The 56742-nt window shown below is 74.2% G+C and carries 52 protein-coding genes (1 of these 52 only partly in view); 23 read left to right on the top strand and 29 right to left on the bottom strand.

Annotation, left to right across the window (positions count from 1 at the left end):
- The 6 genes from KDL28_RS34725 to KDL28_RS34700 form a co-directional block, all read right to left on the bottom strand.
- Positions 1-197: the 5' end (the start) of an ABC transporter ATP-binding protein gene (locus tag KDL28_RS34725; protein WP_252445542.1), read on the bottom strand. Its footprint begins 574 nt before the window's first position; 197 of the gene's 771 nt are visible here — the first part of the coding sequence; it begins with the start codon at positions 195-197; its stop codon lies off the left edge, out of view.
- Positions 187-2046 carry a branched-chain amino acid ABC transporter ATP-binding protein/permease gene (locus KDL28_RS34720; protein WP_252445540.1) on the bottom strand — a complete coding sequence of 620 codons (1860 nt, stop codon included), beginning with the start codon at positions 2044-2046 and terminating at the stop codon, positions 187-189. Before KDL28_RS34720 ends, KDL28_RS34725 begins: the two co-directional genes overlap by 11 nt.
- Positions 2047-2051: 5 nt before the next feature.
- Entirely contained in the window at positions 2052-2921 is an 870-nt protein-coding gene (locus tag KDL28_RS34715; RefSeq protein WP_252445538.1) for a branched-chain amino acid ABC transporter permease, read from the bottom strand.
- Positions 2922-3001: 80 nt separating this feature from the next.
- Positions 3002-4180 (bottom strand): ABC transporter substrate-binding protein, encoded by a 1179-nt coding sequence (locus tag KDL28_RS34710; protein WP_252445536.1) that lies wholly within the window; start codon positions 4178-4180, stop codon positions 3002-3004.
- A gap of 554 nt (positions 4181-4734) precedes the next feature.
- Positions 4735-6561 (bottom strand): glutamine--fructose-6-phosphate transaminase (isomerizing), encoded by a 1827-nt coding sequence (gene glmS / locus KDL28_RS34705; protein WP_252445534.1) that lies wholly within the window; start codon positions 6559-6561, stop codon positions 4735-4737.
- Positions 6562-6572: 11 nt separating this feature from the next.
- The gene (locus tag KDL28_RS34700; RefSeq protein ID WP_252445532.1) at positions 6573-6842 is read right to left on the bottom strand and encodes a hypothetical protein; all 270 of its coding nucleotides are present in this window, start codon (positions 6840-6842) and stop codon (positions 6573-6575) included.
- A 485-nt stretch (positions 6843-7327) separates the two neighbouring features.
- Between KDL28_RS34700 and KDL28_RS34695 the strand changes: the two genes are divergently transcribed.
- On the top strand, positions 7328-7501 hold the full coding sequence (locus KDL28_RS34695; protein WP_252445530.1) for a hypothetical protein: 174 nt from the start codon (positions 7328-7330) through the stop codon (positions 7499-7501).
- Here the strand turns inward: KDL28_RS34695 and KDL28_RS34690 are convergent.
- The 6 genes from KDL28_RS34690 to KDL28_RS34665 form a co-directional block, all read right to left on the bottom strand.
- Positions 7456-11181, bottom strand: a complete 3726-nt coding sequence (locus KDL28_RS34690) for an ABC transporter ATP-binding protein (protein WP_252445528.1) — start codon at positions 11179-11181, stop codon at positions 7456-7458. The genes KDL28_RS34695 and KDL28_RS34690 overlap by 46 nt on opposite strands.
- A 56-nt stretch (positions 11182-11237) precedes the next feature.
- On the bottom strand, positions 11238-12080 hold the full coding sequence (locus KDL28_RS34685) for an ABC transporter permease subunit (protein ID WP_252445526.1): 843 nt from the start codon (positions 12078-12080) through the stop codon (positions 11238-11240).
- The gene (locus KDL28_RS34680; RefSeq protein WP_252445524.1) at positions 12077-13195 is read right to left on the bottom strand and encodes an ATP-binding cassette domain-containing protein; all 1119 of its coding nucleotides are present in this window, start codon (positions 13193-13195) and stop codon (positions 12077-12079) included. The genes KDL28_RS34685 and KDL28_RS34680 overlap by 4 nt, the downstream gene beginning before the upstream one ends.
- Before the next feature lie 31 nt (positions 13196-13226).
- Positions 13227-15173 carry an SGNH/GDSL hydrolase family protein gene (locus KDL28_RS34675; protein WP_252445522.1) on the bottom strand — a complete coding sequence of 649 codons (1947 nt, stop codon included), beginning with the start codon at positions 15171-15173 and terminating at the stop codon, positions 13227-13229.
- A 244-nt stretch (positions 15174-15417) separates the two neighbouring features.
- Positions 15418-16599, bottom strand: a complete 1182-nt coding sequence (locus KDL28_RS34670; RefSeq protein WP_252445519.1) for a pyridoxal phosphate-dependent aminotransferase — start codon at positions 16597-16599, stop codon at positions 15418-15420.
- Between the two features lie 132 nt (positions 16600-16731).
- Entirely contained in the window at positions 16732-17214 is a 483-nt protein-coding gene (locus tag KDL28_RS34665) for an NUDIX domain-containing protein (protein WP_252445517.1), read from the bottom strand.
- An 85-nt stretch (positions 17215-17299) separates the two neighbouring features.
- On the opposite strand from KDL28_RS34665, the gene KDL28_RS34660 reads away from it, so the two are divergent.
- The 6 genes from KDL28_RS34660 to KDL28_RS34635 all read left to right on the top strand — a co-directional run bounded on the left by KDL28_RS34660 (position 17300) and on the right by KDL28_RS34635 (position 24879).
- Complete coding sequence (locus tag KDL28_RS34660) at positions 17300-17908, top strand: winged helix-turn-helix domain-containing protein (protein WP_252445515.1); 609 nt, start codon at positions 17300-17302, stop codon at positions 17906-17908.
- Complete coding sequence (locus tag KDL28_RS34655) at positions 17905-18120, top strand: hypothetical protein (protein ID WP_252445513.1); 216 nt, start codon at positions 17905-17907, stop codon at positions 18118-18120. The genes KDL28_RS34660 and KDL28_RS34655 overlap by 4 nt, the downstream gene beginning before the upstream one ends.
- Positions 18121-18395: 275 nt before the next feature.
- Positions 18396-19427, top strand: coding sequence for an LLM class F420-dependent oxidoreductase (locus KDL28_RS34650; RefSeq protein ID WP_252445511.1), 1032 nt, complete (start codon positions 18396-18398; stop codon positions 19425-19427).
- Between the two features lie 287 nt (positions 19428-19714).
- The gene (locus KDL28_RS34645) at positions 19715-20509 is read left to right on the top strand and encodes a hypothetical protein (protein ID WP_252445509.1); all 795 of its coding nucleotides are present in this window, start codon (positions 19715-19717) and stop codon (positions 20507-20509) included.
- A gap of 195 nt (positions 20510-20704) precedes the next feature.
- Positions 20705-24517 (top strand): multifunctional oxoglutarate decarboxylase/oxoglutarate dehydrogenase thiamine pyrophosphate-binding subunit/dihydrolipoyllysine-residue succinyltransferase subunit, encoded by a 3813-nt coding sequence (locus KDL28_RS34640; protein ID WP_372497162.1) that lies wholly within the window; start codon positions 20705-20707, stop codon positions 24515-24517.
- A gap of 182 nt (positions 24518-24699) precedes the next feature.
- On the top strand, positions 24700-24879 hold the full coding sequence (locus KDL28_RS34635; protein WP_252445505.1) for a DUF6104 family protein: 180 nt from the start codon (positions 24700-24702) through the stop codon (positions 24877-24879).
- Between the two features lie 9 nt (positions 24880-24888).
- Here the strand turns inward: KDL28_RS34635 and KDL28_RS34630 are convergent, their stop codons facing one another.
- From KDL28_RS34630 to KDL28_RS34620, 3 genes are all read right to left on the bottom strand, one after another.
- Positions 24889-25290, bottom strand: coding sequence for a hypothetical protein (locus KDL28_RS34630; protein ID WP_252445503.1), 402 nt, complete (start codon positions 25288-25290; stop codon positions 24889-24891).
- A complete protein-coding gene (locus KDL28_RS34625) occupies positions 25287-28004 on the bottom strand; it encodes an FtsK/SpoIIIE domain-containing protein (protein WP_252445501.1) in 2718 nt (905 codons plus the stop codon). Before KDL28_RS34625 ends, KDL28_RS34630 begins: the two co-directional genes overlap by 4 nt.
- A gap of 73 nt (positions 28005-28077) precedes the next feature.
- Positions 28078-28338, bottom strand: coding sequence for a hypothetical protein (locus tag KDL28_RS34620; RefSeq protein ID WP_252445499.1), 261 nt, complete (start codon positions 28336-28338; stop codon positions 28078-28080).
- A 307-nt stretch (positions 28339-28645) separates the two neighbouring features.
- Between KDL28_RS34620 and KDL28_RS34615 the strand changes: the two genes are divergently transcribed.
- Positions 28646-30019, top strand: a complete 1374-nt coding sequence (locus tag KDL28_RS34615) for an Nramp family divalent metal transporter (protein WP_252445497.1) — start codon at positions 28646-28648, stop codon at positions 30017-30019.
- Between the two features lie 184 nt (positions 30020-30203).
- On the opposite strand, the gene KDL28_RS34610 is transcribed toward KDL28_RS34615, so the two are convergent.
- The 3 genes from KDL28_RS34610 to KDL28_RS34600 all read right to left on the bottom strand — a co-directional run bounded on the left by KDL28_RS34610 (position 30204) and on the right by KDL28_RS34600 (position 32988).
- A complete protein-coding gene (locus tag KDL28_RS34610) occupies positions 30204-31589 on the bottom strand; it encodes a PepSY-associated TM helix domain-containing protein (RefSeq protein ID WP_252445495.1) in 1386 nt (461 codons plus the stop codon).
- Positions 31590-31786: 197 nt separating this feature from the next.
- Positions 31787-32344: a hypothetical protein gene (locus tag KDL28_RS34605; protein WP_252445493.1), complete on the bottom strand. Its 558-nt coding sequence runs from the start codon at positions 32342-32344 to the stop codon at positions 31787-31789.
- 11 nt (positions 32345-32355) lie between these two features.
- Complete coding sequence (locus tag KDL28_RS34600) at positions 32356-32988, bottom strand: DUF5134 domain-containing protein (protein WP_252445491.1); 633 nt, start codon at positions 32986-32988, stop codon at positions 32356-32358.
- A gap of 246 nt (positions 32989-33234) precedes the next feature.
- On the opposite strand from KDL28_RS34600, the gene KDL28_RS34595 reads away from it, so the two are divergent.
- The 4 genes from KDL28_RS34595 (at position 33235) to KDL28_RS34580 (ending at position 37922) form a co-directional block, all read left to right on the top strand.
- Positions 33235-34089 carry a nitrilase-related carbon-nitrogen hydrolase gene (locus tag KDL28_RS34595; RefSeq protein WP_252445489.1) on the top strand — a complete coding sequence of 285 codons (855 nt, stop codon included), beginning with the start codon at positions 33235-33237 and terminating at the stop codon, positions 34087-34089.
- A complete protein-coding gene (locus KDL28_RS34590) occupies positions 34086-35453 on the top strand; it encodes an aspartate aminotransferase family protein (RefSeq protein WP_252445487.1) in 1368 nt (455 codons plus the stop codon). Before KDL28_RS34595 ends, KDL28_RS34590 begins: the two co-directional genes overlap by 4 nt.
- Before the next feature lie 70 nt (positions 35454-35523).
- Positions 35524-36924, top strand: a complete 1401-nt coding sequence (hydA, locus tag KDL28_RS34585; protein WP_252445485.1) for a dihydropyrimidinase — start codon at positions 35524-35526, stop codon at positions 36922-36924.
- Positions 36925-36929: 5 nt separating this feature from the next.
- Positions 36930-37922 (top strand): TIGR03842 family LLM class F420-dependent oxidoreductase, encoded by a 993-nt coding sequence (locus KDL28_RS34580; protein WP_252445483.1) that lies wholly within the window; start codon positions 36930-36932, stop codon positions 37920-37922.
- 10 nt (positions 37923-37932) lie between these two features.
- On the opposite strand, the gene KDL28_RS34575 is transcribed toward KDL28_RS34580, so the two are convergent.
- Entirely contained in the window at positions 37933-38211 is a 279-nt protein-coding gene (locus KDL28_RS34575) for a hypothetical protein (protein ID WP_252445481.1), read from the bottom strand.
- A 68-nt stretch (positions 38212-38279) separates the two neighbouring features.
- Between KDL28_RS34575 and KDL28_RS34570 the strand changes: the two genes are divergently transcribed.
- The 4 genes from KDL28_RS34570 (at position 38280) to KDL28_RS34555 (ending at position 40027) form a co-directional block, all read left to right on the top strand.
- Entirely contained in the window at positions 38280-38453 is a 174-nt protein-coding gene (locus tag KDL28_RS34570; RefSeq protein WP_252445479.1) for a hypothetical protein, read from the top strand.
- Positions 38454-38698: 245 nt separating this feature from the next.
- Complete coding sequence (locus KDL28_RS34565; RefSeq protein WP_252445477.1) at positions 38699-38974, top strand: hypothetical protein; 276 nt, start codon at positions 38699-38701, stop codon at positions 38972-38974.
- A gap of 330 nt (positions 38975-39304) precedes the next feature.
- Positions 39305-39604: a hypothetical protein gene (locus tag KDL28_RS34560; protein WP_252445475.1), complete on the top strand. Its 300-nt coding sequence runs from the start codon at positions 39305-39307 to the stop codon at positions 39602-39604.
- Between the two features lie 45 nt (positions 39605-39649).
- Positions 39650-40027, top strand: a complete 378-nt coding sequence (locus KDL28_RS34555; RefSeq protein ID WP_252445473.1) for a hypothetical protein — start codon at positions 39650-39652, stop codon at positions 40025-40027.
- A 26-nt stretch (positions 40028-40053) separates the two neighbouring features.
- Here KDL28_RS34555 and KDL28_RS34550 read toward each other — a convergent pair whose 3' ends face one another.
- Together KDL28_RS34550 and KDL28_RS34545 are read right to left on the bottom strand one after the other, a co-directional pair.
- Entirely contained in the window at positions 40054-41598 is a 1545-nt protein-coding gene (locus KDL28_RS34550; RefSeq protein WP_252445567.1) for a multicopper oxidase family protein, read from the bottom strand.
- An 8-nt stretch (positions 41599-41606) separates the two neighbouring features.
- Positions 41607-42026, bottom strand: a complete 420-nt coding sequence (locus KDL28_RS34545; protein WP_252445471.1) for a hypothetical protein — start codon at positions 42024-42026, stop codon at positions 41607-41609.
- A 100-nt stretch (positions 42027-42126) separates the two neighbouring features.
- Between KDL28_RS34545 and KDL28_RS34540 the strand changes: the two genes are divergently transcribed.
- Together KDL28_RS34540 and KDL28_RS34535 are read left to right on the top strand one after the other, a co-directional pair.
- Positions 42127-42468 carry a PadR family transcriptional regulator gene (locus tag KDL28_RS34540; protein ID WP_252445469.1) on the top strand — a complete coding sequence of 114 codons (342 nt, stop codon included), beginning with the start codon at positions 42127-42129 and terminating at the stop codon, positions 42466-42468.
- Positions 42465-43157, top strand: a complete 693-nt coding sequence (locus KDL28_RS34535; RefSeq protein WP_252445467.1) for a permease prefix domain 1-containing protein — start codon at positions 42465-42467, stop codon at positions 43155-43157. The genes KDL28_RS34540 and KDL28_RS34535 overlap by 4 nt, the downstream gene beginning before the upstream one ends.
- Before the next feature lie 716 nt (positions 43158-43873).
- Here KDL28_RS34535 and KDL28_RS34530 read toward each other — a convergent pair.
- The 6 genes from KDL28_RS34530 to KDL28_RS34505 all read right to left on the bottom strand — a co-directional run bounded on the left by KDL28_RS34530 (position 43874) and on the right by KDL28_RS34505 (position 51529).
- A complete protein-coding gene (locus KDL28_RS34530) occupies positions 43874-44818 on the bottom strand; it encodes an ABC transporter substrate-binding protein (protein WP_252445465.1) in 945 nt (314 codons plus the stop codon).
- Between the two features lie 50 nt (positions 44819-44868).
- On the bottom strand, positions 44869-45591 hold the full coding sequence (locus KDL28_RS34525; protein ID WP_252445463.1) for an ABC transporter permease: 723 nt from the start codon (positions 45589-45591) through the stop codon (positions 44869-44871).
- Positions 45588-46235 carry an ABC transporter permease gene (locus tag KDL28_RS34520; protein ID WP_252445461.1) on the bottom strand — a complete coding sequence of 216 codons (648 nt, stop codon included), beginning with the start codon at positions 46233-46235 and terminating at the stop codon, positions 45588-45590. Before KDL28_RS34520 ends, KDL28_RS34525 begins: the two co-directional genes overlap by 4 nt.
- Positions 46232-47329 carry an ABC transporter ATP-binding protein gene (locus tag KDL28_RS34515; protein ID WP_252445459.1) on the bottom strand — a complete coding sequence of 366 codons (1098 nt, stop codon included), beginning with the start codon at positions 47327-47329 and terminating at the stop codon, positions 46232-46234. Before KDL28_RS34515 ends, KDL28_RS34520 begins: the two co-directional genes overlap by 4 nt.
- A 98-nt stretch (positions 47330-47427) precedes the next feature.
- Positions 47428-50193 carry a putative bifunctional diguanylate cyclase/phosphodiesterase gene (locus KDL28_RS34510; protein ID WP_252445457.1) on the bottom strand — a complete coding sequence of 922 codons (2766 nt, stop codon included), beginning with the start codon at positions 50191-50193 and terminating at the stop codon, positions 47428-47430.
- 148 nt (positions 50194-50341) lie between these two features.
- Positions 50342-51529: an NAD(P)-dependent malic enzyme gene (locus tag KDL28_RS34505; RefSeq protein ID WP_252445455.1), complete on the bottom strand. Its 1188-nt coding sequence runs from the start codon at positions 51527-51529 to the stop codon at positions 50342-50344.
- A gap of 290 nt (positions 51530-51819) precedes the next feature.
- Here KDL28_RS34505 and KDL28_RS34500 point away from each other — a divergent pair, with 290 nt between their 5' ends.
- The 3 genes from KDL28_RS34500 to KDL28_RS34490 all read left to right on the top strand — a co-directional run bounded on the left by KDL28_RS34500 (position 51820) and on the right by KDL28_RS34490 (position 54366).
- Entirely contained in the window at positions 51820-52206 is a 387-nt protein-coding gene (locus tag KDL28_RS34500; protein ID WP_252445453.1) for a hypothetical protein, read from the top strand.
- A gap of 91 nt (positions 52207-52297) precedes the next feature.
- Positions 52298-52987: a response regulator transcription factor gene (locus KDL28_RS34495; protein WP_308216105.1), complete on the top strand. Its 690-nt coding sequence runs from the start codon at positions 52298-52300 to the stop codon at positions 52985-52987.
- Positions 52984-54366 (top strand): HAMP domain-containing sensor histidine kinase, encoded by a 1383-nt coding sequence (locus KDL28_RS34490; RefSeq protein WP_252445449.1) that lies wholly within the window; start codon positions 52984-52986, stop codon positions 54364-54366. Before KDL28_RS34495 ends, KDL28_RS34490 begins: the two co-directional genes overlap by 4 nt.
- Here the strand turns inward: KDL28_RS34490 and KDL28_RS34485 are convergent.
- Complete coding sequence (locus tag KDL28_RS34485; RefSeq protein WP_308216104.1) at positions 54347-54658, bottom strand: S26 family signal peptidase; 312 nt, start codon at positions 54656-54658, stop codon at positions 54347-54349. The two genes, KDL28_RS34490 and KDL28_RS34485, sit on opposite strands and share 20 nt — an antisense overlap.
- A 100-nt stretch (positions 54659-54758) precedes the next feature.
- Here KDL28_RS34485 and sodN point away from each other — a divergent pair, with 100 nt between their 5' ends.
- On the top strand, positions 54759-55175 hold the full coding sequence (sodN, locus tag KDL28_RS34480; protein WP_252445447.1) for a superoxide dismutase, Ni: 417 nt from the start codon (positions 54759-54761) through the stop codon (positions 55173-55175).
- Between the two features lie 246 nt (positions 55176-55421).
- Here the strand turns inward: sodN and KDL28_RS34475 are convergent, their stop codons facing one another.
- Positions 55422-56039: a class I SAM-dependent methyltransferase gene (locus KDL28_RS34475; protein ID WP_256503319.1), complete on the bottom strand. Its 618-nt coding sequence runs from the start codon at positions 56037-56039 to the stop codon at positions 55422-55424.
- Positions 56040-56105: 66 nt separating this feature from the next.
- Here KDL28_RS34475 and KDL28_RS34470 point away from each other — a divergent pair, with 66 nt between their 5' ends.
- Complete coding sequence (locus KDL28_RS34470) at positions 56106-56690, top strand: helix-turn-helix domain-containing protein (protein WP_252445446.1); 585 nt, start codon at positions 56106-56108, stop codon at positions 56688-56690.
- Positions 56691-56742: the final 52 nt, after the last annotated feature.

The raw sequence follows: 56742 nt of genomic DNA, 5'->3' as shown, positions 1-56742 counted from the left end.
ATCAGCCCGGACAGCGCCCGCAGCAGGGTCGACTTGCCCGCGCCGTTCGCCCCGACGACCGCGACGATCTCGCCGGGCTCGGCGGCCAGGGACAGCCCGTGCAGGACCTCGATCCGCCCGTAGCCCGCCTCCAGGTCGACGGCCTCGATCCCCTGCCCGCTGCCCGGGTTCTCGGCGCCCGTCTTCTCAGCGCTCATCGTGGGTCACCTCGGCCAGGGCCTGAGCGGCGCGCTCGGCCTCCGGGTCGTCGTCGTCCACCCCGAGGTAGGCCGCCACCACGGCGGGGTCGTCGCGGACCTCCTGGGGCGTGCCCAGGGCGATGCGCACGCCGTCGTCGAGGACGGCGACCCGGTCGGCCAGCGCCAGCACCGCCTCGACGTCGTGCTCGACCAGCACGATCCCCATCCCGCCCGCGCGCAGCCTGCGCAGCAGGCGGGCCAGGTCGCGCCGCTCGGCCCCGGAGAGCCCGGCCATCGGCTCGTCGAGCAGCAGCAGGTCGGGCTCCACGGCCAGGGCGCGGGCCACCTCCATCAGCCGCTGCCGGCCGAAGGGCAGGTCGGCGGCCGGGCGGTCGGCGTCGGCGGTCAGCCCGACCATGTCGATCACCTCGCGGGCCGCGGCGACGATCTCGCGCTCCTCGCGGCGGGCGGCGAACCCGAGCATCCCGCGCAGCAGGCCGACCCGGCTGCGCAGGTGCCGACCGACCATCACGTTGCCCAGCACCGTCGCCGAGCCGAAGACCTGCAGGTTCTGGAAGGTGCGGGTGGCGCGGGCGGCGGCGAAGACGTGCGGCTTGCGGCCGTCGATGCGGGTACCCGCCACCTCGACGGTGCCCGCGCTGGGCTCCACGACCCCGCTGACCATGTTGAAGCAGGTGGTCTTGCCCGCCCCGTTGGGCCCGATCAGCGCGACGATCTCGCCCGCGGCGACGTCGAGGTCGACGCCGTCGACGGCGGTGACGCCGCCGTAGTGCTTGGTGAGCCCGCGCACCGACAGCAGCACCGTGCCGGGCTCCGGTCGGCCCTCCCGGGCCAGCAGCGGGCCGTCGCCGAGGCCGGCCGCGGTACCCTCCACGGCCGCGGGGACCGGGGCCCAGCGCCGGGTGAGCGTCCGGAACAGCTGGTGCAGCCCGCCCGGCAGGAAGATCATCACGAGCGTCAGCACGATGCCGAACCCGATGAGCTGCACCTCGCCGGTGGCCCCGGGCACGACCAGCGGCACGACCTCGCGCAGCCCCTCGTCGAGGAACTCCACGGCGAACCCGCCGACCACCGCGCCCCACACCGTGCCGAGCCCGCCGAGCACCGCCATCAGCAGGAACTCCACCGACAGCGCGAAGTTGGCGGCGTTCGGGTTGACCACGGCCAGCCAGTGCGCGAAGAACACCCCGGCGACCCCGGCGTAGCCGGCCGAGAGCACGAACACCTGCAGCCGCAGGCGGAACGTGTCGACGCCGAGGGTCTCGGCGGCCACCTCGGAGTCGTTCACCGCGCCCAGCGCGCGCCCCACCCGGCTCTGCACGAGGTTGCGCGCGCCCACGATCGCCAGGACCACCACCGGGGTGAGCAGCCAGAGGTACTCGACCGGGGAGTCGTAGCGGCGCCCCCCGAACTCGGGCTTGTCGATGCCGAAGATGCCGGAGGTGGCGCCCAGGAAGGGCGTCTCGATCGCCACGACGGTCAGGATGATGCCCAGCCCGAGCGTGGCCAGCGCCAGGTAGTGCCCGCGCAGCCGCAGCAGCGGCAGCCCGACCAGCAGCGCGGCCAGCATCGCCAGCGCGACCGCGATCACCGCGGACAGCAGCCCGGGCACGGCGGTGCGGGTGACCAGGATGCCCTGGGTGTAGGCGCCCACCGCGAAGAACGCGGCGTGGCCCAGGCTGACCTGCCCGGCCAGCCCCATCAGCAGCGACAGCCCGACCGCGGCGATCGCGTAGATGGTGGCGTAGACGGCCGTGCCGGTGACCCAGACCGGCAGCACCAGCGGCAGCAGGAGCAGCACCACCAGCAGCAGCACGACGCCGACGACGTCCGAACGGGTTTTCATGCCGGCTAGACCCTCGCCTCGGCGTGCCGCCCGAAGACCCCGCCCGGCCGGGCCACCAGGACCACGATGAGCAGCACGAACGCCACGGCGTCGCGGTAGCCGGAGTCGATGTAGCCCGCGGTCAGCGACTCCAGCACGCCGAGCACCAGCCCACCGAGCACCGCCCCGCGGATCGACACCAGCCCGCCGAGCGTGGCCGCCACGAAGCCCTTGAGCCCGAGCAGCAGCCCGGAGTCCCACTGGGTGAGCTGGATCGGGCTGGCCAGCACGCCGGCCACCGCGCCGAGCAGCCCGGCCACGGCGAACGCGACCGTCGCCGCGGCCTTCGGCGAGATGCCGACCAGCCGCGCGGCGATCGGCTGCTCTGCGCACGCCCGCAGCGCCTTGCCCAGCACCGTGCGGTCGTAGAAGACGGCCACCGCGACCGCGACGACCGCCGTGATGCCCAGGATCCACAGCTCCTGGGCGCGCACCGACACCCCGCCGATCACCAGGTCGGCCCCGGGCAGCGGGGCCAGCCCGCGCCCCTGCGGCCCGTAGATCAGCAGCAGCAGCGCCTTGAGCGCCGTCGACACGCCCAGCGTCAGGATGATCGACACGAGCGTCGTCATCCGGCGCACCGGGGCGATGGCCAGCCGCTGCATCAGCACCGCGACCACGGCCACGACCAGCAGCGCGAGCAGCATCGCCACCGGCAGCGGCAGCCCGGCATCGGTGAAGCTCAGCGCGGACAGCCCGGCGATGGCCGCGAACTCGCCCTGCGCCAGGTTGATCACCCCGCTGACCGAGAACACCGCGACGAAGCCCATCGCGACCAGCGCGTAGATCGCCCCCGACGACAGCCCGGCGACGACGAACTGCAGGAGATCGCTCAACGCACTCCCTCGCTGCGCGAGCTCGGCGCTTCGCGGAAGCGCGGTGTCATGATCCGCTCGCAAGCTCGCTCATGCACAGGTCACTGCACGAGCTGGAACTGCTTGTTCGCCACCGTCACCAGCACCAGGTCGTCGGCGGTGAGGCCGCTGTGGTCGTCCGGGCTCATGGTGAACGTGCCGGAGACCCCGACGAAGTCGTCGACGCCCTCCAGGTGCTGGCGGATGGCGTCGGGCTCGGTGCCGGCGTTGCGCAGGGCGTCGACGGCGAGCTGGAACCCGTCGTAGGCGTGCCCGGCGAACGTCGAGGGCGCCGCGTCGTACTCGGCCCGGTAGGCGGCGACGAAGTCGGTGATGACCTTCTTCTGCGGGTCGTCCTCCGGCAGCTGGTCGGCCACCACGAGCCGGCCCAGCGGGGCGACCAGCCCGTCGGCGGCCTCGGCCGCGGTGTCCAGGAAGACCTGGTTGCCGATTCCGTGGCTCTGGTAGACGGGCTTGCCCACCCCGAGCTGCACGTAGGCCTTCTGGGCCAGCCCGGCGGCCGGCGGGATGCCCCAGATGACGACCGCGTCGGCGTTGGCGTTGCGGACGTTGACCATCTGCGCGGTGAAGTCGGTGGCGTCCGGGGCGAAGCTCTCCACGGCCACCACGCTGACCCCCTGCGGGCCGCCGATCTCGTCGAACAGCTCGCGCACGCCCTCGCCGAAGCCCGAGGCGTCCCGGGCCAGCGCCAGCGTCCGGTAGCCCTTCGACGCCGCGTCCCTGACGATGTTCTCGATCACGACCGAGTCGTTCTGCGCGGTCTTGAACACCCACTGCGAACCGTTGACGATGGCCGCGTTCGCCGCGAGGGAGATCATCGGGATCGGGGTGGACTCGGCGATCGGGCGCATCGCCAGGCTGGGCCCGGTGCGGCTGGCCCCGAGCAGGATGTCGACCTGGTCCTCGGTGATCAGCTTGGTGGCCGCGCGGGCCGCGCCGTCCTCGGTGGACGCGTTGTCCTCGATGATCATCTCGACCTGCCGGCCGTCGATGCCGCCCTGGGCGTTGAGCTGCTCGGTCAGCAGGGTGAGCGTGTCGCGCTCGGGGACGCCGAGGCTGGCCCCCGCCCCGGTGATGTCGAGCACGGCGCCGATCTTGAACGGGCCGGTCTCGGCCTCGCCGCCCTGGGCGCCCGGTGCGGGCTGCTCCTCGGCGCACCCCGCGGCGAGCAGCGCCCCCGCGGCGAGCAGCACCGCGAGCCTCTTGGCCGATCCGAACACGTGCGACCTCCCGACGATGGAAAGATCACGCGAGCCTGACACCGGGGCCGAACGGGCGCAAGGGACGCTATGCGACCGTGATGCGCGCGCCCCGACCGTAGTGGGGAGGTGGGCCGGTCGGCTGGACGAGCGAAAATTCGGGCGCACCCTCACGACACCGGGTGCAGACTCCCCCGCCCGCTCGACCGCGCACACCCACCGGCCACGACGCACACCCCACATGCTGTGCGCGCACACCACACGGTGTGCGGCGTGCCCCGCGCAGCGCCACTCCCCTCCCGAGGCCCCTGCCGCCACGTCGGCGCGCGCAGCAGAGCGCGTCCGACGCGCGTCCGCTCCGGGAGAGGAGCTCGTCGGAGGCGGGGTGAGAGCGCCTCCGGCGGGCCTCGGCTCGAGCAGGGGGTCGACGGGGGTTGCCGGGGAGATCCGCGGGTTCGGTGGGGTCCCGGGGCACCGCGCGCACCGTCTGGCCACCGCGCACACGTCAGGACATGTGCGCGGTGGCGGGTAGGTGCGCGCGGTGCCGAACGGTGTGCGCGGTGGGGGTCGGGCGGCTACTCGACGGTGACGCTCTTGGCCAGGTTGCGCGGCTTGTCGACGTCGCGGCCGAGCACCACGGCGGCGTGGTAGGCCAGCAGCTGCAGCGGGATCGACATCAGGATCGGGTCGAGCTCGGGCTCGTTCCTCGGCACGACCAGCGTCCGGTCGGCGATGTCGGTGGACAGCTCGCGGTGCGCCATGGCCACGACCGGCCCCTTGCGCGCCTTGATCTCCGACAGCGTCGAGGTGTTCTTGTCCAGCAGGTCGTCGTCCGGCACGACCGCGACCGTCGGCATCTCCGGGCTGATCAGCGCCAACGGGCCGTGCTTGAGCTCGGCCGACGGGTAGGCCTCGGCGTGCACGTAGGAGACCTCCTTGAGCTTCTGCGCGCCCTCCCGGGCCACCGGCCAGCCGCGCCTGCGGCCGACGAACATCACGCTGTTGCTCTGCGCGATCTCCTTGGCGATGTCGGCGATCGCGTCGGACTGGGCGAGGATCTCGGTGACCTGCTCGGGCAGCATCTGCAGCCCCGCGATGATCCGCCTGCCCTGCTCGGGGGCCAGGTCTCGGATGCGGCCCAGGTGCAGCGCCAGCAGCGCGAACGCCGTCACCGTCGAGGTGAACGACTTGGTCGCGGCCACCGACATCTCCGGCCCGGCGTGCAGGTAGATGCCACCGTCGACCTGCCGGGCGATGGTCGAGCCGACGACGTTGACGATGCCGATCACCCGCCCGCCCTTGCGCTGCAGCTCCTGCACGGCGGCCAGGGTGTCGATGGTCTCCCCGGACTGGCTGACCGCCACGTACAGGGTGTTCGGGTCGACCACGGGGTTGCGGTAGCGGAACTCCGACGCCGGCTCGGCCGTGGCCGGCACCCGGGCCAGGTCCTCGATGAGCTGGGCGCCCAGCTCCCCGGCGTAGCAGGCGGTGCCGCAGCCCAGGATCGTCACCCGCTTGATCTCGCGGGCCTCCCGCACGGTCATGTTGAGCCCGCCGAGGTGCGCGGTGGAGAACCGCTCGTCGATGCGCCCGCTCAGCGCCCGGGCGATGGTCCGCGGCTGCTCGTTGATCTCCTTGATCAGGAAGTGCGCGTTGTCGCCGATCTCGGCGCCGACCACGTCCCAGTCGATCGTGGACGGGCTCTTGGCCGTGGTCCGCGCGTCCAGGGTGAAGGTGCGGTAGCCGGTGGCGGTGACGCTGGCCAGCTCGCCGTCGTCGAGGTAGACGACCTGGCGGGTGTGCCCGATCAGCGCCGCGACGTCCGAGGCGACGAACATCTCCTTCTCGCCGATCCCCAGCAGCACGGGGCTGCCGTTGCGGGCGACGACGATGCGGTCGGGGTTCTCCGCGTCCAGCACGGCCAGCCCGTAGGCGCCCACGCACTGGCGCAGCGCCTGCCGCACCGCCTGCTCCAGGTCGGACGCGCCCGCGGCGAAGGCGGCCGCGATGAGGTGCGCGACGATCTCGGTGTCGGTCTGCGAGGCGAACTCGACGCCGTCGGCGACGAGCTTGGCGCGCAGCTCGTCGGCGTTCTCGATGATGCCGTTGTGCACCACCGCGACCCGCCCGGCCGTGTCGGTGTGGGGGTGGGCGTTCTCCTGGGTCGGCTCGCCGTGCGTCGCCCACCGGGTGTGCCCGATGCCGGGCGCACCCTTGAACCGCGCCGGCAGGTCGGCCGCCAGGTCGGCCACCCGGCCGCTCACCTTGCGCACCTTCAGCCCGCTCTTGCCGGCCAGCGCCATGCCCGCCGAGTCGTAGCCGCGGTACTCCAGCCGGCCGAGACCCTCGATGAGGATCGGGGCGGCGTCCTGCGCACCCACGTATCCGACGATTCCGCACATACCGGTCCCTCTCAGCCGTAGATCATCCGGCGGATCTGGCGGGCGGACAGCTCCGGCGCCCGGAACCTCCGCCCCGCCAGCTCCGCGCTCAGCAGCTCGAAGATCTGCTCGTTGCGCAGGCCGCGGCGCTTCAGCTCGCCGTGCCGGCGCCGGACGAAGTCCGGGACCGCCTCGGCGAAGTAGCCCATCACCTCGGCCACGACCCGTGCCGCCTCGCCCGGGCTCAGCGGCGTGCTGCGCACCAGGTGTGCGACGAGATCGTCGTACGGACCGGTGGGCACAGCGAGATCATGCGCCACGTCGGCGACGAAGCCAAGTTTCCTGCCCGCTTCCGGGCAGGAACGCCGCGGTAATGCAGCGGTTCGGCAAGCATCACCTCTCCAGCGGGTAACCCCGGCGTAGGACGGACCCACAGTGCCACCGGACGCGAGGCCGCGCGTCGGCGCACCCCGGAAGATCACTCGGCCGGGGAGGCCGAGCCGGGTCGGGCGCCTCCGGCGGCTGCGGGGCGTGCGACCTCAGATCGAGCAGGGGTCCGCCCGGCCCTCGACCGGGCCCAGAGCGGTCCCGAGGCGGGAGTCGGGCCGTCTTCGCAGAGCCGCCATGGTCTTCGCAGGGGCTACCGCACCTGCGAAGACCACACAGACCCTGCGACGTGGCCGAGGGGACCACCGCGGGAGATCGACACGGTCGGGAGCGGTCGGAGGGCTCCCCGGGCCAGCCGATGATCATGAGTTGAGGGACATGAGCCGCACCGGAGCGGCGAATGTCCCCCGAACTCGCCCAGCCCCCCGACATCCAGGTGATCCACTCGCGCGAGATCGACCTCATCGGGCTCCCCGGCGCCGCCCAGCCCGACCACGTCGATCTCGACGCCGAACCGCACCGCCGCCATCACGCAGCAGGCTCCAACTCCCCCGCCCGCCAGAACGCCGCGTAGTGCCCCCCGGCCGCCAGCAGTTCGGCGTGCGTCCCCTGCTCGACGATCCTCCCCCCGTCCAGCACGACGATCCGGTCGGCGCGGGCCGCCGTGCCCAGCCGGTGCGCCACGACGAACGCCGTGCGCTTGGACGTCACGCGGTCGCCCGCGGCGAGGACGGCGGCTTCGGTGGCGGGGTCGAGGGCGGCGGTGGCCTCGTCGAACAGCAGGACGTCGGGGTCGGCGAGCTCGGCGCGGGCCAGTGCCACCAGTTGGCGCTGGCCGGCGGAGAGGCCCTGGCCCCGCTCCCCGACGGGGTGCCGGAAGCCGCCGGGGAGGGTGCGGACGAGGTCGAGGGCGCCGACGGCGCGGGCGGCGGCCTCGACCTCGGCGGGGGTGGCGGTGGGGCGGGCGTAGGCGATGTTCTCGGCGACGTCGCCGGCGAACAGGTGGGGCTCCTGGGGGACGATCCCGAGGCGGCGGCGGTAGTCGGCGAGGGGGTAGCGGCGGACGTCGACGCCGTCGATGAGCAGTTCGCCGGAGCCGACGTCGTAGAACCGGGCGAGCAGCTTGACCAGGGTGGACTTGCCCGCGCCGGTGGCCCCGACGAGGGCGATGGTCTCGCCGGGGGCGACGTGCAGGTCGACGGCGCGCAGCGCGGGGGCGGGGTCGCCGTCGGCGGTGGTGTAGGCGAACCCGACGCCGCGCAGCTCGACCTCGCCGCGCAGCCGCTCGGGGACGACGGCGGGCTCGCCGCGGGGTTCCGGGGGCACCGAGGTGGGGGTGCGCAGGAGCGCGGAGATGCGGGTGAGGCCGACGCGGGCCTGCTGGTAGCCGTCGAACACCTGGGACAGCTGCTGGACGGGGCTGAAGAACAGGCCGAGGTAGAGCAGGAACGCGGTGAGCACGCCGGGGGTGAGATCGCCGCGCGCCACCTGGGCCGCCCCGACCCCCAGCACCGCCGCCTGGGCGAGGTCGGACAGCAGGGCGACGCCGGGGAAGTAGGTGGCGATGTAGGTCTGGGCGCGCAGCCGGCTGCGCCGGTAGGCGTCGCTGCGCTCGCTGAAGACGGTGGCGCTGCGCTCCTCGCGGACGTAGGCCTGGGCGATGCGCACCCCGGTGACGTTCTCCTGCATGTCGGCGTTGACGGCGCTCACCCGCTCGCGGGCCTCGTTGTAGGCCGCCGAGGACAGCTTGCGGAACAGCAGGGTGGCCGCGACCAGCACCGGCAGCACGGCCAGCGCGACCAGGGCCAGTTCGAGGTCGGTGACCAGCAGGGCGACCGCGACGCCGAAGATGGTGAGCAGGCTGACCACGGCCTGGGTGAGGCCGGTCTGCAGGAACGTCGACAGGGCGTCGACGTCGGTGGTCATCCGGGTCATGATGCGCCCGGACAGCTCGCGCTCGTAGTAGTCGAGCCCGAGCCGCTGCAGGTGAGCGTAGCTGCGCACGCGCAGCAGGTAGAGCAGGCTCTCCCCGGCCCGCGCGGTGATGACGGTCTGGGCGGCCACCGCCAGCCAGCCCGCGGCCACCACGCCGATGCCCAGGAGCACCGCGGTGCGCAGGACGTCGGTGGAGCGGGCGTCGATGCCGCCGTCGATGGCGAGGCGGGCGACGCTGGGCACGGCCAGCGAGGTGAGCGCGTCGATCGCGACGAGGCCGACGCCCAGCGCCAGTAGCCGGCGCACCGGGTGCAGCAGGCGGCCGAGGCGGAACCCCGGGTCGGGGGCGGTGGGGTCCTCGGCGCCGAGGTGGGGCCGCTCGGTGGCCGGGGGCAGCGCGTCGACGGCGGCCAGCAGCTCGGGGGTGGGCGGGGCGGCGCCGACCATCGAGGTCGGGCCGGCCGGTGCGCCGCCGGGCGCGCGGTCCGCGGCGGCGGCCGGTGTGGTGGTGACCAGCACCGAGGCGGGGTCGGGCCAGAGCTCGGCGGTGACGCCGCCGGGGCCGCCGGTGGCGTGCTCGGCGGTGGGGGCGTCGGCGCCGGGCACCATGAGCGCGCGGAACAGCGGGCACCGCTCGGTCAGCTCGGCCTCGGTGCCGATGTCGACGACGCGGCCGGCGTCGAGCACCGCGATGCGGTCGGCCAGGGAGAGCGTGGAGCGCCGGTGCGCGACGATCAGCGCGGTGCGCCCGGCGGTCAGCTCGCGCAGGGTGTCGTGGATGGCGGCCTCGGTGGTCGTGTCGACGGCCGAGGTGGCGTCGTCGAGCACCAGCACCCTGGGGTCGGTGAGCACGGCCCTGGCCAGCGCGATCCGTTGGCGCTGCCCGCCGGACAGGGTGAGCCCGCGCTCGCCGACCATCGTGTCGTAGCCGTCGGGCAGCCCGTCGACGAACGCGTGCACCTGCGCGGCGCGCGCCGCGGCCTCGATCTCCTCCTCGGTGGCGTCGGGGCGGCCGTAGGCGATGTTGGCCCGGATGGTGTCGGAGAACAGGAACGCCTCCTCGAACACCACCCCCAGCTCGTGGCGCAGGTCGGCCAGGCGCAGCGCGGGCAGCGGCACGCCGCCCAGGCGCAGCTGCCCGGCCTGCGGGTCGTAGAACCGCGGCAGCAGCTGGGCGACGGTGGACTTGCCCGAGCCGGGCGGCCCCACCAGCGCGACGGTCTCGCCCGCGGCGACCCGGAGGCTGACGCCGTCGAGGACGGGGTCGTCGCGGGTGTAGCCGAAGTGGACGTCCACGAGCTCGATCGAGAGGGGCCCCTCGGGCAGGGCCTCCGGCGTCGCCGGGTCGACGACGTCGGGGCGGGCGTCGATCACGTCGTAGACGCGCTCGACCCCGGCCCGCGCCAGCTGGGCGGCGACCACCAGCCCGCCGACCATCCGGGCCGGCCCGACGAGCTGGGCGACGTAGGTGGTGAAGGCCACGAACGTGCCGATGGTGATCGAGCCGTCGAGCGCCATCCAGCCGCCGAGGCCGATCACCCCGACCTGGCCGAGGGTGGGCAGGGCCTGCAGGGTCGGGGTGAGCCGGGCGGTCATCCGGGCGGCCCGCATGCGCTCGGCGAACAGCCGCGTCGCCCCCGTCTCCAGTGCGGCGACCTCGCGGGCCTCCTGGCCGAAGCCCTTGACCACCCGCACGCCGGTGACGGTCTCCTCGACCTGCTGGGCGATGTCGGCGGCGCGCTGCTGGGCCGACCAGGTGGCCGGGAACAGGGCCTTGCGGGTGCGCATGGTGATCCACACCGCCAGCGGCACCAGTACCAGCGCGATCACCGTGAGCAGCGGGGAGAGCCAGAGCATGGCGGCGACCGAGGTGACGACCAGGACGCACATCCCCAGCGTGAACGGCACCATCGCCAGGATCGACTGGGTGAGCTGCAGGTCGGTGATGGCCCGGGAGACGACCTGGCCGGTGCGCAGCGCGTCCTGGCGGCGCCCGTCGAGGCGCTGGACCGAGGCGAACACCTGGCGGCGCAGGTCGTGCTGGACGTCGAGGGAGAGCCGCCCGGCCAGGTAGCGGCGCAGGAACGAGGTGCCGAACCGGAACAGCGCCAGCCCGACCACGGCCAGCACCACGGGCGCCAGGACCGCGGTGGAACCGGCCACGGCGTCGTCCACGGCCACCCGGACCAGCAGCGGGACCGCCGCCTCCATGCCGACCCCGATCGCCGAGGCGAGCAGGGCGCCGATGGCGACGCGGCGGTGGACCAGGCACGCGCGGGTGAGCCGGCGGATCCAGCCGGTGGTGGGGGCGGGGGGCACCCTCCTACGTTAAGCCCCGCTCCCGACAGCGCTCGTCGAGCAGCCGGAGGCGCGGCTCAGGTGATGTCGCGGCGGCCGCTGAAGAACGCGGCCAGGCCGACGGCCACCGCCGTCCACACCGAGAGGATCAGCAGGGAGACGACCGACGACGGCGGGTTGGTCACCCCGGTGAGCGCCTCCACCAGCTGGTTGCCGGCGTTCTCGCCCGCCACCTCGGACGGGATGAGCTCGGCGAAGCCGCGGGCGGGCTCGGTGACGACGGCGACGTCGCCCGCGTTGCCCGGCAGGTAGCCCGACAGCTCGTTCACCGCCACGCTGTCGGCGTTGAGCAGGGCGACGCTGATGATCTGCTCGCCGACCAGCAGGTAGATGAGCACCACCAGCAGGGCGCCGACCTGGTTGCCGACGGCCAGCCCGACGCCGGCGCCGACCACGCCCCAGAGCGCGAACACGACCACGCCCACCAGGATCGTGACGAGCAGGTCGGCCGCGTCCGGCTTGGCCTCCTGGGCGAGCAGCCCCACCATGGACCCGGCCGCCGACGCGACCAGGCCGTACAGGGCGCCGAGGGCCGCGGCAATCAGCAGCTTGGCCGTCAGCACCGCGCCGCGGCCGCTGTTCACCAGGTAGGTGGTGGTGATCGTGCGGTGGCGGAACTCGCCCGCCGCCGCGATCGTGCCGGCCACCGCGGCGAACACGACGAGCTGGTTGAGGGTCAGCGACAGCGAGATCGGCAGCAGCGATGGCAGCGCGACAGGGATGTCCCCGACGTCGACGACGTTCTCGAACAGCCCGCCGAAGGCGTTGGCGAGCATCGAGATGAGGGTGATCGGGATCAGCAGCGCCCACCACATCTTGGTGGTGAACGTCTTGCGGACCTCGGACTTGATCGCGTTCACCGGCCACCCCAGTTCGGTGGCGGGCCGCCCTGCGCGGGCGGGTACTGGCCGGAGCCGGGCGGAGGCCCGTACGGCCCCGGCTGCGGGGGGTGCTGCGGTGGGTACTGGCCGGGCGGCGGGCCGTAACCCGATGGCGGGCCGTACCCGGGGCCCGGCGGCGGGCCGTAGCCCGGCGGCGGGCCCTGCTGGGCGAACGGCGGCTGGCCGCCGGCGAACTGCCCCGAGGTCAGCCGCAGGAACACCTGCTCCAGGTCGGCCCGCTCCTCGGTCAGCTCGTAGATCGGGACGCCCGCCTCGAGCGCGGTCTCGGCGACCTTCTGCAACGGGGCGCCGGTCACCGCGAGGCGGCCGTCGGGCAGCGTGTCGATCTCCAGCACGTCGGCCTTGGACAGCGCCTCGGCCAGCCGGGCCGGGTCCGGGCAGCGCACCAGCACCCGCGCGCGCTGCCCGGCGCGCAACTGGTCGAGCGAGCCCTGGTAGGCGGTGTACCCGCGGCTGATCACGATGACGTGGTCGACGGTCTGCTCGACCTCGGCCAGCAGGTGGCTGGAGATCAGCACGCTGCGGCCCTGGGCGGCGAACCCGCGCAGGAACGTGCGCAGCCAGGCGATGCCCTCCGGGTCGAGGCCGTTGGCCGGCTCGTCGAGCACCAGGATCTGCGGGTTGCCCAGCAGCGCGGCCGCCAGCGCCAGGCGCTGCTTCATGCCCAGCGAGAAGCCGCCGACCTTGCGCGCGGCCGCCTCGGCCAGCCCGACGGAGCCGAGCGCGTGGTCGACCGCCTGGTCCGGGACGCCGATCGCGGCGGCGCAGACGCGGAGGTGGTTGCGGGCGGTGCGGGACGGGTGGAAGCCCTGCGCCTCCAGCACCGCGCCCACCACCTTGGCCGGCTCGCCGAGCCGGCCGAACGGCACCCCGTTGATCAGCGCCTGGCCCGCGGTCGGGCGGACCAGTCCCAGCACCATCCGCAGGGTGGTGGTCTTGCCCGACCCGTTGGGCCCGAGGAAGCCGGTGACCACGCCCGGCTCCACCGAGAAGCTCAGGCCGTTCACGGCCGCGACCGAACCGAACCGCTTGCTGATCTGGTTGACGATGATGCGCCCGCTGCCGTCGTGCATGGCGTCCCGTGCTCCCCCCGACGCCGACCGGCTAGCGGTCGGCGCGCTCCGTGAGCCCGTTGACGTGGCCGTTCGGCGAGTGGCCGGTGCGGTCCTCCGGCGCCGAGCCGTTGCCGGCGGACTCGACGCGCTGCCCCTCGTCGGCGCGGTCCTCGGCCGCGCGCGGCAGCGACGGCGCGAACAGGTCGACCTCGGCGTCCGGGGCGGGCGCCGGGCGGGCCGGGACCTCCCGCTCGACGCGCTCGACCTCGGCGCCGGCGGAGGCTCCGTTCCCGCCGCCGGAGGCCCCGTCCCCGTTGCCGGACTCGACCGGGCGCGACCGGTCGTCGTCGGCGGTGGGCTCGGACGCGTCGGTCGAGGGGGCGAAGGGCCGCGGGTTGGGCGAGGGGTACCAGGACGGGGCGGTGAAGGTCCGGTCCTCGGCGGTCGACTCGGCGACCCGCTCAGCGGTCGGCTCGGCGACCCGCTCAGCGGTCGGCTCGGCGACCCGCTCAGCGGTCGGCTCGGCGACCCGCTCAGCGGTCGGCTCGACGGTCGGCTCGGCGGTCGGCTCGACGGTCGGCTCGGCGTCGGAGCGCGGGGCCGGGGTGTCGGTGTCGAACCCGCCGAACGGCGCCGGCTCGGCCGGCGGGGCCTCGGCGGCCGGGTCGACCACGACCTCCTCGGCGACGACGAGGTCCTCGGCCACCGGCTCGACGACGGGCTCCTCGACGACCGGCTCGGCCTTCTCCGCGACGACCGGCTCGTCCCGCGCGGCCGGGGCGTCCTCGACGACGGGCTCGGCGACGACCGCGTCGGTCTCCGTGCCGGGCTCCTCGTCGACCGACTCGGCGACGACCGCCTCGGTCTCCGTGCCGGGCTCGTCCTCGTCGGCCGACTCCTCAGCGGCGACCTCGGTGCGGGGCTCGTCGATCTCGGCGGCGGACTCCTCGGCGGCGGGGGCGGCGGACTCCTCGAGCCGACGCTCGGCCTCGGCCACCGCCGGGGCCGCCGCGGCCAGCTCGGCCTCGGTCATGCGCTGGGTCTCGGCGGCGCTGTCGGCCGCGGTGGTGCTCTCGGCCGCGGTGGTGCTCTCGGCCGCGGTGGTGCTCTCGGCCGCGACGGCAGTCGCGGACGCGGTGGCACCGGCGGTCGCGAGGGCGTCGCCGGTGATGCGGTCGGTGGCCGTGGCGTCGTCGACCGGGCCGCCCTCCGCGGGCACCACCGGCAGCCGGGGGTCGGTCCGCGGCGAGGTGTCCAGGGCGGGCACGACCGGCATCCGGGGGTCGGTCGGCGGGGAGGTGTCCAGGGCGGGCACCACGGGCAGGCGGGGGTCGGTGGCCGGGGCGGCCACCGCGACCGGGCCGTCGGCCGCGGCCAGCACGGCGCGCGCCCACGCGGCGTGCCCGACGTCGTCGAGGAACCGGCCGTCGCGGCCGATGCGCATGCCGGGCAGCCGCGGCGGCAGCACCGCGATCCGCATCGCGTGCCGCTCGGCCTCCTCGCGGATGACCGAGTTCAGCGCCCCGGCCGTGCGCGGGCCGTGCGGTAGCAGCCCGATCACCGAGCCGGTGGGCAGCGACGAGATGACCTGGCGCAGCGCGGCGTCCAGACCGGGGGTGCGCCGGGCCATGTCCTCGGACCCGATCAGGCAGGTCACCAGCGCGGGCTCGTCGACGGTGATCAGCGAGGCCAACTCGGGCAGCTGGCGGGCCAGCACGTCGAGCACGCCGGCGCCGGCGCGGGACAGGTTGATGACGCGCCAGGCGTCGCGGCGGCGCAGCATCTCGTGCATGACGCCGACGTAGCCGCTCTCCCGCCGCGTGGCGCCGATCCCCTGGCTGGCCGAGTCGCCCAGCACGATCCACAACGGGCCGGTGGCCTGGCGGGCGTCGAGGTTGTCGGCGCTCCACTCGTCGGCGAAGGCGGCGGTCTGCAGCCGGCGAGCGGTGGCCCCGGGCAGCACGCCACCGAGGAACCGTTCTCCGCCGGCCTTCACCCGACGTACGGCCGCCCGCATGCGTGGCGCCTGCAGGGGAGAGTTCATGAGGAGCTCCGAGCGGTCGGCGCCGGGGACGACCGGCGACGGCAGGTGGGACAATCACCGTAACGAGCGGCGCGGTCCGCGGAGCGCGGGGGGCCGTCGGCCACCATCCGGGTGCCTGCGCTCCGCCGGGCGGCGCGCGGGTCCGGTCGGCCGCCCCGGCGACGGGCCGGCCGCCGGTCGGGCCGCGCCGCCGGACTCAGGAGACGTTGCGGGCGAGCAGCGTCGGCACCGACACCAGCCGCTGCTCGCGCTGGTCGGCCCACCGGCCGTGGCTGAAGTGGCGGATGCCCGCCACCAGGCGCTGCACGTCCTGCTCGGGCCGCACGACCAGGCGCAGGAACTGGCTGGTCATCCCCAGCTTGTTGCCGCACTCGCGGACGAACACCTGGTGCTCGGAGAGCAGGTGGTCGCGCAGGTCGGTGCCGTTGGCCCCGTTCTCCAGCTTGACCAGCAGGAAGTTGGCCTGCGACGGGAACACGTGCAGCTCCGGCAGCCGGGACAGCTCCATCGTCATCCGGTAGCGGTCCATCGCCAGGCGCGACAGGCTGTCCTCGTAGGCCTGCACGTGGTCGGCGAGCATGAACACCACGGCCTCGGCCAGCGAGTTCAGGTTCCAGTTGGGCAGGGTCTGGGCCATCTTGCGGGCCAGCGCCGGGTTGGCCACCAGGTAGCCGAACCGGATGCCGTGCAGGCCGAAGTTCTTGCCCAGGCTCTTGAGCACCACCACGTTGGGCCGGATGGTGGCCTCGCGGGCGACCGAGGCACCCGGCTCGATCTCCACGAAGTCCACGAACGACTCGTCCACGACCACCAGGTCGAGGTCGGAGAGTTCGTCCATGAACCGCAGGACCTCGCGGCGCGGGACGTAGCCGCCGTCGGGGTTGTTGGGGTTGCACAGCACGGCCACCCGCGACCCGCGGGCCCGGATGAACCGGATGTACTCGTCGACGTCGAGGGCGAAGCCCTCGCTCTCCTGCAGCAGGAACATGTCGACCCGCTTGCCGGTCTCCATCGGCTGGTCGGTCCAGCGCCCGAACGTCGGGATGGGCACGGCGATGCTGCTGGTGGTCCACAGGTGGTCCATCCAGGTGATCAGCTCGGTGGACCCGTTGGACATGGCGATCGTGGACGGGTTGAGCTGCAGGACCTTGGCCAGCCGGTTGGCGATCGTCTCGTTGGCGCTCGGGTAGAACTTGAGCACGCCCTCCAGGTTCTGCGCGAGCTCGGCGAACATGTCGGGCGTCGGGAAGTACGGGTTGCACGGGATGCAGAAGTCGACCAGGTCCCGGGCGCCGTCGCCGAGCTTGCGGCTGAGGTCGAAGAACGACGGGCTGTGCGCGGTCTGGGAGAAGAGGTCCTGGTCGGATCCGTGCCGCACGGCGATCACTCCTGTCGTTCTCGGCGCACACGCGGGGGGCCGGCGCCTGGCACTCGGGAGCACGTGCGCGTCGCGGACGACAGTTCACGCGGTGCTGACGCGTTGCGACGGGATCGGCGGGCGGTACGTCCCCTACGTCCCGTCGAACCCGTGCACCACGACCGGCGGCAGCGCGCCCGACAGCAGCCCGTCCAGCACGACCTTCTCGTGCGGGACGACGGGTTCGGGCAGGTCATCCAGGGCGTACCAGCGCAGGCCGGCGATCTTGTCGCGCTCCCGGCCGACCGCTCGTCCCGTCCACTCGCGCACGGTGAAGAAGAAGTCCACCCGTTCGTCGATCGGTGAGTGGTTGCTCTGAGTGCGGTGCATGACCGTGACCGGGGTGAGTGCGTCCGGAGTAACGGTCACGCCCAGCTCCTCCTCGGCCTCCCGGCAGGCCGCCGCCAGGACCGTCTCGCCCTGCTCGACGTGCCCGGCGGCCCCGGCCGCCCAGTGGCCGTCGCGGTAACCGGTGCCGTGGCGCAGCTGGAGCAGGACCTCGTCGGGCCCGTCGGAACCGTCCGGAGGGCGGCGGAGCAGCAGCACGTAGGCGGCGGGGACGACCCAGAACGTCACCGGCGAACCCTAACCGGCGTCGAGTCAAGGCTCCTTGTTCAAGATGTCTTGCACAAGACTCCTTGATAAAGGTACCTTGACACCCGTGACCGAGGAGATGCCGGGCCGGGTGACCGACCCGCTCGCCCTGCGGGCGCTGTCGCACCCGCTGCGCTGGAAGCTGATCGAGCTGCTGCGCCTGGAGGCGACCGCGACCGCCACCCGGTGCGCCGAGTTCACCGGCGAGAGCGTCGCCAGCTGCTCGTACCACCTGGGGATCCTGGCCAAGTACGGCTTCGTCGAGCCGGCCGATCCCGGGCCCGGGCGGGAGAAGCCGTGGCGGATCACCAGCCGCCAGCTCAGCATCAGCGCCGAGGGCCTCGACCCGGAGGCCGCGCTGGCCGCCGAAACGGTCAACGAGATCTACCTCGACCACGAGTTCGGGCGGATGAAGGAGTCCTTCCGCCGCTTCGACCGCGAGCCCGAGCGCTGGCGGCGCCACTCGGGCACCCGCTCCCGCGTCAAGCACCTCACCCCCGACGAGCTGCAGCGGATGAAGGAGGAGGTCTGGGAGGTGATGGAGCGCTACTCCGAGCGCGAGGAGGACCCGTCGGCGCGCCCGCCCGGTTCGCGCCCCGTGCGCCTGATGTTCGCCAGCTACCTGCCCCTGCCCGCCCCGCCCGCGGACGACCCGCACGACGAGGAGGAGTCATGAACCCGCTGGACGGCCACGACGTCGTCGCCGCGACCCGCCGCCGGGAGCTGGAACGGGCCGCCGCCCGCCACCGCGTGGCCCGCGGCTGCCGCCCCGCGCGCACCGGCCCGTCGCCGCTGCTGCGCCTCTACGCCCGCCTGTGGTGGGCCTCCCGGCCGCGCGTCGGCGCCTGGGGCGCTCCGCCGCTCCCCTCACGGGCCGCCGTGCCGTAGCCGCTCGCGGGCGGCCGTCCGGTCGCCGCCGGCCCTCGCGCGAGTTCAGGAAGACCACCTTCATGGACCTCCCGGGTTCAGCAAGGTGGCCTTCCTGCCCTCACCGGACCTGAAGGTGGCCTTCCTGAACCTCCCGGGTCAGGAAGGTGGCCTTCCTGTACCTCCCGGGTCAGGAAGGTGGCCTTCCTGAACTCCGGGCGCGGCACGTTCCGCCGCCGCCGACCGGGCGGCGGTCGGGGTTGACCGATCGATGATCGCTGGGCTAGACCCGCGGGATGCTGCTGTCGACGATGCTCCAGTACAGCGACGACCCGATCGCCGGTGCCGAGCGCGCCGTCGAGATGGAGCGCGCGGGCCTCGACGTGGTGTGGGTCCCGGAGGCCTACAGCTTCGACGCCGTGTCGCTGATGGGCTACCTGGCGGCGCGCACCGAGCGGGTCCAGATCGGCTCCGGGATCCTGCCCATCTACACCCGCACGCCCTCACTCACCGCGATGACCGCGGCCGGGTTGGACGCGCTGTCGGGCGGGCGGATGATCCTCGGGCTCGGCACGTCCGGGCCGCAGGTCATCGAGGGCTTCCACGGGGTCCCCTACGACAAGCCGGTCGCCCGCACCCGGGAGGTCATCGAGATCTGCCGCTCGGTGTGGCGGCGCGACCGCGTGCAGCACGACGGCATCTACCAGATCCCGCTGCCGGAGGGCCGGGGCACCGGGCTGGGCAAGCCGCTCAAGCTGATCAACCACCCGCGCCGGGCCGACATCCCGATCTGGGTCGCCGCGCTGGGCGACAAGAACCTGGAGATGACCGCGGAGCTGGCCGACGGCTGGATGCCGTTCGCGGTGCTGCCGGAGAAGATGCAGGAGGTGTTCGGGCCCGCGCTCGACGCCGGCCGGGCGAAGCGCTCGCCAGAGCTGGGGCCGCTGCAGATCACCGGCGGCGGCATCCTCGCGCTCGAGGAGGACATGTTCGAGCCGGCCAGGGCGGCGGCGCGCGGGGTGTTCGCGCTCTACATCGGCGGCATGGGGGCGCGCGGGCGCAACTTCTACAACACGGTGTTCGAGCGCCAGGGCTACCCCGACGCCGCCAGGCTCGTGCAGGACCTCTACCTGGCGGGCCGCAAGGAGGAGGCGGCCGCCGCGCTGCCCGACGAGTTCATCGAGCGCACGACGCTGATCGGGCCGCCCGGTCACGTGCGCGAGCGGATCGCGGCGCTGGCCGCGGCGGGGGTGACCCACCTGCAGGTCAACCCGGTCGGCACCGACGTCCCGAAGCTGATCTCGACGGTCAAGGAGTGGCTGGTCTGACCGGAGGCCTCGGGTTGACCGGCCGTCCGGGGGTGCGTTACAACCCGACGCATGCGGCCGGCGCCCGGGGAAGCCCCCACTCACCCGGATGCCCGCGGTTTCTCGACGGCGCGTGCGCGCCACCGGTTGTCCCTGCTCCAGCAGTGGCGGAACTGACGCGCGCGGCCGCAGCGGGCCCCTCTTGTCGCTGACGGAACGTGAGGGCCCACACTCGATCCCGACCCCCGCCCCCGAACGCAGGAGCGCCCCCGTTGCTCGACCTCGCGCTCGCCGTGTCCGACCGACCGGTGAGGCCTGATCAGTACCGGTACGTCGAGACGCACGCCTGGTGGCTCGGTACGTTCGGGCCCCACCAGTTCCTGTCCGAGCAGCGCCTGCGCATGTGGGTGCCCAAGCGGACCGAGCGCGACTGGCTGCTCGTGCGCGAGGTGACCGGCGGCCAGCAGTGGCTCACCGGGTCGGCCCAGCAGGCCCTGGAGGACGGGTTCGACCTGCGCGACGTGGCGCCGGTCGGCCGGTTCGCCGCCCCGCACGGCGCCTTCGACACCTCGGCCGGCTACCAGGACTACGAGGTCGACCTGGACCTCGACCGCGACCTGCAGTTCGACGCGCAGTGCGGGAGCCCGCGGCCGGCGCCGCGGGGCAGCTGGAAGGACCCGACCCCGCAGTTCTTCTCCCGGCTGCCGCTCGACCCGCAGCGGCTGCTCGACCAGCTCGTCGAGGACAACCCCGGCAGCTGGTTCGGGCCGTTCGCCGCGGCGGTGGCGGCGCTGCGCACCGGGCTGGTCCCGGCGGCGCTGCGCTCGGCGCTGTACAAGGCGCTGACCGGGCTGCCCGAGGTGAGCATCGGTCGGGCCGCGAACCTGGACGGCCTCGACTGCCTGGCCTTCGTGCACGACGCCGGGCCCACCCGCACCGAGCTGCTGGTCGACCCGAGCGACGGCCGGTTCGCCGGCGAGCGCGACACGGTCCGCGCCGATTCCCGCGCCGGGCTGCCCACCGGGACGGTGATCAGCACGACGGCGGTGCGCACCGCCGTGGTCGACGGGCCCGGCCTGCGTCCCGAGGCCAGCACCGCATAGCACCCGTCGGGCGGGTGATCGCAGGGTGGCGCCGCGGCCCGGCGTGCGGTATGCGGCCCATGTCCGGAGGGCTAACCTGGAGGCAGTCCTCGGCGATGACGATGCGATCCGATAGAGGCGGTCCTCAGCGTGTCCACCAGTAGTACCTCCAGTCCAGCCGGCCAGTTCGGGCCCAACGAGTGGCTCGTCGAGGAGATGTACCAGCGCTTCCTCGACGACCCGAAGACGGTCGACCCGGCCTGGCACGAGTTCTTCGCCGACTACCGCCCGACCGACGCCGACGGCGACGCGGACGTCGACGCGAGCGAGGGGGCCGACCGCACCGCGGCCGGCGCCACCACCGACCGGGCCGACGGAGCCGCGGCGAAGAGCACGGGCGCGGCGAAGAGCACCGCCGCGAGCAAGGACGACGACGGCGCGAAGCCGGCCCGCTCGACGATCGCGCCCGCCCCGACGCCGACGGCGGAGCGCGCCGAGCCCACCGAGCGCCGCCGGGTGGCCGACCGCGAGGCGATGCCGAGCACGAACGGCAAGGCGCCGACCAGGGCCGAGCAGAAGACCGAGCAGAAGACCGAGCAGAAGGCGGCCCCGAAGGCCAAGCCCGCGGCCGGCAGCAACTCCCGCGCCGCTCGCCCCGCGCCCACCGGTGGGGCCGACGTCACCTCGCCACTGCGCGGCGCGGCGAACGCGGTCGTCAAGAACATGAACGCCTCGCTGGCCGTGCCCACCGCGACCAGCGTCCGCGCGGTGCCGGCCAAGCTGCTGGCCGACAACCGCGTCGTGATCAACAACCAGCTCAAGCGCACCCGCGGCGGGAAGATCTCCTTCACCCACCTGATCGGCTTCGCGGTCGTCAAGGCGCTGGCCGACTTCCCGGTGATGAACCGGCACTTCACCGAGGCCGACGGCAAGCCGGCCGTGGTCCAGCCCGAGCACGTCAACCTGGGGCTGGCCATCGACCTGCCCGGCAAGAACGGGCAGCGCTCACTGGTGGTCGTGTCGATCAAGGGCTGCGAGGCGATGAACTTCGCCCAGTTCTGGTCGGCCTACGAGGACATCGTGCGCAAGGCGCGCAACGGCGCGCTGCAGGCCGAGGACTTCGCCGGCACCACGATCAGCCTCACCAACCCGGGCACGCTGGGCACCAACCACTCGGTGCCCCGGCTGATGCAGGGCCAGGGCACGATCGTCGGCGTCGGCGCGATGGAGTACCCGGCGGAGTTCCAGGGCGCCAGCGAGACCCGGCTCGCCGAGCTCGGCATCAGCAAGATCATCACGCTGACCTCGACCTACGACCACCGGATCATCCAGGGCGCGGAGTCCGGCGACTTCCTGCGCCGGGTGCACGCCCTGCTGCTCGGCGAGGACGAGTTCTACGACGGCATCTTCCGCTCGCTGCGGGTGCCCTACGAGCCGATCCGCTGGGTCAAGGACATCCCCGAGGGCGCGGTCGACAAGACCGCCCGGGTGATCGAGCTGATCGACGCCTACCGCACCCGCGGCCACCTGATGGCCGACACCGACCCGCTCAACTACCGCCAGCGCCGCCACCCCGACCTCGACGTCCTCTCGCACGGGCTCACCCTGTGGGACCTCGACCGCGAGTTCGCCGTCGGCGGCTTCGGCGGCCAGCAGCACATGAAGCTGCGCGACGTGCTGGGCCTGCTGCGCGACTCCTACTGCCGCACCATCGGCACGGAGTACATGCACATCTCCGACCCCGAGCAGCGCCAGTGGCTGCAGGACCGGATCGAGGTGCCGCACCAGAAGCCCAGCGCCGCCGAGCAGAAGTACGTGCTCAGCAAGCTCAACGCGGCCGAGGCGTTCGAGACCTTCCTGCAGACCAAGTACGTCGGGCAGAAGCGGTTCTCCCTCGAGGGCGGCGAGACCGTCATCCCGCTGCTGGACGCCGTGCTGGACAAGGCTGCCGAGCACGAGCTCGACGAGGTCGTCATCGGCATGCCGCACCGCGGCCGGCTCAACGTGCTGGCCAACATCGTCGGCAAGCCGATCAGCCAGATCTTCCGCGAGTTCGAGGGCAACCTCGACCCCGGCCAGGCGCACGGCTCCGGCGACGTGAAGTACCACCTGGGCGCCGAGGGCAAGTACTTCCGGATGTTCGGCGACGGCGAGACGGTGGTGTCGCTGGCGTCCAACCCCTCGCACCTGGAGGCCGTCGACCCGGTGCTGGAGGGCATCGTCCGGGCCAAGCAGGACCTGCTCGACAAGGGTCACGACAACGGCTACACGGTGCTGCCGCTGATGCTGCACGGCGACGCCGCGTTCGCCGGGCAGGGCGTGGTCGCCGAGACGCTGAACCTGGCGCTGCTGCGCGGCTACCGCACCGGCGGCACCGTGCACGTGGTGGTCAACAACCAGGTCGGGTTCACCACCGCCCCGGAGCACTCGCGCAGCTCGCAGTACAGCACCGACGTGGCCAAGATGATCGGCGCGCCGGTCTTCCACGTGAACGGCGACGACCCCGAGGCCTGTGTCTGGGTGGCGAAGCTGGCGGTGGAGTACCGCGAGCGCTGGCACAACGACGTCGTGATCGACATGATCTGCTACCGGCGGCGCGGGCACAACGAGGGCGACGACCCGTCGATGACCCAGCCGGCGATGTACGACGTGATCGACGCCAAGCGCAGCGTCCGCAAGATCTACACCGAGTCGCTGATCGGCCGCGGGGACATCTCGATGGAGGAGGCCGAGCACGCGCTCAAGGACTTCTCCAACCAGCTCGAGCACGTGTTCAACGAGGTCCGCGAGCTGGAGAAGACCCCGGCTAGGGTCAGCCCTTCGGTCGAGCACGAGCAGCTGGTCCCGCCGGACCTGGACACCTCGGTCCCGCTGGAGGTCATCCACCGCATCGGCGACGCGCACGTCGAGCTGCCCGAGGGCTTCACCGTGCACCCGCGGGTCAAGCCGGTGCTGCAGCGGCGCCACCAGATGTCGCGCGAGGGCAGCGTCGACTGGGCCTTCGGCGAGCTGATCGCCATGGGCTCGCTGGTGATGGACGGCAAGCTGGTGCGGCTGTCCGGGCAGGACACCCGGCGCGGCACGTTCGTCCAGCGGCACTCGGTGGTCATCGACCGCAAGACCGGCGAGGAGTACTACCCGCTGCGCAACCTGTCGGAGAACCAGGAGCGCTTCCTGCCCTACGACTCGGCGCTGTCGGAGTTCGCCGCGGTCGGCTTCGAGTACGGCTACTCGGTGGCCAACCCGAACGCGTTCGTCGCCTGGGAGGCCCAGTTCGGCGACTTCGTCAACGGCGCCCAGCCGGTCATCGACGAGTTCATCTCCTCGGGTGAGGCCAAGTGGGGCCAGCTCTCCGACGTCGCGCTGCTGCTGCCGCACGGCATGGAGGGCCAGGGCCCGGACCACTCGTCGGGGCGCATCGAGCGGTTCCTCCAGCTGTGCGCGGAGGGCTCGATGACGGTGGCCTACCCGAGCGAGCCGGCCAACTACTTCCACCTGCTGCGCCGCCACGCCCTCGACGGCATCCAGCGCCCGCTGATCGTGTTCACGCCGAAGTCGATGCTGCGCAACCGGGCCGTGGTCAGCCCGCTGTCGGACTTCACCGGCGGCCGGTTCCGCCCCGTCGTCGACGACCCGCGCTACCGCGACTCGGACGGCGGCGCGACCGACGTGCACAAGGTGCTGCTGTGCACCGGCAAGATCTACTACGAGATCGCGGCGCAGGTCGAGAAGCGCGGCATCACCGACACCGCGGTGGTCCGCATCGAGCAGCTCTACCCGGTGCCCGACCGCCAGCTCGCCTCGGTGCTGGAGCGCTACCCGAACGCCGAGGACGTGCGCTGGGTGCAGGAGGAGCCGGCCAACCAGGGTGCCTGGCCGTTCCTCGGGCTGGAGCTGCCCGAGAAGCTGCCGCGGCTGGTCGGCCTGAAGCGGGTCAGCCGCCGCCGGATGGCCGCCCCCGCCGCGGGCTCGTCGAAGGTGCACGAGGTCGAGCAGAACGCCATCCTCGAGGCGGCGTTCGAGGGCTGACCCCCCTCCTCCGCTTGCCCCGTCCCCGGCAAGGTTCAGGAAGGCCACGATGCTGCCCGGAGCGGGCAGCATCGTGGCTTTCCCGAACCGGGGTCGAGGCCTCAGCGAGTCGGACCGTTGAGTTCCGGTCCCGGCCAGCCGGGTGGATGCGGGCGGATGCGCTCGACCCCTAGCCTGGCGCCGTGTACTTCACCGACCGGGGCATCGAGGAGCTGACCCAGCGGCGCGGCGGCGAGCAGCTCGACGTCGAGTGGCTGGCCGACCGGCTGCGCGCGTTCGTCGACCTCAACCCGCAGTTCGAGGACGCCGTCGAGCGCCTCGCCACCTTCCTGGCCCGCGACGACGAGGACGACCTGGACTGAGCCGGGGGTTCAGCGCCGCCCGCCGCCGCGACCCCGCACGGCGGCCAGCAGCTCGTTCGCCCGCTGCTCGATCTCGGCGCCCAGCTCCATCGCGTCGCCTGCCTTGGCCATCCGGTCCGGCTTGGGGAACGGGCGCATCGTGATCCAGGACTCGACCCAGAGCGCCTCCAGCGCGTCCTCCCAGGCGAGGTTGGCCGCGATGCGCACGAGCAGCCTGCGGTCGGCGGCGGTGGACAGGTCGCGGTCGAGCTCGGCGACGCGCTCGCGCAGCTGGCGCACGCGCTCGTCGTTGCGCTTGACCTCGCCCTCCATGCCCCCGGTGACCTCCAGGATCGCCTGCTTGTAGGCGGTGGCCGGGGACACCGCCCGCCGCTTGGTCAGCCGGTCCCCCGGACGGTCGGCCGCGGTCACAGGTCCTCCTCCGGCGTCGGGACGATGATCACTTCGGGGTCGGCGTGCTGGGCCCGGTCGAACCACAGGCCCCGACCGGGCCGGGGCGACCAGCTCAGCAGCATGCCGGGCACCAGGGTCTGCACCTCGGTGCCCTGCACGTCGAGCGCGACCCACGCGCCCAGGTCGTCGACGGCGGCACCGCCGATGAGCAGCGCCTTGAGCCGGGCGACGCTGCGCCACCAGCCCAGGACGTGCACGCCGACCTCGGGGCCGAAGTGGAGGACCGTGCGCAGCGCGTCGGTGCCGGGGCGGTCGAGCACGGCCTCGGCGGCGTCGGCCGCGTAGAGGACCACGACGACCGGGCGCCCCGGGGTCCCGGCGTGCCGCGCGGTGACCTCGGCGGCCAGCTCGCGGATCCGCTCGCCGAACTCCTCCAGCGGCACGGTCCGGCTGCTGTGGCCGTGGTCGGCGAACCGGGCGGCGAGCCGGTCGGCGGGCTTGCGCGCGTCGACGACCAGCGGGGCCAGCAGCACCTCGGCGGTGCCCGGCTGGTGGGTCGCGGCGAGCGCGGCGCCCGCGCAGTCCAGCAGCCGCACGGCGTCGCGCAGGCCCGGGCCGAGCACGCCGAGGTTGCGGCCGGGGACGTCGGGCAGCGGGACGGTGGCCGGGCTGCCGGCCACGTCGATGACCTGCCCGACGAGGGCGATCGGCTCGCCGCCGGGAGCGGCGCCGGCCAGCAGGTCCTCGGTCCGCGGCGAGCGGGAGCCGTCGAACAGCCGCGGCGGCGGGTTCTGCTCGGCGTAGAGGGCGTGCAGGTGGCGCTGCACGACGTCGACCGTGCCGCGGGCGCTCGCGTTGGGCACCCGCACGATCTCGTTGCCGTGCCGGATCCCGGACTCGTGGTTGACCACGGCGTGCCAGCGCGGCAGGTCGAGGGCGGCCTCGTTTCGCTCGTCGAGGATGCGCCGGGCGCGGGGCAGCGCGATCCGCACCACGAACTGCTCGAAGATCGCCGGGCGGCCCCAGAACGCCTCGATCCCGGACACGTCCTGGCTGGCCAGGACCAGGTGGATGCCCTGGGAGCGGCCCCGCCGGGCGACGTCCTCCAGCAGCCTGATCGACTCCCGGGTGACGGTGTCGCGCACGCCGAACAGGTACTGGAACTCGTCGACGACCGCCACGATCCGCGGCCACCGGCCGTCCGGGTCGACCTCGCGGAGGTCCTCCAGCTTCGCGACGCCGTGCTCCTTGGCCGCCTCCGCCCGGCGGCGCAGCTCGGCGGAGAGGAAGCGCAGCAGCGCGAGCCCGAACTCCCGGTCGGTGTTGATGTTGACGCCGATCAGCCGGGCGTGCGGCAACCAGGACTCGTCCTGGCGGCTCGGGGCCAGCTGGGCGAAGGAGACGCCCTCCTTGAAGTCGAGCAGGTACAGCTCCAGCTCGTCGGGGCTGTACCTGCTGGCCATCGAGGCGATCATGGCCAGCAGGAGGTTGGTCTTGCCGGAGCCGCTCGGCCCGCCGATGAGGGCGTGCGGGGAGGCGTCGACCAGCAGCAGCTGGCGGTCGCGCCCCCCGTCGAACCCGATCGGCGCGTGCAGCCCGGCGATCGACCTCTGCGTGCCGGGCTTGTCCGGCAGCAGGTCGACGAACGTGCCGATCCGGGCCCGGCGGACGTCGTGCTCGTCGGCGATCCGGTGGCAGGCCGCGCTGACCGCGGTGGGCTCCAGCGGCGCGTCCGGCTCGACCTGCGCGTGCGGGCCGGTCATGCTCGTGGTCACCAGGCCGCTGGTGGTGAAGGCGATGGTCTCCACCGGGGCGCCCATCGCGAGCGGCACGTCGACGAGCACGAGGTGCACCCCGCAGGCCAGCCCGCCGCGGGCCACCCGCTGCAGCTGGCGGTGCTCGTCGTCGGGCAGCGCCTGCCCGTTGCCCACCAGCACCGCGACGACCCACGGCTCGTCGCGCTTGCCGGTCTCCTGCGCGAGCGCGCGCAGCGAGGGCTGGCCGTCGATCAGGACCCGGTTGTGCACCCGGCGGATGCGGTCGGACAGCTCCTCGAGCAGCGGCGCGAGCCCGCTCGGGTCGTGCACGGTCAGCAGGCCGGTGCGGGTGAGCGGGTGCAGGTCGGGCAGCGGGCCGGTGAGCTGGCCGACGTCCCAGACGTGCAGCTCGACGGCGCCCGGCTCGACCGTGCTGAGCACGCGCATCAGCAGGCCCTGCACGACCGCGATCCCGGCCTCCCGGCGGTCGAGGGCCGTGGTGACCTGCAGGTGGGACTCGTCGAGCAGCGGGACGGCGACGTCGAACGGCGCCGAGCCGCCGAGCCGGGCGGTGCCGATCCGCCACAGGCCGGGCAGGGCGCCGGTGCCGTCCAGGTCGCCGGTGCGCTCCAACCAGCTCGTGCCCCGGTCGCCGGCCGCGCCGATGGCCGCGTCGGCGACGATCGCCGAAAGCCGGGCGGGGACCTCGTCGGGCACGGCCAGCGCGCTCGCGTCCTGCTCCACCCGGCGCACGACGTCCGCGACGCCGGAGCTGGCCAGCACCCGGGCGAGCGCCGGGTCGGCCCGCGCCGCGGCCAGCCCCTTCTCCCGCAGCAGCAGCTCGACGACGGCGTCGAGGTGCGCGCGGCGGACCCGCTCCGCGGCCGTCTCGGCGCCGCCGAGCGCGGTCGCGATGGACGTGCACAGGGCCTCGTAGGCCTCCCGGATGCGCCGGCGGCGCCCGAAAACGACCACCGGCTACGGCCGCCCAGCGGCGTCGACGCAGACCCGCGGCAGGCTCACCGGCGGCCTTCCGCGACGGACGGCGTCACAGCCGTGCGGCGACGTCCTCGGCCGCCTGGATCGCCGCGCTCGCGGCCTGCTGGGCCTCCTGGGCGCTGTCCATGGCCCGGTTCAGCGCCGCGGTGACGTCGGACACGTCGGCCTGGGTGGTGCCGCTGGTGACCTGCGTCAGCATCGCCGAGGCCTGCTCCAGGGTCGAACGGCCGTGCTCGAACGTGCTGTTGCTCTCCTGGATCTGGTTGCAGACCTGCATGATGCCGCCCTTGACCTGTTCGATGCTCGTCATGCCCGGGGCTCCCCTGCCGTCCTGCCTCGCTTGCCGTTGTTGAATCTAATCCGTCGGAGCGGGCGGCACCTTCCGGCACTTGCATGGATCAGCGCACCCGATCGACGCGGGCGCAGCCCGACGGTGAACAAAACCGCATCGGGTCGTGCGCCGGGGTGGCCATCGCCTCTACCGTCGGTTCACCGCCCGGCCCGGCGGCGCCTGTTCCTCCCCCGGCGACGAGGAGTGCAGCCTTGAGCGAGTTCGCGAGCGGATCACCAGCACCGCGCCCCGGCGCAGCGCCGACCGAGCCCGGCGGGGGCGGGCGATGAGCGATCCGGGTCCCCCCGCGACCACCGCGTCGACCCCGCCCACCGGCACGAAGGCCCGGCTCAAGCAGGTCGGTCCCGGCCTGCTCGCCGCGGCCACCGGCGTCGGCGCGGGCGACCTGGTCGCCACCATGGTCGCCGGCGCCCAGTACGGGACGCTGCTGCTCTGGGCCGCCGTCCTGGGCACCGTGCTGAAGCTGGCCCTGGCCGAGGGCGTCGGGCGCTGGCACCTGGCCTCGGGCAGCACCCTGCTCGACGGCTGGCGGCGGCTGGGCTACTGGGCCACCGTCTTCTTCGGCGTCTACATCGTCATCTGGGGCTTCGTCTACGGCGCCACCGCGATGTCGGCCGTCGGGCTGCCGCTCAACGCCCTGTTCGGCGGGCTGTCGGTGCGGTACTGGGCGATGATCGCCGGCGTGCTGGGCCTGGTGCTGGTCTGGATCCAGCGCTACGCGGTCTTCGAGAAGTTCATCACCGTGCTGGTGCTGATCAAGTTCGTGTCGGTGGTGTCGATCGCGGTGCTGGTTTCGCCGAACCTGCTCGACGTGGCGAACGGGCTGGTCCCGCGGCTGCCCGAGGGCTCGGTGGTCTACGTGCTCGGCCTGGTCGGCGGGGTCGGCGGCACCATCACGATGGCCGCGTACGGCTACTGGATGATCGCCAAGGGCTGGAAGGGCACCGGCTGGCTGTCGATGATGCGCCTGGACAACACCATCGGCTACGTGATGACCGGCATCTTCGTCATCGCGATGCTGATCGTCGGCGCCGAGATCCTACTCGGCCAGGAGCTCACCGCCAGCGACACCGGCCTGCTGACCCTGGGCGAGGAACTCGGCGCCCGGTACGGCGACTGGGCGCGGATCCTGTTCCTGATCGGCTTCCTCGCCGTCACCTGGACCTCGCTGCTCGGCGTCTGGAACGGCGTCAGCCTGCTGTTCGCCGACTGGACCCGGACGATCCGGCTGCCGCACGGCGCGAAGGCCGAGGTCGGCGTGCCGGCGGCGGCGGGCACGGCCGAGGGCGACACCGACGCCGCGAACACCGCGCTGGCCGGCACCCCGGACGGCACCGCGACCGGCTACCGGGCCAGCGAGGCCGAGCGCAGCCTGCCGTTCCGGGGGTACCTGCTGTGGCTGACCCTGCCCCCGATGGGGCTGCTGTTCATCGACCGGCCGTTCGCGGTGACCCTGGTGTACGGCGTGCTCGGCGCGGCGTTCATGCCGTTCCTCGGGATCTCGCTGATCCTGCTGCTGAACTCCCGGCGGATCGCCCGCGACGGGCGCTCCGGCTGGCTGTCCAACGCGATGCTCACCGCGGCCTCGGCGCTGTTCGTCGTCCTGCTGGTCACCGACCTCATCGACCGCTTCACCTGAGCCCCGTCCACCCCGACCCGTCCACCTGAGCCCCGTCCACCCCGACCCGTCCACCTGGGCCGTCCACCCAACCCGCGCCCTCGCCCGCCCCACCCCCGTGTCAGGAAAGCCACCTTCAGGACACCAGGCGTCCTGATGGTGGCTTTCCTGACATTCGGGAGCAGGGAGCAGGGAGCAGGCGGGGTCAGGGGCGGGCGCGGAGGCGGCGGTGGGCGAGGGCGCCGAGGGCGGCGTCGACCAGCACGAAGGCCAGCAGGCTGAGGCCGAACAGCGGCATCAGCCAGCCGGCCGCCACCGCCGCCAGCACGACGACGAACGCCGCCGGCTGGCTCAGCGCCCGGATCGTGCCGCGCGGGGCCGGGGCGACCAGCCGGGCCCCGGCCCGGGTGGGCCTGCGCAGCCAGGCCATCCGGTAGCCCCAGAACAGCACGCACAGCAGCCCGGCGGCGAGCGCGGCCAGCAGCAGCTGGTTGGGCAGCCCGAACAGCAGGCCCATGTGCGCGGAGATGCCGATGGTGGTGAGCTTGGCCAGCACCGGGAAGTCGTCCCAGCGCACGGTCTCCACCACGGCGCCGGTGTAGGGGTCGAGCGCCACCTCGTCGCGCTGGACCGGGATGCCGTCGGCGTCCTCGGCGACGGTGTAGACGCCGCCCGGCTCGGTCGGGACGGTGACGGCGAGCCGGTCGGCCAGCCCGGCGGCCCTGGCCCGCTCGACGGCCTCGCCGACGGTGATCGGGGCGGCTCCCGCCACCACCGGCACCGGCTCCGCGGCCAGCTGCGGCCTCGAACCGTCGAACGCGGTCACCACGGCCTGGAACCGCTCCCCCGCGTAGGTCGACCAGGTCAGGCCGGTGACGCTGATGAAGGCCAGCCCGACCGTCAGCCAGAGCGCGGTCACCGCGTGCCAGCCGCGGATGCGCGCCCGCCCGGGCCGGGCCGTGGCCGGCGGCACGACCAGGTCCCGGCGGCGGGACCGGCGGCGCCCGATCCACAGCGCGAGCCCGCCGATCACCAGCACCGGCAGCCAGCTGGCCGCCGTCTCGGAGTAGAGCCGGCCCGGCTCGCCGAGCAGCAGGTGCCGGTGCAGGCCGTCCAGCGTCGTCTGCAGCGGCGAGTAGCCGAGCCAGGTGTCCAGGGTGCCGAGCACCCGCGACGACGCGGGGTCGACGTAGACCGTGCGCTGGATGTCCTCGGCGAGCCCGTCGACGTCGAACGCGACGGCCGTGCTGCGGGTCGGGTCGGTCGCCACGGTGACGCTGCTGAGCGAGCCCTGCGGCAGCGCGGCGACGGCCGCGGCGACCTGCTCGTCCAGGGGGCGGGCGGGGGCTCCGGGGTCGGGGGCGAGCAGCCGCTCGCCGTACAGGAGGTCGGACAGCTGCGGGCTGAACACGTAGGCCAGCCCGGTCAGGCTGACGACCAGCAGGAACGGGGCGACCAGCACCCCGGCGTAGAAGTGCAGGCGCAGCACGAGCGGGCGCAGCTGCGCCCACAGGCCGGGGCTGGTCGGGGTCGGGGTGGGCGGCTCGGTGGTGGTGGTAGGGGTGTCCGGCGGGCCGGCGGTCGTGGTCACGGGTGTCTCCAGGCAGGACGGGGAGCGGCTCGGCGGGACGGCGGCGCGCCGCGACGGCGGGCGCGGGGTCGCGCTCCGCTCGGGGCGGCCGGCGGTCCCGACCGGAGCCGGGGACGGCCCACCCGGTTCAGGAAAGCCACGATGCTGCCCGCTGGGGGCGGCATCGTGGCTTTCCTGAACTCCGGGCGGGCGGGGGATCAGGAGGCGGCGGGCACCGGGGGGCCGCGGCGGGGGGCGGCGTGCCGCAGCAGCGCACCGGCGGGGTGCTGGACCGGCGGGCACGGCAGCCCGACGGCGGGCGCCGCCCCGACCGGGGGCAGGTGCGGCAGCACGACCAGCAGGAACCGGCGCACCGCCGCCCACGCCCTGCGCTCGCCCCAGCGCAGCCAGGCGCCGGTCAGCGCGGCCGCGGCCAGGTGCGCGTAGAGCATCACGTCGGCGCCGACGAGGACGTGGGCACCGTGGGCGGCGTGCTCGCCTGCGTTGGAGAGCAGCACGTGGACGAGCTGCTGGGCGCCGAGCTGGGTCAGCGCGATCGCGCCCCAGCCGCGCTCCCGGCGGGCCAGCCACCAGGCCGGGGCGACGAGCGCGGCGAAGGCCCACGCCGCGCCGCCCGGGTCGACGGACCCGCCGCCCGCGGCGTGGGCGAGCACGGCGGCCGCGACGGCGAGCCCGGCGGCCAGCCCGGCGCGCAGCGCGCGCGGCGGCGTCGAGCGCGCCCCGGCGGGCCGCACCCGGACCGGCTCACCCCGCACGTCGCACCGGCTCAGACCATCGTGAGCAGCATGACCGTCATCGCCACGGCCATCACCACGTGCGCCAGTGCGGCAGTCCCGGTGGAGCGGAGCACCCCGGTGCGCTGGGCGACCGCGGCGGTGCCGGGCGATGCGGCGTCGGCGCTCGGGGCGTCGTGCCCGCCGACGCGCAGCCGGTCGGAGCAGCGCAGCGCGTGCCAGGCGAAGTAGCCGGCCAGCAGGATCGCCACCAGCGAGACCGCGCCGACGCCGCCGCCCGCGGCGCCGTGGTGCCCGGCGTGGGCGGCGTCCGCCGTCGCGTCGACGGCGGTGTGGTCGTGCCCGCTGAGCAGCATGAACAGCATCGCCGCGCTGCCCACGACGTGGTGGCCGGCGTCGCCGTCGAAGGAGCGGGTGCGCAGCGCGACCGCCGCGAACCAGGCCCCGCACAGCACGAACGCGACCGTCCACACCGGAGCCGGCAGCGGGTCGCCGAGGGGGGAGAACATGGCGGCCATGCCCAGGGCCATGGTGGCGTGGGAGACCTCGCCGACCGGCCCGCCGGGGATGTCGCCGAACGCCGTGGCGTGCACGGCGAGCCGGGCGAGGTGCAGCGCCACGACCGCGAGGCAGACGAGCGCCAACCCTGCCGAAACCCAGTCCACGGTCATCCTTCCCGGCGGCGCACAGCCGCGCTGTCGGCGACCATAGGTCACGGCCGGGTGTCGGTTCCATACCGTGGCGGGGTAGTCCGCGTGGCGTGATCACGCCACTGCGCCGGTCGGGTGCCGGCGCGGTCACCGCGACCGTTCGTGTGACGAGCGGGTGTCGGGCCCGCGAGGGGTCTTGCGGTCGGCCGCCCGGCGGATCACGGTGGGCATTTCCCTCGGCGGCATCAGGAGGACAGGGACATGAGCGACCCGGGAGCCGGCGTGGTGCGCGCGGCCATCCTGCAGGCCAAGTGGACCGGCGACACCGCCTCGATGATCGACGTGCACGAGTCCTACGCGCGCAGCGCGGCCGAGCAGGGCGCGAAGGTCATGGGCTTCCAGGAGGTCTTCAACGCGCCCTACTTCTGCCAGGTGCAGGAGGCCGAGCACTACCGGTGGGCCGAGCCGGTGCCGGACGGTCCGACGGTCCAGCGGATGCAGGCGCTGGCCAAGGAGACCGGCATGGTGCTGGTCGTGCCGGTGTTCGAGCTGGAGAGCTCGGGCAACTACTACAACACCGCGGCCGTGATCGACGCCGACGGCAGCTACCTGGGCAAGTACCGCAAGCACCACATCCCGCAGGTCAAGGGCTTCTGGGAGAAGTACTACTTCAAGCCGGGCAACCTGGGCTGGCCGGTGTGGGACACCGCGGTCGGCAAGGTCGGGGTCTACATCTGCTACGACCGGCACTTCCCGGAGGGCTGGCGGGCGCTCGGCCTGGCCGGCGCGCAGATCGTGTTCAACCCCAGCGCCACCAGCCGCAGCCTGTCGTCCTACCTGTGGAAGCTGGAGCAGCCGGCGGCCGCGGTGGCCAACGAGTACTTCATCGCCGCGATCAACCGGGTCGGCGTCGAGGAGTACGGCGACAACGACTTCTACGGCACCAGCTACTTCGTCGACCCGCGCGGCCAGTTCGTCGGCGAGACGGCGTCGAGCCACGACGAGGAGCTGCTGGTCCGCGACCTCGACCTGGGGCTGATCGACGAGGTCCGGCAGACCTGGGCGTTCTACCGCGACCGCCGCCCGGAGGCCTACGGACCGCTGGTGCAGCAATGAACGGGCCGTCGGCGCACGGCGAGCGGACGTCGCAGCACGACAACCTGCTGGGCCGGACCAGGGCGGTGCTGCCGTCCTGGTTGGCGATCTACTACGACGAGCCGATCGAGATCGAGCGCGGCGAGGGCCGCTACGTCTGGACCGACGACGGCACCCGCTACCTGGACTTCTTCGGCGGCATCCTGACCACGATGACCGCGCACGCGCTGCCGGAGGTCACCAAGGCCGTCGCCGACCAGGCCGGGAAGATCATCCATAGCTCGACGCTGTACCTGAACCGGCCGATGGTCGAGCTGGCCGAGCAGATCGCCGCGGTGTCGGCGATCCCGGACGCCAAGGTCTTCCTGACCACCAGCGGCACCGAGGCCAACGACGCCGCGCTGCTGCTGGCCTCGTCGCTGCGCCGGTCGAACCAGATCCTGGCGCTGCGCAACAGCTACCACGGCCGGTCGTTCTCCACGATCGCGATCACCGGCAACCGGTCGTGGTCGCCGACGTCGCTGTCGCCGTTCCAGACGTACTACGTGCACGGCGGGCAGCGGTACCGCTCGCCGTTCGCGGGCCTGTCCGACGGGGAGTTCATCGCGGCCTGCGTGGCCGACCTGCGCGACGTGCTCGACCAGTCCGGCGGCGACGTCGCGGCGCTGATCGCCGAGCCCATCCAGGGCGTCGGCGGCTTCACCCACGGCCCGGACGGGCTGCTCGGTGCCCTGGCCGAGGTGCTGCGCGAGCACGGCATCCTGATCATCGCCGACGAGGTGCAGACCGGGTGGGGCCGCACCGGCGAGCACTTCTGGGGCTGGCAGGCGCACGGCTTCACCCCCGACATCGTCACCTTCGCCAAGGGCGTCGGGAACGGGCTGTCGATGGGCGGGGTGATCGCCAGGGCGGAGGTCATGGACTCGCTCGGCGCCAACTCGATCTCGACGTTCGGCGGCTCCCCGCTGACCTCGGCGGGCGCCCTGGCCAACCTGCGCTACCTCCTCGACCACGACCTGCAGGCCAACGCGGCCCGGCACGGCCCGGTGCTGATCGAGGGCCTGCGCGCGCTGGGCTCGCCGATCGTCGGCGACGTCCGGGGCAAGGGCCTGATGATCGGCGTCGAGCTGGTCCGCCCGGGCACCGGCACCCCCGGCGACCCGGCGCCCGAGCTGGCCGCGGCCGTGCTGGAGGCGACGAAGCGGCGCGGGCTGCTGGTCGGCAAGGGCGGGCTGCACGGCAACGTGCTGCGCATCGCCCCACCGATGACGCTGACCGCCGACGAGGCCACCGAGGGGCTCACCGCGCTCATCGCCGCGATCCGCGAGGTCGACGGCGGGCTCGCCGCCGGCGCCCCCACCACCGATGAGGAGATCACCGCATGAGCGAGCTTGCGAGCGAATCATCGACACAGCGCCCTGGGGCATTGCCGACCGAGCGCAGCGAGGGAGAGCGATGACCCGCACCCTCATCCGCAACGGACTGGTGATCACCGCCGCCGACGAGCTGGCCGCGGACGTCCTGGTCGACGGCGAGCGGGTCGTCGCGCTGGCCGCGTCCGGCTCGGAGCTCGCGCAGGGCTGGACGGCCGACACGGTCCTGGACGCCACCGGCAAGTACGTCGTGCCCGGCGGCGTCGACGCGCACACGCACATGGAGATGCCCTTCGGCGGCACCCAGTCGGCCGACACGTTCGAGACCGGCACCCGGGCCGCGGCCTGGGGCGGCACCACCACGATCGTCGACTTCGCGATCCAGTCGATGGGCGGCTCGCTGCGCGAGGGCCTGGACGCCTGGCACGCCAAGGCCGAGGGCAACTGCGCCATCGACTACGCGTTCCACATGATCGTCGCCGACGTCAACGACTCCTCTCTCAAGGAGATGGAAGCGCTCATCGGGGAGGGCGTGACCAGCTTCAAGCTGTTCATGGCCTACCCGGGCGTCTTCTACAGCGACGACGGCAAGATCCTGCGGGCGCTGCAGAAGGGCGCCGAGACCGGCGGCCTGACGATGATGCACGCCGAGAACGGCATCGCCATCGACGTGCTGATCGAGCAGGCGCTGGCCAAGGGCCAGACCGATCCGCGCTACCACGGCGAGGTCCGCCACGCCCTGCTGGAGGCCGAGGCCACCCACCGGGCGATCAAGCTGGCCCAGGTGGCCGAGGCGCCGATCTACATCGTGCACCTGTCCGCGGCGCAGGCACTGGCCCAGGTCCAGCAGGCCCGCGACGAGGGCTTCAACGCCTTCGCCGAGACCTGCCCGCAGTACCTGTTCCTGTCCACCGACGACCTGGCCCGTCCCGGCTTCGAGGGCGCCAAGTACGTCTGCTCGACGCCGCTGCGCCCGGCCGAGCACCAGGCCGCCCTCTGGCGCGGGCTGCGCACCGACGACCTGTCGGTGGTCTCGACCGACCACTGCCCGTTCTGCTTCAAGGGGCAGAAGGACATGGGCATCGGCGACTTCTCCAAGATCCCCAACGGGCTGCCCGGCGTGGAGACCCGGATGGACCTGCTGCACCAGGGCGTCGTCGAGGGGCGCATCTCGCGCAAGCGCTGGATCGAGATCGCCTGCGCGACGCCGGCGAAGATGTTCGGGCTCTACCCGCGCAAGGGCACCATCGCCCCCGGCGCCGACGCCGACATCGTGCTCTACGACCCGGCCGCCACCCAGGTGCACTCGGCGAAGACGCACCACATGGCCGTCGACTACTCCTGCTACGAGGGCCGCGAGACCACCGGCAAGGTCTCCACCGTGCTCTCGCGCGGCCGGGTGGTCGTCGACGGCGGCGAGTACCTGGGCAAGGCGGGCGACGGCGCCTTCCAGAAGCGCACGACCTGCCAGTACCTCAGGTGAGCGCGATGGACATCGGACTCGTCCTGCAGACCGACCCCCCGGCCCAGCTGCTGGTCGACCGGATGGTGCTGGCCGAGGAGCTGGGCTTCAGCCACGGCTGGACGTTCGACTCGCACGTGCTCTGGCAGGAGCCCTACGTCATCTACCCGCGGATCCTGGACCGGACCTCGCGGCTGGTCGTCGGGCCGATGGTCACCAACCCGGCCACCCGGGACTGGTCGGTCATCGCCTCGATGCACGCCACCCTGCACGAGGCGTTCGGCAACCGGACGATCTGCGGCATCGGCCGGGGCGACTCGGCGGTGCGCGTGCAGGGCCGCAAGCCCACGACGCTGGCCCGGCTGGAGGCCTCGATCCACGCGATCCGGGAGCTGGCCGAGGGCCGCGAGGTCGAGGTCGAGGGCACCGCGCTGCGGATCCCGTGGGTGACGCCGGGCGGCGAGCTGCCGGTGTGGATGGCCGGCTACGGCCCCAAGGCGCTCGACCTGGTCGGTCGGGCCGCCGACGGGTTCATCCTGCAGCTGGCCGATCCGTACCTGGTGGAGTGGACGATCAAGTCGGTGCGCGCGGCGGCCGAGGCCGCGGGCCGCGACCCGGCCTCGATCACGATGTGCGTCGCGGCGCCGGCCTACGTGGGCGACGACCTGGCCCACGCCCGCGACCAGTGCCGCTGGTTCGGGGGCATGGTCGGCAACCACGTCGCCGACCTGGTGACCCGCTACGGGGAGTCGTCCGCGTCGGTGCCGGCCGAGCTGACCGGCTACATCAAGGACCGCGACGGCTACGACTACAGCCACCACGGCCGCGCGGGCAACCGCTCGACCGACTTCGTGCCCGACGAGGTGGTCGACCGGTTCTGCCTGCTCGGGCCGGTCCCGGCGCACCGGGAGAAGCTGGCCCAGCTCGCGGACCTGGGCGTCGACCAGTTCGCCGTCTACGCCATGCACGACGACGTCGACGGCACCATCCAGGCCTACGGCACCTCCCTCACCAGCTGACCCGGCCCCGTCAGGGGCGGCGGAAGTCGGTCGGCCGCCGGGCCCGGCGGGGACGGGCGGCGGCGGCGCAGCGCGGGCACACGCGCCGGACGCCGTCGGCGTGCCGCCCGGACTCGGGCTGCACGTCGGCCCAGTCCACGTGCGGGTACCGACCCAGTCGCGCCTTGCTCAGCGGGAGCCCGCACACCGTCTGGTTGGTGCCGGGGCGCCAACCGTGCACCTCGCCCGCCGGACGGCGCACGCCGTCCGGGTCCGTCCACCCGCTCGAGGCCGCCACCACGAATCCCATCCCCCCGGTGTTCCCCCGGATCGGCGTCGTAACGGTGTCAGGCACGCGGACGCGGGTACGGCTGCGGCATGACGAACCCAGCGGACGACGACGTGGTCGACCAGGACGCCGAGCCGACCATGACCGCGCCCCCGGGCGAGCGCCCCGACGCCGGGGCCTCGCTCACCGACCCGGACGGCCGGGGCGACAGCCCCGACGCGGTCGACGCCGACGAGGCCCAGCGGGGCGAGCCGCGGGCCTGAGCCCGGCTACCCGTCGCCGGCGCACGTGCCGGCGACGGGCAGCCGCCCGTGTGTAGTCGGTGAGGGTGGTGCCCATGAGCCGGCGGAACTCCCCGCTCATGTGCGACTGGTCGAAGTAGCCCGCCTCGACGGCCAGCCGCCGCCACCGCCCCTTCCCCCCCGCGCGCCAGCACCGTCCGCACCCGCTCGATGCTCGCGTAGCGCTGGGGCGAGAGCCCGGACCCGTCGGCGACGAGCCTGCGCAGGTGCCGCTCGCCGACGTACAACCGCCGGGCCGCGGCCGCGACACCCGTGCCGGCCGCCAGCAGCCGGGCCGCGTCGGCGACGACGGGATCGGACGCCGGCCGGACGGCGTCGAGAGCGGCGAACAGCGACTCCACCGTCAGGTGGCCGGGATCGCCGTGGGCGAGGTCGGCCGGCTCGGGGGCGAGGCCGGCACCCAGCTCGACCAGCGGGACGGCGCGGTCGGCGAGCCCGCGCAGCGACTGGCCCAGCAGCGCCCGCGCCCGGCCGGGCCGTAGCCGAAGCAGCGCGCACGACGGTCCGGGCACGCCGTCGACGTAGAGCGCCCTGGTCCGCGGGCCCATGACCACCAGCTCGGGGGCGCGGTCCGGGGCGGTGCGCAGGGCGAGGGTGGTGGCGTTGTCAGGCGGTTCCGGCACGGTCCGGGGCTCGGCCAGCGCGCCCACGCTGACGGCGACCGGCCACGGCCGCAGCGCGGGCGGCACGGCGAGCGCGCGATGGGGCACGCCGCCACTGTAGGTACCGGCGCCCGCGGCGGACCCGTCCCGCGAGCGGATGCGGCCGGAACGTCCTACGCCGGGCCCGGGGCCGGCTGACAGCGTCCGGGGATGATCCTCGTCTCCGGGGCGACCGGCACCGGCGTCGGGTGGGCGCGGGCCGGGCACAACGCCGTGCTGACCGACGACGTCGCCGAGGTCCTCGGCCGGGCCCCGAACCCGGTGCGGACGTGGACCCGCGACCACCGCGCCGCGTTCGTCCCGCCGCGGCACCGCGACTGCCTCACCACCCGACCCCGACCGGGTGACGGCGGTCGTCGGCCGGTCACCGCGGGGTTCGACCGCTCGTCCGCCGATCGCCGCCGGGCGGCGTTCGGGGCATCGCCGCGGGCCGGAGCCGCCCTACAGTGACGCTGAGTAGCTCCCCGCCTCCCCGCACCTCGGATCCGGTGACCCATGACGACGAGCACGAGCACCAGCACCACCCCCTCCCAGCGCGGCGCCGCACTGACGACCGTGCTGGCCATCGCGATGATCCAGCACGCGGTCGTGGTCGCGGTGCTGGTGACGGCGTGGAGCCAGGACACCGCGCTGGGCCAGCAGCCGACCCCGGTCCTGCTGGTGTCCGCCGTGGGCGCCACCGTCAGCCTGGTCGCCTACGCCGGGCTGTGGACCGGCTACCGGTGGGCGTTCTGGCTGTTCATCGCCATGTCCGTGGTCGCAGTGGCGACGATGGTGGCGGTCGGCGCCCCGCCGCTGCTCACGCTGCTGCAGCTGGTGGTGGCGGTCGCGCTCGCCGCGGCCGTCCTGCGGCGCTGGTCGCACCTCAGCTGAGGCTCGTGGCGGCCGGGGCGAGCCGGTCACACCGTGCGGATCGTCGCCATCATCGCCATGTCCTCGTGCTCGAGGTTGTGGCAGTGCATGACGTAGCGGCCGGTGTGGTCGGTGAACCGGACCGCCACCTCCACCACCTCGTACGGCGGCAGGTCGACGGTGTCCTTCCAGCCGGAGTCGGTGTCGACCGGCCCGCCCGGCCCGCGGCGCAGCACCTGGAACTGGTCGAGGTGGACGTGCACGGGGTGGTGGACGTCGGTGTGGAAGCGCCAGCGCTCGACCTGCCCGAGCGGGATGTCGGCCAGTGACCGGTCGGGGTCGAAGGACTCCCCGTTGATCGTCCAGCCCGAGTGCCCGCTGACGGCGCCGCGGCGGAACTCGAACGTGCGCACGGTCGCACCCGCGGCGGGCACCAGCGGCTCGATCTCGGAGAGCACGTCGGGCACCCGGCTGTCGTCGCGGGCGGGGCGGACCACCCGGAACCGCATGACCTGCGACGTGCTCCCGGTGCCGAGGGCGTTCACCACGGTCACGTCGGTGCCCACCGGCACCAGCGAGAAGTCGACGACGATGTCGAACCGCTCGCCGGGCGCGACCAGCAGCGACCGGTGCTCCACCGGGGCGGCCAGCAGGCCGCCGTCCGAACCGATCTGCTGCATCGGCAGGTTCTCGCCGTTGGGCAGCGTGAGCACCAGCTGGAAGCGGCGGGCGTTGGCCGCGTTGAGCAGCCGCAGCCGGTAGCGCGCGGCGTCGACCTCGTGCACCGGCCACGGCGCCCCGTTGACCAGCACCACGTCACCGAGGACGCCCTCCATCCACTCCGGGTCGACGCCGGGCAGGCTGCGCATCGACTGGTCGACGCCGGGGTAGGCGAAGGCGCCGTCGGCGGTGAACGACCGGTCGCAGATCATCAGCGGCAGCTCGCGGTCGCCGCGGGGCAGGGGCAGCGCGTCCTCGACGTCGTCGCGCACGATGTGGAAGCCGGCCAGCCCGCGGTAGACGGCGGGCGCGGTGAAGTCCATCCGGTGGTCGTGGTACCAGAGCGTGGCCGCGCGCTGCTCGTTCGGGTAGCGGTAGTCGCGCTCGCCGACGACGGAGTCGCCGATCATGCCGTGGTGCCCGCTGCCGTCGTGCGCGCCGTCGACGGGCAGCACCAGGTCGAGCGGCCAGCCGTCGTGCTCGGCCGGGGTGTGCCCGCCGTGCAGGTGCACGACGGTCGGCACGGACAGCTCGTTGCGGTGGGTGACGACGACCGGGCGGCCCCGCCGCGACTCGATGGTCGGCCCGGGGAAGATCCCGTCGTAGCCCAGCACCGGGGTGCGCAGCCCGGGCAGGATCTCCTGCTCGGCGACCCGCTGGGTGATCCGGTAGAGCTCGGCGCCGCCGGGGTCGGTGCCGACGGGCCGGGCGACCGGCGGCACGGGCAGCGGCACCCGGAACGGCTCGGGCAGGGGGACGGCGCTGACCACGGCCTCCCCGGTCTGGCCGGGCTGGGTGCCGAGCCCGCAGCCGGCCAGCGCGACCCCGGCGGCCGCTCCGCCGAGCAGCCCCAGGAAGCCGCGCCGCGACATCCGCGGGCTCACCGGGCACCCCGCGCCCGCGCCGCTGACGGCGTCCACGCCCAGACCGCGAGCAGCGCCGCCAGCACCGCGAGTGCGACCCCGAGCGGCACGTGCAGCGTCAGCTCGTGGGCGTAGCCCGCGCCGATCTGCACGCCTTCGACCAGGAACAGCGCCACCAGCGCCGGCAGGATCCACAGCCGTCCGCGCCCGCCCAGGACGTAGCCGACGGCGACGGCGGTGGTGATGAGGGTGACCAGCACCAGCGCGCTGCCGATGACGCCGTGCAGGGCGATCGCGTCGACGTCACCGGTCAGGAACAGCCCGGCCAGGACCGGCTGGACCAGCACCGCGAGCAGGTGCGCGGTCAGCGCGAAGCGCAGCAACCACAGCGAGACGACGGGCCGGCGCGCCCGCACCGGCCGGGTGAGAGTGTCCACGCTCCGGAACGCTATAGGTAGACTCTCTACATGTGCATCAGGGATGTCCCTGATGGCGAGCCTGATGACACCATCAACATCGTGAGTAGACTCCCTACTCGTGCGACCTGACGCCGTGCGCGGCCACCTGGACGGGCTGATCCTGTCCGTGCTGGAGGACGGCCCCCGGCACGGCTACGCGATCATCGAGGCGCTGCAGGCCCGCAGCGGCGGCGCGCTCGACCTGCCCACCGGCACCGTCTACCCGGCGCTGCGCAGGCTGGAGCGGGCCGGGCGGCTGTCCGGCTCGTGGAGCACCGTCGGCGGCCGGGAGCGCCGCACCTACACCCTCACCCGGGCCGGGCGGCACGCGCTGGCCGCGCAGCGGGCCGACTGGAGCGAGTTCAGCTCGGTCGTCGAGGCCGTGCTGCGCCCGCCGCGACCGGCAGGCGAGCCGTCGTGACCGCGTCCCTGCGCGATCCGCTCGACGCCCACCTCGCCGAGCTCGACCGGAGCCTGCGCGGGCCCGCCCGGGCCCGCCGCGACATCGTCCGCGAGGCCCGCGACGGGCTCGACGACGCCGCCGACGCCTACCGCCGCGGCGGCGTCGACCCGCACACCGCCGCCCGCCTGGCCGTGCGCGACTTCGGCCCGGTCGCCGAGATCGCCCCGCTCTACCAGGACGAGCTGGCCGCCGGGCAGGGCAGGCGCACCGCGCTGCTGCTCGCGATCGCCCTGCCCGCGCTGATGGTGGGCTGGGACTTCGTCTGGCAGAGCGGCCTGGCCCCCGGCCCCCCGGCCCCGGCCGCGGTGAAGGTGCTGGCCAGGGTGCAGGACGTGGCCGCCACCACGATCGCCGCGGTCTCCGGGCTCCTGGTCGCGCTGACCTTCCGGCGCACCCGGTCGCCCCGGCGGGTGGCGGCCGCCGCGATGGTGACGTCGATGGTCGCCGTCGTGGTCTGCGGCGGATCGGCCATCGCGATGAACCTGGTCAACGCCAGCGAAGCCTGGCTGCGGTTCACGACCCAACCGGTCGGCCTGAGCGCCTACGTCGTCAGCCTGGGGGTCATGGTCCTGCTGAACGTCTCCGCGTTGCGAACCCTGCGCACCCTCCGCGCCGCCCGGAAGGACGACCGCCACCGCGTGGAATGAGTGGATGTGACGGACGCTCCGCGCAGCCGCGTGTGCTCGCCGACCCCGTGAGCGAGCGGCGCGCCCGCACGACGAGGTTGGGCGAGCGCGCCACTCGCCCGGGCAGGCCGGGGCCGCGCCCCGCTCGGATGACCACGCACACCAGCCACCACCGCGCACACCGACTCTCCACCGCGCACACGTCACGACATGTGCGCGGCGACCACACGGTGCGCGCGGTGCCCAGGGACCCCCGCCGGACCCCGCCATCTCCCCGATCCCTCGCCGGTCCCCGGAGAAGTGCCCCCTGCTCGAGCCGAGGTCCTCGCCGGAGGCGCCGCCGGAGGCGCACTTCCCCTCTCTTCGACGAGCTCTTCTCCCGGAGCGGACGAGCGCGGACGCCCTCAGTAGGCAGGAACGTTGCCGGGCGGCGCGCCCAGCCTCGGGCGAGCGGGCTGATCCAGATCGGGGTGGAAGAGCGCCTCCGGCGGCGCCTCCGCGGTGAGCGCCCTCGGATCGAGCAGGGGCCTCGGGAGGGGAGTGGAGCTGCGCGCCGCCTCGCCTGGGCCCGCCTCGCGGCGCTTGCGCGCCGCATCAGCCGAGCGAGAGTCGCATTCGCCCGACGAGGTTGGGCGAGAGGCGCGCTCGCACCCCGCCCTGCGCTGAGCAGGGACGAGCGGAACGCCGAGAGCCCCGGCCCGGCGGGAAGCCGGGGCGGGGGCTCCGCGGGGCTGGGGTCAGGACAGGCCGTTCTGGTCCAGCCAGTTCTTGGCCACGGTCTCCGGGCTGGGCTTGGCGTCGCTGGACGCCTCGGCGTTCAGGGCGATGAGCCCGTCGGTGGTGAGCTTGGCCGAGATGGCGTTGAGGGTCTCGGTGACCTCGGGGGTCGCCTTCTCCTTGTTGATCAGCGGCAGCACGTTCTGCGCGGCGAAGTTGTTCTCCGGGTCCTCGAGCACGACGAAGTCGTTGGTCTTGATGGAGGCGTCGGTGGTGAACAGGTTGGCCGCCTGGATGTCGCCGTTGGCCAGCGCGCCGACCGTCAGCGGGCCGCCGGCGTCGAGCGACTGGTAGCTGGCGAAGGTGCAGCCGTAGCTCTCGGCGATGCCGGGGATGCCGTCGGGGCGGGTCTGGAACTCCGGCGCGCCGCCGAAGACGAGCTGCCCGCAGTTGGGCGCGAGGTCGGCGATGGACGTGGCGTTGAGGCGGGTGGCGGTCTCCCGGGTGACGACGACGGCGTCCTTGTCCTCGGCCTCGGACTTCTCGAGCACGGTCAGCGCGGGGGGCAGCGCGGCCTGCAGCGCGGTGTAGACGGCCTCGGCCTCGACCTCGGTGGCGCCCTTGTCGAAGTACTGCAGCAGCACGCCGCTGTACTCCGGGATCAGGTCGATGGAGCCGTCCTGCAGGCCGGGCATGTAGGTCTCGCGGCTGCCGATGGACAGCCGCTTCTCGATGGTGACGCCCTTGGCCTCGAGGGCCTGGGCGTAGATCTCGGCGAGGATCTGGCTCTCGGTGAAGTTGGCCGAGCCCACGACGATGGTCTGCGCGGCGTCGCCGCCGGACTGCTGGCCGGAGCCGCCGTTGGCCAGCGGGTCGCCGCCGCCGCCGCAGGCGACGAGCGCGAGCGCCGAGGCGGCGGCCACTGCGGCCACCGCCGCACGTCGGGAGAGGACGGATCGGTGCATCGGGGGTCCTTCTGGTTGAGACGATGCCGCGGCGCTGCGGCGGGTCGGGTTCAGGCCGCTTCCGCGGTGAGGGTCTTGTCGGGCACCGCGCGCAGCCGGCGCTTGCCGCCGCGCTGGGCCGCCGCGGCCTGCAGACCGGGCGAGACGAGCAGCTTCTGCAGACCGGCGAGCAGCAGGTCGGAGACGATGGCGAGGCCCGCGACCAGCAGCGAGCCGCCGATCATCTGGCCGAAGTCGCGCACGGCCAGACCGTCGATGATGAACCGGCCCAGGCCGCCGAGCGCGACGAACGCGGCGATGGTGGCGGTGGACAGGACCTGCAGCAGCGAGCTGCGGATGCCGCCGATGATCAGCGGCAGCGCGTTGGGCAGCTCGACCTGGAACAGCACGTCGCGACCGCGCATGCCCATGCCCTTGGCCGCGTCGACCACTGCGCCGTCGACGTTGCGCACGCCGGCGTACGTGCCGGCCAGGATCGGCGGCACCGCCAGCACGACGAGCGCGATGAGCGGGCCGAGCAGGCCGATGCCGATCGCGCCGACCAGCAGCACCAGCAGGCCGAGGGTGGGCAGCGCGCGCAGCCCGTTGGCCAGCCCGACGACCAGGAATCCGCCGCGGCCGGTGTGGCCGATCCAGGCGCCCAAGGGGACCGCGATGATGATCGCGATGAGCAGGGTGAGCGCGGTGTAGCCGAGGTGCTCGACGAGCCGCTGCGGCGCGCCCTGCGGGCCCGTCCAGTTCGCCGGGTCGAACAGCCACCCGAAGATGGTCATCGCGCTCCCGCCCTCGCCTTGGTCCACGGGGTGAGCGCCCGCCCGAGCAGCAGCAGCAGGCCGTCGACCACCAGCGCGATGACCAGCACCAGCACGATCCCGGCGATGATCTCCTGGGGGATGTCGCGCTGGAAGCCGTCGGTGAACATCTTGCCCAGCCCGCCGAACCCGATCACCGAGCCGACGGTGACCAGGCTGATCGACGACACCGCCGCCACCCGCACGCCGGCCAGCACCACCGGGATCGACAGCGGCAGCTCGACGGCCAGGAACCGGCGCACCGGGCGGTAGCCCATCGCGGTGGCCGAGTCGATCACCGTGCCGGGCACGGCGGACAGCGCGTCGGCGACGGTGCGGACCAGCAGCGCCAGCGTGTAGACGGTGAGCGCGATGATGACGTTGATCGAGTCGAGGATGCCGGTGCCCAGCACGGCGGGCAGGATCACGAACAGCGCCAGCGACGGCACCGTGTACAGCAGGCCGGCCAGGTTGATCACGATCGTGCGGCCGGTGCGGGTGCGGTTGGCCAGCCAGCCCAGCGGGATGGCGAGCAGCAGCCCGATGACGACCGGCGGCAGGGCGAAGACCAGGTGCTCCAGCGTCAGGTCGCCGATGAGCTCCAGGTTGCCCAGGACCCAGGTCACGCCGCGGCCTCCGCGCTGCGCACCCTGGCCAGCGCGGTCAGCACGTCGTCGGCGCTGATGGAACCGGCGAACGCGCCGTCGGCGTCGATCGCCACGCCCTTGCCCGACGGCGAGGACAGCGCGGCGTCGAGCGCGCTGCGCAGCGAGCCCGACGACACGTCGTAGAGCGAGCCGCCGGGCACGAGGTGCTCGGCGGTCACCCGCGGGCCGTCGCCGGAGCCCTGCAGCCAGCCCTGCGGCTGGCGGTCGGCGTCGAGGACGAGCGTCCAGGCCGCGTCGTCGCCGGTGGGGGCCGGGTCGCCGACGGTGACCGTGGGCAGCTCGCCCAGCGGCAGCTCGGCCGAGGACAGGAAGCCGAGACCGCGGTAGCCGCGGTCTCGCCCGACGAACCCGTCGACGAAGTCGTCGGCCGGGCGGGCCAGCAGGTGGCCCGGGTCGTCGTACTGGGCCAGGATGCCGCCGGTGCGGAACACGGCGACCTTGTCGCCCAGCTTGACCGCCTCGTCGATGTCGTGGGTGACGAAGACGATGGTCTTGCCCAGCTCGGACTGCAGCCGCAGCAGCTCCTCCTGCAGGCTCTCGCGGACCACCGGGTCGACCGCGCTGAACGGCTCGTCCATCAGCAGCACGGGCGGGTCGGCGGCGAGCGCCCTGGCCACCCCGACGCGCTGCTGCTGGCCGCCGGAGAGCTGGGCCGGGTAGCGCTTGGCCATCTCCGGGACCAGCCCGACGATCTCCATCAGCTCGGCGGAGCGCTTGCGGGCCTTGGCCTTGTCCCAGCCCAACAGCATCGGGACGGTGGCGATGTTGTCCAGGATGGTGCGGTGCGGGAACAGCCCGGCCTGCTGGATGACGTAGCCGATGCCGCGGCGCAGGTCGGCGGCGTCGACGGACATGATGTCGCGCCCGTCGACGGAGATGACCCCGTCGCTGGGGTCGATCATGCGGTTGATCATGCGCAGGGACGTCGTCTTGCCACATCCCGATGGTCCGACGAACACCGTGATCTTTCCGGCGTCGACGGTCAGGTCGAGGGCGTCGACAGCGACGGTGCCGTCGGGGAAGCGCTTGGTCACGCCCCGGAACTCGATCATCCGAGGGACCTCCGTGTTCACCGACGACCCCTTGCCGGCCGCCGCATGTGGAGCAACGCTATCCCGCTGCACCGACAACGGCGACCGGCCGTGACCTGTTAGAGACCCGCAGCGGGGGCCACCAGTTCGACGGCGTCGAGCTTCGCGCGCAGCTCGTGCGGGGTGAGCGGCTTGGCGAAGAAGTAGCCCTGGAACGCGTCGACGCCCAGCCTGCGCAGCACCAGGAACTGCTCGCCCGTCTCCACCCCCTCGGCCACGGTGGTGCGGTTCATCGCCGCGGCCATGTCCACCACCGCCCTGGCCACCGCGAAGTCGGCGCGGTCCTCGCCGACGCCGGTCACGAACGCGCGGTCGATCTTGATGGTCTGCGCGGGCAGCTCCTTGAGCCGGGCCAGCGAGGAGTAGCCGGTGCCGAAGTCGTCGACCGCGAACCGCACTCCCCGTTTGACCAGGGTGTCCATCGCGGCCAGCGCGTGCGGCGGCAGCGCCACCAGGCTGGTCTCGACGAGCTCGAGCACCAGCCGGTCCCAGGGCAGGCCGGCGTCGGTGACGAACCCGGTCACCACGTCGAGGAAGTCGGTGTCGCCGGGCAGCAGGCCGGCCAGGTTGACCGCGACGGCCGGGCGGATGCCGCGCGCCACCGGCCAGGTCGCCGCCTCCTCGGCCGCCGTGCGCAGCACCCACATGTCGAGGTCGCGCAGCAGGCCGCTGCGCTGGGCCACCGGCAGGAACTCGGCGGGCGAGATCATGCCGCGCTCCGGGTGCGGCCAGCGGACCAGCGCCTCCGCCGAGAGCACGGTGCCGTCCGGGCCGACCACCGGCTGGTAGAGCAGGGTCAGCCCGCCGGTGGCGATGGTCGAGCGCAGCTCGGCCTCCAGCTCCAGGGCCATCGTCGCGGAGCTGACCACCCCGTCGGTGGCCATGCCGATCCCGCCGCGGCGCTGGCGGCGCTTGACGTCCTGCATCGCCACCTCGGCGAAGCGCAGCAGGTCGGCCGCGCGCACCTCCCCCGCGGGCACCGGCTGGGCCACACCGACCGACGCCGTCATCTGCACCGGGCGGCCGTGCACGGTGATCGTCGGGCGGAGCAGGTCGGCGACGGTGCGGGCCAGGATGTCGGGCCCGCCGACCTCGGAGTGGTCGGCGCAGATGACCACGAACTCGTCGCCGGACAGCCGGGCCGCCGTGCAGCTGACGGGCAGCTCGCGCTGCAGCCTGCCGGCCAGCGTGACCAGGAGGTCGTCGCCGGCCTCGTGGCCCAGCGAGGAGTTGACCCGGGAGAAGTCGTCCAGGTCGCCGCAGACGACGGCGACGCGGTCGCGGCCCGGGCCGGCCAGCAACCGGTCGACCAGCTCGATCGTGGCGGCCCGGTTGGGCAGCCGGGTGAGCTCGTCGACGGTGCCCGCGCTGCGCAGCAGCTCCCTGACCCGCCTGCGCTCGGTGACGTCGGTGAACACGACCAGCCACAGCGGGCTGCCGTCGTCGGCGGGGGTGGCGGTGACCGCCAGCTCGCACCACACGGTGGTGCCGTCGATGCGCAGCAGCGGCACCTCGGGGGCCCGGTACAGCCGGTCGGGGGCCATCGACGCCCGCCGCAGCCAGCCGGGCAGCCCGTCGGCGCTCTCGGCGGGGTCGGGGTCCTGGCCGGTGAAGCCGTCGGCGGTCAGCGAGGCCGCGGTGCGCCCGCGCAGCATCTCCAGCCGGACGTCGAGCAGGTCGCACAGCCCGGCGTTGGCGTCGATGACCCGGCCGGTGCGGTCGATCAGGCCGACGCCGCCGGGCACGGCGGCCATCAGGTCGGCGAAGCGGCGGGAGGCCTGGTCGGCGAACCGCCTGCCGGGGGCCGGGGGGCGGTGGGAGCGGCTCTGCGGCGGGCGCGGGGAGCGCGGGGTCGCCGCGACCAGCCGGACCGTGCCGACGAGCCGCACCGGGGTGCCGTCCTCGCCGTACTCGACGTGGGTGGCGTAGTCGAGCGCGCGGTTGCCGGCGACGGCCAGCTCCATGCGGTGCTCGGCGGGCCGGGCCTGGGTGCGCAGCGCCTGGCTGAGCGCGGCCACCTGCTGCGCCTCGACCGCGGTCGGGCCCTGGCCGGTGGGCACGCCGGCGGCCCGGTAGAGCTCCTCGAGGTCGGCGTCGCGGCACAGGGCGGCCGCGGCCGGGTCGAACGTCCAGGTACCCACCGGCGTCCCGCACGCGTGGCCGGGCACCGCCCGGTGCGGCAGCACCAGGCACAGCTCGCCGCCGGCGATGATCCGGCGGACCAGCCGCACCGGGACCAGCGAGCCGTCGGTGCGGACCAGCCGGGCGTCCGTGTCGGGCCCGCTGACCAGGTCGGGCAGCGGCGCCCGGTCGAGCCCGTCGGGCGCGGCCCGCCACCCCATGCCGGGCAGGTCCTCGCCGGGGACCGCGGGCAGCCGCGAGGCCAGTCCGAGCAGGGCCGCGTTGACCCGGGCGATGCGCCCTTCGCGGTCGCACAGCAGGGCGGGCTCGTCCGGCACGTCGGGTAGCACGAGCACCGCGGGCTGCTCGTCGGGTTCCTCGTCGTGGACCGGGACCGGTAGCCGGACCAGCTCGCCCGGCTCGCTGTCGGCCTGGACCGGCCGGGGCACGGGCACCGGACCCGTCGGCGGGCGATCGGCCGCGGCGACGGGCCCGTCCGGGCGCAACGGCACCGGACCGCCGACCGTCAGCCCGTGGACGGTGTTCCGGTCGGGCAACCGGGCAACCGCCGGGTGGGACGTGGCGCCGACGAAGTCGAGGCCGGCCGCCCCGGTGAGCGGGACGGCCGGCGGCACGACGACGGCCCGGTCGAGCGGGTATCCGAAGTCGCCCACGTGCACCTCCCGGCCGTGTCCGTCGCTCACCGGGGTCAACGATGCCGCATGCGTGACGATCCGCGGGATTCGCCCCCGTCAGCCCGGACTAGTCCACTCGAGTGATAGCTGTGGGCCGAACGAGTCCGCGAAGTAGGGCAGGTAGGCGAATCGGCGCAGGTCAGCCGCTAGAACATGATCACCCAGCGTCGTCTCCCGGCTCCGAGACCGCCGCGACGGCCGCCGACACGGCGGGCGCGACACGCGGGTCGAACGGGCTGGGCACGATCCGATCGGCCGCGAGGTCGTCGCGGGCGACGTCGAGGATGGCCTCCGCGGCCGCCAGCTTCATCTCCTCGGTGATCCGCCGCGCCCCGGCGTCCAGCGCGCCCCGGAACACCCCGGGGAAGGCCAGCACGTTGTTGATCTGGTTGGGGAAGTCGCTGCGGCCGGTCGCCACGATCGCCGCGTGCCGGGCTGCGACGTCCGGGTGGACCTCCGGGTCGGGGTTGGACAGCGCGAAGACCATCCCGTCCGGGGCCATGGTGGCCAGCAGCTCCTCGGGCAGCCGGGCCCCGGAGAGCCCGACGAACACGTCGGCCCCGGGCAGCGCGTCGGCCAGCGAACCGGTGACGCCGCGGGGGTTGGTGCGGTGGGCCAGCGCCGCCTTCTCCCCGGTGACGCCGTCGCGGCCGGGCACGAGGACGCCGCGCGAGTCGAGGACGACGACGTCGGAGACGCCCGCCGCGAGCAGGATGCGCGCGCAGGCCACCCCGGCCGCGCCCGCCCCGGACACGACGACCCGCAGCTCGCCCGGCTCGCGGCCCTGCACCTCGCAGGCCCCGCGCAGCGCGGCCAACAGCACGATCGCCGTGCCGTGCTGGTCGTCGTGCATGACGGGGCAGTCGAGCGCCTCGACCAGCCTGCGCTCCAGCTCGAAGCAGCGCGGCGCCGAGACGTCCTCCAGGTTGACCGCGCCGAAGCTGGGCCGCAGCCGGACCAGCGTCTCGACGATCTCGTCGACGTCGGTGGTGTCGAGCACGATCGGGATCGAGTCGAGCCCGCCGAACGCCTTGAACAGCGCCGACTTGCCCTCCATCACCGGCAGCGCCGCGCGCGGGCCGATGTCGCCCAACCCGAGCACGGCGGTGCCGTCGCTGACCACGGCGACCAGCCGCCCGGCCCAGGTGTAGCGGTCGGCGAGGGCGGCGTCGGCGGCGATGGCCCGGCTGACGTCGGCGACGCCGGGGGTGTAGGCGATGGCCAGCTCGCGGGCGTCGGAGAGCGGAGCGGTGAGGCCGGTGGCCAGCTTGCCACCGCGGTGGGCGCCGAAGATCTCGTCGCGGGTGACCGGGGCGGTCGTGACGCGGTCGGGGACGACAGTCATGGTGAAGGGCTTCCTCGTGCGGTGCTCAGGTGGGTAGCGCCCCATGGCGCTGCTCGCCGTGCACCGGAGGCCGGGTTTCGCCCTGGTCCGCGGTGCCGGACGGCCTCTCGCGGGACGCATCGCGGGTTCGCGCGGCGCGCGCCGACGAGGTTCGGCTGTCGGGTGCGCACCCATGGTAACCGGCGATCGTCCTGATCCGATCCGAACGTTCACCGCACGCTCGCCCCATCCGCGCCCGGCACCGTCGTCGGTGCCCGGCGACCGGCCGGGCACCGAGGACGGGAGGACCCATGAGCAGGGCGTTCGGTGGGATCGCGGTGGCGGTGGCGACGGCGGGGATGCTGGTGGCCGGCGGGGGTGCGGCGGCGGCCGACGACCCCGAGCCGGGCCCGCCGCCGATCACCCTCACCGCCGAGCAGACCGCGCGGGTGTGCGACGAGGCCATCCCGAGGCTGCTGGAGCGGATCGCGGGGGCGCGGGAGCGGGCCGCGGCCGACGTCGGCACCCCGGGCTCGACGGCGTGGCTGGAGCAGCGGGTGCGGCAGGCCCGCGACGCCGGCCGCACCGCCCAGGCCGACCGGCTCCAGCAGCGGCTGGACCGGCGCCCGCAGCTGGCCGAGCGGCTGGCGGGCGCCGAGCGGCGGATCACCGCGTTCCGCGACGACCGGTGCGGGTGAGCCCTCCGCCGCGGCCCCGGCCCCGGCCGACGTCGGGGCCCCGGGGTGATCGGGCACGATCGTGCCCGCCGGCGCATCGAGCACGGAGGTCGTGGTGGCGGAGGACGGCCGGGGGCTGGTGCTGGTGGTGGAGGACGACCCGGCGATCGCCGACCTGGTCGGGCGCTACCTGCGCCGCGACGGGTTCGGCGTGCACGTCGAGCGGGACGGGCCCGGCGGGCTGGCCGCCGCCGGGCGGCTGGGCCCGGTCGCGGTCGTCCTCGACGTCGGGCTGCCCGGCCTGGACGGCGTCGAGGTCTGCCGGCGGTTGCGCGCGGCAGGCGACCACGTGCCGGTGCTGTTCGTGACGGCCCGCGACGACGAGGTCGACCGCGTGCTCGGTCTGGAGCTGGGCGCCGACGACTACGTGACCAAGCCGTTCAGCCCGCGCGAGCTGGTGGCCAGGGTGCGCGCCGTGCTGCGGCGCGGCGCGCCCCGCCCGGCCCCCGACGTCGAGCTGGCCGTGGGCCCCGTCGTGCTGCGCGCCGGGAGCCGCCGGGTGCTGGTCGACGGGCGGGAGGTGGCGCTCACCGCCACCGAGTTCGACCTGCTGGCCCACCTGCTCGCAGCACCCGACCGCGTCTTCACCCGCGAGCAGCTGCTCGGCGCGGTGTGGGGGTACGCGTCGAGCGCCGGCACCCGGACCGTGGACGTGCACGTCGCCCAGCTGCGCGCCAAGCTCGGGCCGGGCGCCCCGATCCGGACCGTGCGGGGGGTCGGCTACGCGGGCGGCGCGCCGTGAGCGGGGCGACCGGCGGGCTGCCGCGGGGCCAGGGGTCGCTGGCGTGGCGGATCACCGCGGGGTGCCTGCTGGTGGCGGTGCTCGCCGTGCTGGTGGCCGGGCTGGTGTCGGTCCGGTTGATCGCCGTCACCGCGCGCGAGGTCACCCAGGCGGCGCTCGCCCGGCAGGCCGACGTGCTGGCCGCGCAGACCGTCGACGGGCCCGGGGGCGCCGTCGGCGTCCGCGGGGCGGCCGCGGCACTGCGCGGGCAGGGTGTCGACGTCCTGGTGGTCGGCCCGGGCCGGCTCGACCCCACGCCCACCGGGTCCACGGCGGCCGCCCTCGCCACCACCGACGTCACCCGCGTCCTCGACGGCCTGCCGGTGTCGGCGACGGCCGAGGTGGGCGCGCGCACCCTGGTCGTCGAGGCGCGTCCCGCGGGCGACGGCGGGTTCGCGCTCGTGCAGCCGGTGGACCGGGCCGTCGGCGTCGGCCCGCAGCTGCGGCGGTCGGTGCTCTTCGCGCTGCTGGCCGGAGCCGCGACCGCGCTGGTCGTCGGGTTCGTCGTCGCCCACCTGCTGGCCCGCCCGCTGCGCGGCGCCGTGGCCGGCGCGACCGCCCTGCGCTCCGGGCGGCGCGACGTCCGGATCCCCGAGCGCGGGCCGACCGAGATCGCCGAGGTGGCCGGCGCGGTGAACGAGCTGGCCGACGCCCTGGCGCACAGCGAGGCCAGGCAGCGGGCGTTCCTGCTGTCGGTGTCGCACGAGCTGCGCACCCCCCTGACCGCGGTGCGCGGGTTCGCCGAGTCGCTGGCCGACGGCGTCGTCTCCGGCGACGAGGTGCCCGAGGTCGGTCGCGTGGTGCTGCGCGAGGCGGAGCGCCTCAACCGCCTCGTCGACGACCTGATGGAGCTGGCCCGCCTGCAGGCCGACGACTTCCGCCTCGACCCCGCCCCCGTCGACCTGGCCGGGTTGGCCCGCGAGGCGGCCGAGGTCTGGGCGGCGCGCTCGGCCGCGGCGGGCGTCGAGTTCCGGGTGGAGGCGGCCGGCCCGGCGGTCGTGCGCGCCGACCCGCGCCGGCTGCGCCAGGTCGTCGACGGGCTGGCCGAGAACGCCCTGCGGGTCCTCCCGCCCGGGGCGCCGCTGGTGCTGGCGGTCCGCCCGGTGCCCGGCGGCGGCGTCCTGGAGGTCCGCGACGGCGGCCCCGGCCTGTCCGACGACGACTACGCCGTGGCGTTCGCCCCCGGCGTGCTGCACGAGCGCTACCGGGAGCGCCGCGGCACCGGCGGCATCGGGCTGGCCCTCGTGCACGGCCTGGTGACCCGCATGGGCGGCCGCATCGACGCGACCCCCGCCCCCGAAGGCGGCGCCCGCTTCACCGTCACGCTCCCCGCCCCCTGATGGGACCCGCCCGGCGCAGCCGGCCGGGGCGGGGCCAGAGCCGGGTGCGGACGACGGCCAGGACCGTCGCGGGGCCGAGGGCGCGCGAGTCGGTGGACCCGAACGGGTTGTCGCCGCGCACCCACCAGCCGTCGGCGCCCGGGCGGACCGCCCGCTTCACCGACAGCTGCCCGGGCCGCGCCGCCCACCGCACCAGCACCACGTCACCGACCCGGACGGGCGCCCCGAACCGGGCCAGCACGACGTCGCCGTCGCTCAGCGTCGGCGACATCGACGGCCCCCGCACCGACACCCGCCGCCACCCCATGAGACCCCCTTCACCGGACCTGCCACCCCACCAGCGCACGAGTAGGGTCGGCCCTGCCAGAACGATCACCCAGGGAGGACACCCCATGCGGATGCTGACCCGCATTCTCCGCCCGCGGCTGGAGGCCACCGCGCACTGCGACCTCCCCTGCGGCGTCTACGACCCCGCCCAGGCCCGGATCGAGGCCGAGTCGGTCAAGGCGATCCAGGAGAAGTACCAGGGCAACCAGGACCCGGAGTTCCGCCAGCGGGCCATCGAGATCAAGGAGCAGCGGGCCGACCTGGTCAAGCACCACCTGTGGGTGCTGTGGACCGACTACTTCAAGCCCCCGCACTTCGAGAAGTACCCGCAGCTGCACGAGCTGTTCAACAAGGCCACCAAGAAGGCGGGCGGCGGCCCCGGTGGCGCCAAGTCGTCCACCGACCCGGCCACCGGCCAGGAGCTGCTGGACTACATCGCCCAGATCGACAAGATCTTCTGGGAGACCAAGCAGGCCGCCTGAGGGCTGCGACGGTCGTCGGGGCCTCGCCACGGTGGTGGCGGGGCCCCGACGTCTTCCCGCGCGCAGTCGCGGCGGCCGAACGGGGCCGCGCGCCTCGCAGGGTGATCCGCTCCCGTCGAGATCGACCTCATCGGGTCCCGCCGCGGCGCGAAGCCCCACCACGTCGATCTCGACGCGCAACCCCGACCCGAGCCGCCCCACGTCCCGACCCGACCAGCCCGGCGAGTCGGGTGGGCGGGCCGCGCCCTACGCGCGAGCCCGTCGCGCCGCCACCACGACGTCGACCACCATCGCCTTCTCCCCGGCCGGTCCCGTCGCCTCCCGCCGCGGCGTCCCCGCCCGCTCCACCTCCCACTCCCCCTCGGCCAGCCCCATCGCCGCCACCAGCTCCTCCGGCGTCGGGAACCGGGCGTCCTGGCTCCACGACCACGGGGCCGCGGAGCCGTGCTCCACCACCAGCAGCAGCCCGCCCGGCGCCACCGCCTCCGCCGCCGCCGGCAGCACCCGCTCGCGGGGCAGCTCCAGCGGCGACTGCAGGTACTGCGCCGACACCAGGTCGTACCGGCCGTCGGGGAACGTGGCGGCGAGGTCGTGCTGCTCGGTGCGCACCAGCGCGCACACCCGCGCCTCGGCGGCCCGCTCGGCCACCCGCGCCAGCGCGGTGGGGGCGACGTCGACGGCGGTCACCCGCCAGCCCCGCCGGGCCAGCCACAGGGCGTCGCCGCCCTCGCCGCACCCCAGGTCGAGGGCGGTGCCGGGGGCCAGCGGGCCGACGACGTCCGCCAGCACCGCGTTCGGAAGGCCGCTCCACACCCGTGTGGTCGCCCGGTACTGCCCGTCCCAGAACTCCTCCGCTGCACCCATGCCGCCACGGTGCCCGCCGGACGGTCATGTTGACAAATCGCGTTGCCGCTGTGGCAAAGTGGAGCGGTGGCTGAGGACGCGGAGTTCGCCGGCGCGCTGGAGGCCGTGGGGCCCCGGCTGCGGGCGCTGCGCCGCCAGCGCGGCGCCACGTTGACCGAGCTCTCGGAGTCCACCGGCATCTCGGTCAGCACGCTGTCGCGGCTGGAGTCCGGGCAGCGCAAGCCCACCCTCGAGCTGCTGCTGCCGCTCGCGCGGGCCCACCAGGTGTCGCTGGACGAGCTGGTCGACGCGCCGGAGACCGGGGATCCGCGGGTCCAGCTGCGCCCGGTCAAGCGGTTCGGCCAGACGATCATCCCGCTCACCCGGCGGGCCGGCGGGCTGCAGGCGTTCAAGCACGTCATGCCGCCCTCGGACGCGCAGCCCGACCCGCGCTCCCACGAGGGCTACGAGTGGCTCTACGTGCTGTCCGGGCGGCTGCGGCTCGTCCTGGGCGAGCACGACGTGATCCTCCGGCCGGGCGAGGTGGTGGAGTTCGACACGCACGTGCCGCACTGGTTCGCCAACCCCGGACCGGACCACGCCGAGCTGCTCAGCCTGTTCGGGCCGCAGGGCGAGCGGATGCACATCCGAGCCCAGCCCCGCCGGCCCTAGCCGAGCAGCTCCGGTGTCCCGGGAGCACCGCGCGCACCGTCTGGCCGCCGCG

Source organism: Pseudonocardia humida, from assembly GCF_023898865.1.
Lineage (GTDB): Bacteria > Actinomycetota > Actinomycetes > Mycobacteriales > Pseudonocardiaceae > Pseudonocardia > Pseudonocardia humida.
The sequence above is the reverse complement of the archived record's forward strand: the minus strand, read 5'-3'. Positions and strand labels throughout refer to the sequence as shown.

What these genes read in the sequence shown, in the direction of transcription:
- KDL28_RS34720 (WP_252445540.1), bottom strand. Translation starts at nt 2,046, where the DNA reads ATGAAAACCCGTTCGGACGTCGTCGGCGTCGTGCTGCTGCTGGTGGTG.
- glmS (WP_252445534.1), bottom strand. Translation starts at nt 6,561, where the DNA reads ATGTGCGGAATCGTCGGATACGTGGGTGCGCAGGACGCCGCCCCGATC.
- KDL28_RS34695 (WP_252445530.1), top strand. Translation starts at nt 7,328, where the DNA reads ATGTCCCCCGAACTCGCCCAGCCCCCCGACATCCAGGTGATCCACTCG.
- KDL28_RS34680 (WP_252445524.1), bottom strand. Translation starts at nt 13,195, where the DNA reads ATGCACGACGGCAGCGGGCGCATCATCGTCAACCAGATCAGCAAGCGG.
- KDL28_RS34655 (WP_252445513.1), top strand. Translation starts at nt 17,905, where the DNA reads ATGAACCCGCTGGACGGCCACGACGTCGTCGCCGCGACCCGCCGCCGG.
- KDL28_RS34650 (WP_252445511.1), top strand. Translation starts at nt 18,396, where the DNA reads ATGCTGCTGTCGACGATGCTCCAGTACAGCGACGACCCGATCGCCGGT.
- KDL28_RS34640 (WP_372497162.1), top strand. Translation starts at nt 20,705, where the DNA reads ATGTACCAGCGCTTCCTCGACGACCCGAAGACGGTCGACCCGGCCTGG.
- KDL28_RS34620 (WP_252445499.1), bottom strand. Translation starts at nt 28,338, where the DNA reads ATGACGAGCATCGAACAGGTCAAGGGCGGCATCATGCAGGTCTGCAAC.
- KDL28_RS34615 (WP_252445497.1), top strand. Translation starts at nt 28,646, where the DNA reads ATGAGCGATCCGGGTCCCCCCGCGACCACCGCGTCGACCCCGCCCACC.
- KDL28_RS34595 (WP_252445489.1), top strand. Translation starts at nt 33,235, where the DNA reads ATGAGCGACCCGGGAGCCGGCGTGGTGCGCGCGGCCATCCTGCAGGCC.
- KDL28_RS34590 (WP_252445487.1), top strand. Translation starts at nt 34,086, where the DNA reads ATGAACGGGCCGTCGGCGCACGGCGAGCGGACGTCGCAGCACGACAAC.
- hydA (WP_252445485.1), top strand. Translation starts at nt 35,524, where the DNA reads ATGACCCGCACCCTCATCCGCAACGGACTGGTGATCACCGCCGCCGAC.
- KDL28_RS34580 (WP_252445483.1), top strand. Translation starts at nt 36,930, where the DNA reads ATGGACATCGGACTCGTCCTGCAGACCGACCCCCCGGCCCAGCTGCTG.
- KDL28_RS34575 (WP_252445481.1), bottom strand. Translation starts at nt 38,211, where the DNA reads ATGGGATTCGTGGTGGCGGCCTCGAGCGGGTGGACGGACCCGGACGGC.
- KDL28_RS34570 (WP_252445479.1), top strand. Translation starts at nt 38,280, where the DNA reads ATGACGAACCCAGCGGACGACGACGTGGTCGACCAGGACGCCGAGCCG.
- KDL28_RS34560 (WP_252445475.1), top strand. Translation starts at nt 39,305, where the DNA reads ATGATCCTCGTCTCCGGGGCGACCGGCACCGGCGTCGGGTGGGCGCGG.
- KDL28_RS34555 (WP_252445473.1), top strand. Translation starts at nt 39,650, where the DNA reads ATGACGACGAGCACGAGCACCAGCACCACCCCCTCCCAGCGCGGCGCC.
- KDL28_RS34550 (WP_252445567.1), bottom strand. Translation starts at nt 41,598, where the DNA reads ATGTCGCGGCGCGGCTTCCTGGGGCTGCTCGGCGGAGCGGCCGCCGGG.
- KDL28_RS34530 (WP_252445465.1), bottom strand. Translation starts at nt 44,818, where the DNA reads ATGCACCGATCCGTCCTCTCCCGACGTGCGGCGGTGGCCGCAGTGGCC.
- KDL28_RS34525 (WP_252445463.1), bottom strand. Translation starts at nt 45,591, where the DNA reads ATGACCATCTTCGGGTGGCTGTTCGACCCGGCGAACTGGACGGGCCCG.
- KDL28_RS34515 (WP_252445459.1), bottom strand. Translation starts at nt 47,329, where the DNA reads ATGATCGAGTTCCGGGGCGTGACCAAGCGCTTCCCCGACGGCACCGTC.
- KDL28_RS34505 (WP_252445455.1), bottom strand. Translation starts at nt 51,529, where the DNA reads ATGACTGTCGTCCCCGACCGCGTCACGACCGCCCCGGTCACCCGCGAC.
- KDL28_RS34500 (WP_252445453.1), top strand. Translation starts at nt 51,820, where the DNA reads ATGAGCAGGGCGTTCGGTGGGATCGCGGTGGCGGTGGCGACGGCGGGG.
- sodN (WP_252445447.1), top strand. Translation starts at nt 54,759, where the DNA reads ATGCGGATGCTGACCCGCATTCTCCGCCCGCGGCTGGAGGCCACCGCG.
- KDL28_RS34475 (WP_256503319.1), bottom strand. Translation starts at nt 56,039, where the DNA reads ATGGGTGCAGCGGAGGAGTTCTGGGACGGGCAGTACCGGGCGACCACA.